We start from the raw sequence: 54765 nt of genomic DNA on the forward strand, positions 1-54765 counted from the left end.
CTGCGGCTGCACGCCGATCCCGAGTACGCCTTTGCCGAACACCGGGCGGCGGCACTGCTGTCGGGGGAGCTGGAGCGCGCCGGTTTCACCCTGGAGCGCGGCGTGGCGGGGATGCCGACGGCGTTCACCGCACGCTCGGGCCGGGGCCGGCCCACGGTGGCGCTGCTGATGGAGTACGACGCTCTGCCCGGCCTCGGCCACGCGTGCGGCCACAACCTCATCGCGGCGGCGGGGCTGGGAGCGGCGCTGGCGGTGGGCTCCGTGGCAGAGGCCACCGCCGGATCGGTGCTGGCAGTGGGCACGCCCGCCGAGGAGGGCGGTGGCGGCAAGGCCCTGGAGGTGGAGGCCGGGGTGTTCGACGACGTCGACGCGGCCCTGATGTTCCATCCGGGTGTGTACAGCTGGGCGCGAGCCCCGCTGACCGCGCAGGCGCAGTACCGGGTGGCGTTCCACGGCCGGGCCGCGCACCCGACGGGGAACCCGACGGAGGGCGTCGACGCGCTCGCGGCGCTCGTGGAACTGTTCAACGTGCTGGGCGTCCTCGGACGGCGACTGCCGGAGGGCTCGCATGTGCAGGGCATCGTCACCCACGGCGGCACCGCCACGAACATCGTCCCGGAGTACGCCGAGGGCCTGTACGGTCTGCGCGCGGCGACGACCCCGGCGCTGGAGGACCTGGCGGAGCGGCTGCGCCGGTGCGCCGACGGTGTGGCCCGGGCCACGGGCACCACCGCCGAGGTGGAACAGGCCACGGTGCGCTACGAGCACTTCCGGGACAGCGAGGTGCTGTCCGAGCGGTTCGCCGCGCACCTCGCCCGGGCCGGGATCCCGCTGTCACCGCCCGTGCCGGGCGTGTACCTGGGATCGTCCGACATCGGGAACGTCAGCACGCGGGTACCGGCCATTCACCCGTTCGTGGCGATCATGGACGAGGACGGCTCCGACCACACCCCGGAGTTCGCCGAGGCCGCCGCGTCCGCCCGGGCGCGAGAGGTGCTGGTCGCCGTGACGGAGGCCCTCGCGTGCACCGCCGCCGACGTCCTGCTGTCCGGGGAGCTGCGCGCGCAGGCATGGGCGCGGCACCGGGAGGCGCGGACCGGGTGAGTCTTCCGTCCCCGGTGGGGAACCCGGTCCATCGCCGTACCCACGACACCTTGGAGAGGGCCATGAGTCTGTTGCGTGTGCTCGGCCGCCCCATGCTGGCCTCGATGTTCCTCACGGGCGGCCTGAACTCCGTACGTGATCCGAAGGAGGTCGCCTCGGCCGCCGAACCGGTCGTACGGCCGGTCACCGATCGCGTACCGGCGCTGCCGGACCGCACCGAGCAGGTCGTACGGCTGAACGGCGCCGTGCAGGTCGTGGCCGGGCTGATGCTGGCCACGGGTCGCATGCCGCGCCCGGCCGCGCTGGCCATCGCGGCCACCCTGGTGCCCACGACGCTGGCCGGCCACCGTTTCTGGGAGGCCGAGGATCCCTCGGAGCGGGCCCAGCAGCGCATCCACTTCTTCAAGAACATGTCCATGCTCGGCGGGCTGCTGATCGCCGCCGACGACACCGGCGCCCGCCCCTCGGTGCTGTGGCGCGGCACCCACGCCGCACGTGGCCTGCGGCGCGACGCGGGTCTGGTGCGGCGCTCCGTCCGTGCCACCGCACGTCCGGCCGCGGCGGCCGGACGTGTCCGGGCCAAGCTCCCCGCCTGAACCGTCGGAGCACCCCTGCCGGAAACATGCGTTAGCCGCCTGAGGCCCGAGGGGACCCGGGGGCTGGAGGTGAAAGACATGGGACACGGAGGAAACGTCATCGACGAGCTGGTGACCGATCACCGCGAGGTCGAGGAGCTGTTCGGCAAGATCGAGGGGCTGCCGTCCGGCCATGAGGACCGCAAGATGTACGCGGACCAGGTCACGATCGAGCTGGTGCGGCATTCGGTGGCCGAGGAGGCCTACCTCTATCCGGCCGTGCGCGAGCACGTGGCCGGCGGGGACGCCCTCGCCGACCAGGAGCTCGAGGACCACGCCACGGCTGAGCGGATCATGAAGGACCTGGAGCGCTGTGACCCGGGCGACGCCGACTTCGACCGGCTGATGGGCATGCTGATGAGCGAGATCCGGTCGCACATCGCGGACGAGGAGGGGAACCTCTTCCCGGCGCTGCGGCAGGCTTGCCCCATGGACGCGCTCAACGAGCTGGGCGAGAAGGTACGGAAGGCGAAGAAGACCGCCCCGACCCGGCCCCACCCGGCCGCGCCCGACAAGCCTCCGGCGAACAAGCTGCTGGCTCCGGGCACGGGGATGGTGGACCGGCTGCGCGACGCGCTGACCGGCCGGGGAAAGTCAGAGTAGCGCGGCCGTCGCCGCACGAATGCGGGGCCCGTCGCCGAGGCGACGGGCCCCGCACTGTGTCCAACCACACTCGAGGCACCAAATCCCCCGTGGGCGGGGCTCCTTACGGCTCGCGGGGGTGGCGACGCGAAGGCGGCGAGGACGACTGCGGGGTCGGATCTGCCACGATGGTCGGCGCCGTGTTCCGGCGAGGGGAGCCACCGAGCAGCGTGGCCGGTGCTTTCACTCCCCGTCCTCCTCGTCCTGAGTCCCCGACTCGTCCAACGGGTACCGCACTGTGTCTTCCTCGCCTTCCCCTGCCCCGCCCACTTCGCGCTCGCCCTGGCGTTCGCTGAGGTACCGCAGCATGCGCTGGTGGTCCGTCGCGAACTTCGTGTCGAACGCCGGTACGTGGATGCAGCTCACGGTGCAGAACCTGCTGGTCCTCGAGATCACCGGGTCCGCCGCCGCCACGGGCCTGTCCATGTCCGTGCAGGCCGCCCCCGCCCTGCTGATGAGCGTCCTCGGCGGCGCGGCCGTCGACCGGTGGCCCCGCAAGCTGACGGCTGCCGTGAGCCAGGCGCTGCTCGGCGCGATCGCGTTCACGACGGCCGTCCTCGTGGCGCTGGACCAGCTCGGCATGACCTCCCTGATGGTGCTGGCCGCCGCCACGGGTGTCGTCGCGACCGTCGACAACCCGGCGTGCGCGCTGCTGGGCAACGATCTCGTTCCCGCGGAGGACGTGCCCTCGGCCATCGGGGTCGGAGCACTGGTGCACCAGTCGGGGCGGCTCGTGGGAGCGGCTCTCGCCGGTGTGGCGGTCGGGTTCCTCGGTACGTCCTCGGCGTACTTCGCGAACGGGGTGTCGTTCCTGTTCGTGGCCTCGGTCATTCCGTTCCTGCGTCCGGCGGCCGGTGCGGTGCGGCAGGTCGCCGTGGACGCCCGTCAGCACAGCGGCGCCCGCATGACCGTGCGCGAGGGGCTGGTGTTCTTCGCGCGGCGGCCGCGTCTGACGGCGCTGGCCGGTGTGACCGGGATCAGCGCCGTGTTCGGCCGCAACTACCAGCTCACCCTGGCCGTGCTCGTCACCGGTCCGCTCGCGGGCGGGGCCGGTTCGTTCGGCACGGTGTCGACCGTGCTCGCCGCCGGCGGCATCCTCGGCGCGGTGCTCGGCGCCCGGCTGCGGCGGCCGTCGGTGTGGCTCGTGGGGGTGCTCGCGGCGGGCGGCGCGCTGCTCCAGGTGGTGGCGGGGCTGTCGCCGTCCGTGGCGGTGCTGATCGTGCTGGTGCTTCCGATGGCCGTGGTGGAGTCGGTCTCCGACACCGCCGGTACGGCCGTCCTCCAGACCGACCCACCGGCGCACCTGCGGGGACGGGTGCTGGGTGTGTGGGGCAGCATCGGCACGGTGTGGAGCCTGGGCGGGCCGCCCGCGCTCGGCCTCCTCATGGAGCTGGCCGGGGCCCGCGGCGCCCTCGTCATCGGGGGGCTGCTGATCGCCGGTGCGGTCGGCGCGGGCCACCTGCTCCGGCGGCGGCGGTCCACGAGGCCGATGGTGCTCCGCACGGAGGAGGGCGACGTGGTGGGGCAGCCCACGCTGAGCACGGCGGCCTGAGCGGGGCACACAGCGGCTGTCCGCACAGGGGCGGGCGGGTCAGCCGGCGCCTGTCGCGGCGGGCTCGGCGTCGAGGACCTCGCAGTAGGCGGCCTCGGTGGCCGCGGCGACCCGGCCCCAGCCGAACCGGCTCAGGACCCGGCGACGACCGGCCGCTCCGCAGGCCCGGCGGACCGCGGGGTCGGCGAGGAGCCCGGCGACGGCGCGGGCCAGGGCCTCCGGGTCGTGGGGCGGCACCAGCCGCCCGGTCCCCGGGTCGGCGACGGTGTCGAGCTGCCCGCCGACCGCGCCGGCCACGACGGGCACACCGCAGGCCATGGCCTCCAGCGGGACGATGCCGAAGGGTTCGTAGGAGGCGGGGCACACCACGACGTCGGCGGAGCGCAGCAGGGCGGGCACCTCCTCTCTGGGCACAGCGCCGAGGAAGCGGACCCGGTCGGCGACGCCGGCGCCGCGGGCGATGTCACGCAACCGGCACACCTCGGGGTCGCGGTCGAGCCGGTCCGAGGGCGGCCCGCCGGCCACGACGAGCTCGGTGCCCGGCAGCCGGGCCAGCGCGGCGAGGGCCACCTCGGCGCCCTTGCGCGGCACCAGCCGCCCGAGCTGGAGCAGCCGGTGCGCATACGGTCCGCGCGGTGCGGCCGGGCCAGTGGGGGTGAACCAGTCGGGGTCGACGCCGCAGGGCACGATGACGACCTTGTGCGGGGGTATGCCCATGCGGGCCAGTTCCGCGGCCTCGTCACGGCAGGTGGCGACGACGCGGTCGCAGCACAGTCCGATCTCGGTCTCGCCGGGTATCCGCTCCGGCGCACCGGCGTCGGTGCGACGCAGGTGCCTTCGCTTCACCGTGCCGAGGGCGTGGTAGGTGTGCAGCAGGGGCAGCCCGTGTGCGCGGGTCGCCCGCAGCGCGGCCAGGCCCGACATCCAGTAGTGGGAGTGCACGAGGTCGGGGGCCCGGTTGCGCCAGCCGCGCGCCAGGTGGCGTCCGAACGCGTCCATGTGGGGCAGGAGTGCGTCCTCGGGGAGCGGTTCGGCCGGTCCGGCGGGCACGTGGTGCACCTCGACGCCGTCACGCAGTGCCACCCGCTGGGGAAGGTCGGGTGCGTCGCGGCGGGTGTGGACGGTGACACGGTGGCCCCGGTCGGCGAGCGCGCCGGCGAGGCAGGCGACGTGGACGTTCTGGCCGCCGGAGTCGACCCCGCCGAGCGGGGCGAGCGGGCTCGCGTGTTCCGAGACGAACGCGATCTCGAGGACGCCCGGGGCGAGGGAGCCGCCGAGCGGTCCGTTGGGGGTGGGGCTGAGCGACGGGGCCATGGGCACACCTCCGTGATCAGGCGCTCCGGTGCGGCCGGGAAACGCGGGAGCGTCGGGTGGCGCGGGCCAGGAAGCCGGGACGGGTCATGACAGCAGCCGTTCCCTGACCGCCGGGGTGGGTGCGGGCAGGGGCTCGAAGGGCTCGAGCGGGGTGTACGGCCGCGCCTTGCGGTGCTCCAGTCGCCCGCGCAGCCAGTGCCAGGTCGCGGCGGGCGGGACGAGCACGCTGGTCACGGTCATGGTGAGCACCTCGTCGCGGGTGCGGGGACCGGGCAGGACGCGGGCCAGGGCGAACTCGGTGGTCCCGGCCAGCCATGCGGCGGCGCAGGCTCCGGCCGTGCGGTGCCGGCCGAGCAGGGCACAGCCGAGCGCCGTCACCGCCGCCCCGGTCATCGCGAGGTGTGCGGGCAGGCGCCCCCGGTGCGCCTCCGCCCGGCGCCACCAGTGACGGCCGTGCAGCCGGGTCATCAGCACGTCGTCGGCGTGGCCGGCCTGGAGACGGACGGAGATCCAGCGGCCGGCCGGCCGTACGGGGCGGGTGGTGGTCCGGCGGCCCCCCGTGAGCGTCCAGCCAGCGTCGACCATGCGCAGGGCGAGGTCGGCGTCCTCGCGGGAGGCTCGCCGGAAGCGCTCGTCGAATCCGCCGACGGCGGCCAGCGCGGCCCGGCGGTAGGCCATGTCGGCCGTGATCCAGCGGGCTGCGGCGAGGCCGGCCCTGGTGCGTTCCCAGTCCGTGGGGCGGCGGTCGGTGGGCCGGGGCACCTCGATCCGGGCGGTGATCCCGGCGGCCCGCCCGGTCGCCGCCGCCAGGTCCAGGGTCAGGTCGTCGGCCCAGGTGGGGCCGGGTACGACGTCGTCGTCGAGGAAGACGACCCACGGCACGTCACCGGCGGCCCGCCAGCCGAGGTTGCGGGCGGCGGCGGGTCCGCGCCCGCCGCCGGGCACGACGACGGTGCGTGAGCGCAGGGACGGCGGGACGTCGGCGGTGAGGGGCGGCCGGGACGGGCCGGGCCGGTCGTCGACGAGGACCACCCGGACCGGTCGCGGGCCGGTCGCCTCGGCCAGCGCGTGCAGGCAGGCGCGCGGGCCGGGACGGCCGTGGGTCGGGACCACGACGGCGTAGTCGGTGTCCCGGGTGGCGGTGCAGGACTCGGTCATCGCGGGTCTCCGGCGGGTTCGGTGCGGAACGGTTCGGGGTGGCGGATCGTGCGGGAACCGAGGGCCGGCAGGGCGCCGGCCAGGTCGGCACCGGCGTCACGGCCGGCGGGCTGTGTCCATGCCCTGGCGGCAGGCCCCTCGCGGGCGATACGGGACTGGGCGGCGCGGTTCCTGGAGATGCGCATGGCGGTGGCGGGCCTTTCGGCGGGTCGGAGAGCCGGGTCGCGCTCCCAGGGGGGTGCGCGTGGCACGGGCCGGGCGGCGCCGAGGGGCGGGTCAGTCGTCCGTTCCGTACTCGCGGAACCAGGCGATGGTGCGCCGCAGGCCTTCCTCGGCACGCACCCGCGGTTCCCAGCCGAGCTTGTCGCGGGCCAGGGTGATGTCGGGGCAGCGCACGGCCGGATCGTCCACCGGGCGTTCGATGAAGCGGATCTCCGACGGGGACGCGGCGAGTTCGACGACCAGGCGCGCCAGGTCGAGCATGGTGATCTCGGTCGGGTTACCGATGTTGACGGGGCCGCGCATGCCGTGGGCGGCCGCCGCGAGGACACCGCGGACGGTGTCGTCGACGAAGCACAGCGAGCGGGTCTGACGGCCGTCGCCGGTGACGGTGAGGGGCTCGCCGGCCAGAGCCTGCCGTACGAAGGTCGGCACCGCGCGTCCGTCGTGGCCGCGCATGCGGGCGCCGTAGGTGTTGAACAACCGGACGATGCAGGTGTCGGTGCCGTGGGCCTCCGCGTGGGCGGTGGTCAGCGCCTCGCCGAACCGCTTGGCCTCGTCGTAGACGCTGCGCGGGCCGACGGGATTGACGTTGCCCCAGTAGCTCTCGTCCTGGGGGTTCTGCCGCGGGTCGCCGTAGACCTCGGAGGTCGAGGCGAGGACGAAGCGGGCACCTGCGGAGTGCGCGAGGTCCAGGGCGTTGCGGGTGCCGACGCTGCCCGTCTCCAGGGTGTGCAGCGGCAGTCGCCGGTAGTCGGCCGGGGACGCCGGGGAGGCGAAGTGCAGGACGAGGTCGGGCGCCCGCTTGATCCTCGGTCCCTCGGTGACATCGGCCTGCACGAGTGTGAAGCCGGGTTGTTCGAGCAGCGCGGAGATGTTCTCGGGCCGGCCGGTGCTGAAGTCGTCCACGCAGGTGACGGCCGCGCCCGCGGTCAGCAGGGCGTCGCACAGATGGGAGCCGACGAACCCGGCGCCGCCGGTCACGACGGCGTGTTCCCAGCTCCGTGAGAGGGCTGTGGTCATCTCGGTCTCTCCTCCGTCGGCGGCCCCACGCTCAGCGTCCGCCGCCCGCGCGGGCGGGGCACGGTCGCGTACGGCAAACGGGTGCGTCACGGAGGGTGACAGGGGGGCCGACGGGGCTCCCACACCGTCGGCGCGGCCACGCCGACGACGAGACCGGGTCAGGCGAACAGGGTGCGGCCCGGGTTCAGGCGGTCGAGGAGCTGGCCGTGATGGAGCCCGGCGACGGGAGCGAGCAGGTCCGGGTGGCGGAGCAGAGCCGCGGCGCGGCGGTCGCTGTCGTCCGGGTCCACCAGCCGTCGGAACTCGGCGCGCGTGCCGCTGCTGTGGCTGCCCTCGGCGAGCGCGGCCACCGCCTGTGCGGCCAGCTCGGCGTCGGTGAGGAGACTGGCCGCCCAGCTCGCGACGACCTCGTCCACCCAGGTGCGCCAGGCGTGCGCGTCCACCTCGTCGCCCAGGGCCGCGTCCACGCCGGTGACCCAGTCGAGCCGCGCGGAACCGCCCGGGCCCGACACTCCGAGCAGGGCGGCGTCCATCTCCGTCGGGTACCTGAGCCACGCCGCGACCGTCACGGCCTGCCGGGCCTGCACCTCGCACAGGGCGGAGGCCAGGGCACCACCGGAGGCGGGGAAGGAGCGGGTCAGCCACTGGGCGGTCGCCGCGATGACAGGGGAGAGATCTGCTTGCACTGCCGGGCCGTCCGGAAAGGGTGGGGAAGGGGGGACCTGGTCGTAGACGGTAGCTGCCGCCGCGCGGGGCGGGACGTGATCGGGGCCTCGTCCCGGACGTGGTCTCGGCCACATCGAGGGAGCACGTGGGGAGGGACGCCGGCTCCGTTTCGCCGCGGAGGCGCCGGGCACCCGGGCCGCGTGCTCTTCCACGGACCCGCGACGTCCGGCGAACCCCCGGCCCGCCGCCCAAGAACCCGGCGGCCCGTGCGCACGCTGCGGTTCGACGGCTGGATCGCGGGGATCGGAACGGCGTCCGGCGCCCGCGTGGTGCTCGGTCACTGGGTGCGTTCCCCGTTCGGGCCGTTCAGTGACGTGATGTTCGAAGCGGCGGGCGGGCACCGGCTGCTGCTGGCGCCGTCGCGGGAGACGGCGGACTTCGTGGCGAGCACGTACGTCTTCGACGAGGTCCGGGTCGCACCGGTCCGGGTGCGGGTCACCGACCGCCGGCACTGGGCTGTCTCCGCGGCGTCGCTGGAGCTGCGTTTCCGTACGGGCCGCAGGAGTGCGACGGGGCTCGCGCTGCGGGCCGTACCGGGCCTGATCGCCACCCGTCCGGGCTGGATCGCACTGTGGGACCGGCCGGCCCGGCTGCTGCTGGGCGCACGCACTCACGGCAGTGCCCGGCCAGGCCGTCACCAGTGGTACGGCGCCCGGGACCTGCGCCCGGTGGTCTCGGCCACCGCCACCTACGAGGGCGCCTGCCTCGGCGCACTCGCCCCGGTCGAGCCTCCCGTGCGGTTCGGGTTCGGCTCGACGCCCAGCAGACCCTGCGTCGTGCGCGTCACCACGAGCGTGGCCGTCGAGCGGGGCCGGAGCAGGACAGGAGCAGTGTCATGACGGAACGGCGAGCGGACGCGCCGGGCGCCGGGCGTGCCCCGGCCACCGACCTGGCCCTGCTGGGCATCTATCTCAACGACCATCTCGCCGGCGCCACCGCCGGGACCGCGCGGGTGCGTTACCTGCTGCGCTCGTGCCGGGGCACGGCGCTCGGCGACGCGCTGGCTCCGATCGCCGCCGAGATCGCCGAGGACCGGTCGAGCCTGCTCCACATCATGCGGCGGCTCGACGTGCCGGTACGGCGCTACAAGGTCTACGCGGGCCGCGCGGCCGAGCAGGTGGGGCGGCTGAAGAGCAACGGCAGCCTGGTGCGGCGGTCCCCGTTGAGCACGTTGTGGGAGCTGGAGGCGCTGGTGCTCGGTGTGACGGGCAAAGCGGCCGGCTGGGACACGCTCCGCGAACTGGCCCCGATGCTCGAACGTCTCGACGCGCGGCAGCTCGACGACCTCGCCGAACGGGCCCGGCGGCAGCGCGCCACGCTGGAGGAACTGCGCCGCAGGCAGGCCGTGGTCGCCTTCCGCGAGACCTGACGGGCCGGCCCGGCCCGACTGCCCGGGCTTACCAGAACCTGCTGCTGAGAGCGGGCTGGTGCGCCAGGTGCACGGCGTCCCGCAGCCGCAGCGCGACGCTGATGGTGGCGCGCAGGGCGGAGGGACGTACGGTCTGGGCGGTCTCGGTGGCCAGAACCAGCAGGCAGGCCGCGGCCTGCTCGACGACTTGCACGGGGAGCGTGAAGTCGCTGTCGGCGGCCGCCCGGAACGCCTTCAGGGGGATCGCCGCCCCGTCGATGGCCCGCTGCGCGGCCTGCTCCAGATGCTGTGCGGCCTGTTCGCACACGGGGGCGGGCAGAGCGATGGTGGGCTGGAACGAAGAACTCGTCATGTGCCACTGCTCCCCCGCCTGTGGCCGGTTCTGTCGGCGGACGGCGGGATTTCACCGTCCCGCGTGACCGGCGGGTGGCGAATGTCCCGGAATCGAAACGGCCGTCAAGCGGGGTGCAACGAGGGCCGGGTGCGGCGGGTCCACTCCTGCGACCACGAACCGAACACAACGGGGGTAACCAGAATGTTCCGCAACGCTTCACGCCCGGCCCGGTGGCGCGCGTACGCCGTCGGCTGCGTCGCCGCCCTCGGCATCGCCGCCGCGGCGCTTCCGGCCGCCGCCGCGTCCGCCGTCGACGGCAACGACCGGTACACCGCGCAGGAGATCCACACGTTCCTTCAGGACTTCTACGGGGAGCACGGGCCCGGGGACTTCACCCGCAAGTACGGCATCTCGCCGCAGCTGAAGGAGAAGGTCGCGGCGAACCCCGAGTTCGACGTGCTGCTGTGTGCGCAGAACATCCCGGTGTCCATCGACGTCGGTCCGGTGACCACGGCCCAGTCGGCGCGGGTCGGGTGGGCGACGGTGAGCACGCACTGGAACGGCGGGGAGGACAGGGCGGACTTCACTGCCTATGTCGACCTCGACGCGACGCGGCCCCTTCAGCTGCTCGATGTGGACTGCGGGTTCGAGGGGTGAGGTGTCGTGTGCGGGTGCGTGGGGGCTGGTCGCGCGGCTCCCCGCGCCCCCGAAGAGTGCGAACGTACGCTGTTCGTTGATCGAATCCGGCGTCGACGAGGAGCACGTATGACCGCCCGTTCGGATGCCGTGGCCCGGCTCACCGCACACGAGGTCACCGGCGAACGGTCTCTCTCGGGGTCCCTCGCCGAGGTCACTCTCGACGACGGGCGGGTGGTGGTCGTCAAGCGGTCCGGCGACCCGGGGGCGACGCGGGCCGAGGCGGCCGGGCTGCGCTGGCTGGCCGCCACCGGCACCGTGCGGGTGCCGGAGGTGCACGGCCACGACGACGACTGGCTGGTCGTCGACCGGATTCCGGAGGGACGGCCGAGCCGGGACGCGGCGGTCGCCTTCGGCCGTGCGCTGGCCGGTCTGCACGCCGCCGGGGCGCCCGCGTTCGGCGCGCCGCCACCCGACGGGCCCGCGGACGCGTACATCGGGCTCGCCCCGATGCGCAACGAGCCCGGCACCGACTGGCCGCGCTGGTACGCCGAGCACCGTGTACTGCCGTATCTGCGGCGCGCGGTCGATCAGGGCACCGTCCGCCCGGGTGAGGCGAGCGTCGTGGAGCGGCTGTGCGAGCGGCTGCCGGAACTCGCCGGGCCGGCCGAGTCGCCCGCGCGGCTGCACGGGGATCTGTGGAGCGGCAACGTGCTGTGGGGAGCCGACGGGCAGGTCTGGCTGATCGACCCGGCGGCACACGGCGGACATCGCGAGACCGACCTGGCGATGCTGCGGCTCTTCGGCTGTCCCCATCTGGAGCAGGTGCTGGACGGCTACGAGGAGACGGCGCCGCTGGCCGTCGGCTGGACCGACCGGGTCGGTGTGCACCAACTGTTCCCGCTGCTGGTGCACACCGTGCTGTTCGGCCGGAGCTACGCGGAACAGGCCCTCGCGGCCGCCCGTGCGGCCCTGGCGCGGTGACCGGTCAGCGGTTCACCACGTGCCGCGTGTCGGGGACGCAGTGGGTCATGGTGAGTCCCTCGACGTCGCGCGGCGGGTTCTTGCCGAGCTTGGACAGCCGTTCGCGGTCCTCGTCCGTGAGGTCCTGGCTCGCCAGGGGCTGTAGATCCGCCACGTCCTCGGGGCCGATGCCCAGTCCCTCGCCGACCCGCAGGCCGAGGTCGTTCTCGACCAGCAGGAAGTGCCAGACCATGCGTTCCTGGACGGCCCGGTCGCACCGGGACAGTTGACCGATGAAGTTCTTCACCAGGTCGTCGCGCTCCCAGTCCTCCAGGAGCAGATAGCGCTGTCCTGCCTGGAGGTAGTCGTTGGTGCGCGGGATGCGCTTACGGGTGAGACGGCCGCGGATCTCGGGCCCCTGCTCGTCGTGGGTCGGGTAACGGGCCTCGCGCAGGCCGCCGGTGATCGACGGCTCGTAGTTGACCTGCGGGTTCTCGCCCGCACCGTCGACGTGGTACGCCATCTGGCCGTCGCGCTGGTTGGTGCGCACCCGCGCGTTCTGCGCCTGGTTGACGGGGAGCTGGAGGTAGTTCGGGCCGACCCGGTAGCGCTGGGTGTCGCTGTACGAGAAGGTCCGGCCGACGAGCATCTTGTCGTCGGAGAAGTCCAGGCCGTCGACGAGAACGCCGGTGCCGAAGGAGATCTGCTCGTTCTCGGCGAAGAAGTCCGCCGGCATCCGGTCGAGCACCATCCGGCCGACCGGCCTGGGCGGGAAGTCCTGCTCGGGCCAGGTCTTGGTGTCGTCCAGCGGGTCGAAGTCGAGCTCCGGGTGGTCGTGGTCGTCCATCATCTGGACGAGCAGCTCCCACTCCGGACAGTCACCGCTCGCGACGGCCTCGTACAGGTCCTTGGTGGCGTGACCGAGCGTGTCGGCCTGGACGTTGGCCGCGTCCTCCTCGGTCATGCTGCGTACGCCCTGCCTGGGCATCCAGTGGTACTTGACGAGCTTGGTGTCGCCGTCGGCGTTGACCCACTTGTACGTGTTGACGCCGAAGCCCTGCATATGGCGGTAGTCCGCGGGGATGCCGCGCGGACTGAACAGGTTGACCAGCATGTGCATGGCCTCGGGCGTCTGCGACATGAAGTCGAAGATGCGGCGGGGCTGCTGCTCGAAGGTCACCGGGTCCGGTTTGAGGGCGTGGATGACGTCCGGGAACTTGATGGCGTCGCGGATGAAGAAGACGCCCAGGTTGTTGCCGACCAGGTCCCAGTTGCCGTCCTCGGTGTAGAACTTGACGGCGAAACCACGGGGGTCCCGGGCGGCTTCGGAGGAGTCGCGTCCGCCGATGACAGTGGAGAAGCGGACGGCCACGTCCGTGCGCTTGCCGCGCTCCTGGAACAGCTTGGCCCGGGTGTAGCGGCTGATCGGCTCGTCGCCCCAGGTGCCGTACGCCTCGAAGTGGCCGTAGGCCGTGACACCGCGGGCGTGCACGACGCGTTCGGGGATGCGTTCCCGGTCGAAGTGGCTGATCTTCTCGAGGAACTGGTAGTTCTCCAGTGTGGCGGGGCCTCGGGCGCCGACGGTGCGCTGATTCTGGTTGTCGAAGACCGGATGGCCCTGGCGGTTGGTGAGGACCTCGCGGTCGTCGCCCGGAGCGGGACCGGTGCCGGATACGTCCGTCATGAGCAGGGGCTCCTTCGGCTCGGGGCCGGCGGCCGACCGGGTCGGCGCCGCGAGCAGCCGCCCGGCCGGTCGTGGCGGACCGCCCGAGTACCCGGTGGGGCGGGCTCAGTCACGTATCCCGGGATCTCTCCCGGCGGCGGTGCTGTCCCCGGGGCCGGCCGGTGTGGGGAGGACGCCGCCGCTACGGTGCGTCACATGTGGGGCCGACGGCCCCTCTCCCGCCGCGGGAAGCGCTGGTCGGCCCCGGGCAGCGTCGGCTCGAGAACAAGTGGACGCTGCACGCGGTGGGATCGGCCAAGACCTGACCGGTATTCCTCCGTCTTTCCAGACCCTTGCCGGGGCTTGGGGCCGGTTGGTCAGCGCGTGATCCGGCCCTCGACCGCGGACCGGATCTCCGTCAGGAGGGCCGGGTAGTCCTCGCCGTAGGTGACCACCGCCGCGAAGACCGCGTCGACGGCGGCGCGGAGCGGGTCGGGTTCGGCGGCTCCGGTGACCGCGGGGAGGGCCATGTGCGGCTGCGAGACGCGCACGGACGGATCCGGCGCGCCGACGGTGAACATGACGGCGTACGAGGCCGGGCCGTCGGCCCGCGCCGGGCTCTGGGCCTTCGCCACCGCGGCCGCGGGCCCCACCACGACCGGCGCCACACTCTGAGGCCGCGGCTCGGGGGTTCCGGTGGACGCGGGCGGCTGGAAGGGGGGTCGTTCGGGCGGCACGGCCCGGCCGACGGTCCTGTCCGGGAGGCCCGGGTCGGAGGCCAGGGTGTCCCACATGCGGGCGTCGTCGTCGAAGGGCGACGGCAGTGGACTGCCGTCGGCCAGGGCGGTCAGGGCGTCGGCGACCCAGTGGAGGGCGGTGAGCCCGGCCGCCTCGCAGGCCCGGCGGGCCGCGAGCAGGGCCACCGCGCGCTGGGTGCCGGGGCCTGCGGCGTCTATCGCGTGCAGCAGGGCTGGGTCGAAGTCGCGCAGGCCCCTGACGTTTCCGCCGACGTCACGCAGGGCCTGGCTCGGCAGCTGACCGCCCCACTGCCATCGTTCGAAGGCCAGCAGCCGTTCCCGTTCCGCCGACTCCCGTGCGAGGCGGGCCTCGCGTTCGGCCTCGGCGCGTTCGGCCGGGGTGGGAGGGGGCGGTTGCCGGCGGGCGTAGCCGTGCCAGTACGCGGCGGTCCGCGAGGTCTGTCTCAGGACGCGGTCCGGCTCGGGCGGGGCGGGCCAGAACTGCAGGAGGTAGCGGTCCAGTTGCGGCTCGTCGTCCAGCCGGGTGTCCTCGGCGCTCGCCCGGTCCATGCCCTGCGCGCAGTACCGCACCCGGTAGTCGATCACCTCCAGATCGAGCTGCCAGGAGGCCTCGCCCGCCCACTGCACGAGCGCGCTGTCCGCCGAGGCGGGGCGGAAGGACACCTCCACCACGTCCTCCCAGGCCGGGTCCAGCGGCGGCGCCTGCTCGTGCACCTCGACCGTGAAGCCGACATCACCGGTGTGCAGACCGGTGCTCAGCCACAGGGCGCCCGGGGTCGCCGCTCCGCACAGCCCCGCGCTCTGCCCGGCGAACGCCTCAGCGAGGCCCGGCCCGAAGGTGTCCGGGTCGCTCTCGACGTAGATCTGCCCGTAGTGCACATGGACCTCTCCCTCGACCGGCCTGCGCACCATGGGCTCCTCCTCGGGTGGAACGGGTGTCCGGGCTTCGGGCATCGTGGCATCCGCCACTGACAACGAGGCGTGAGTGCGGGAGAGACCGAGGATGCAGCCAGGCGGGAACGACGAGGCGCCCGACACCGCGGAGCTCGCCGCGCGGCTGGGGCACGTCTACTGGATCGGAGGCGGGAGCGGCGCGGGCAAGTCGACGGTCGCCCGTACGCTCGCCGACCGGCACGGGTGGCGGCTGTACGCGACCGACGACGTGATGCCGGAGCACGCCCGGCGGACCACGCCCGAGGAAGCCCCGCTGCTGCACGACTTCCTGGCCATGGACATGGACGAGCGGTGGGTGAACCGGTCCCCCGGGACCATGCTCGAGACGTTCCACTGGTTCCACGGGGAGGGCTTCGGCCTGATCGTCGAGGACCTGCTCGCCATGGGGCGGGAGACCTGTGTCGTCGTCGAGGGTTTCCGGCTGCTCCCCCACCTGGTGAAGCCGCTGCTCACCGGTCCCGGCCATGCCGTGTGGCTCCTGCCGACGGCGGAGTTCCGTCAGGCCGTGTTCGCGGTCCGGGCCGCGGCAGGGACCGGCTTCACGGGAAGGACCAGCGATCCGGAGCGGGCGGACCGCAACCTCGCCGCGCGTGATCACATGTTCACGACTCGCCTCCGCGAGGAGACCGCATGTCTGGGACTCCCCGCCATCGAGGTCGGCGTCGCCATGACGGAGGACGTCCTCGTCGAACGAGTGACCGACGCATTCCGGCTGTGACCCCGTACAACCTCCGCCCGGCGCAGGGTGGGTGTACGCCGGCTGAGTGCGGCACTCCCTCCACCCCGGCACCAAGAGGGCCCGGGCAGCGCCGGTCGGCGCCGTCCGGGCCCTCGCTGCCCCGTCGGGCCTCAGCCCTCGTTCAGGCGGGCGCGCAGAAGTCCCTTGCCCAGTTCGGCACCCTTGCGGCTGTCCGCCTGGGCCTTGCGGAACAGATCCGCGACCTCGGTGTCCTTGGCGCGCTCCGCGTCCTGGATGTAACTCTCCAGGCGCAGGGCGTTGTTCAGGCACGCCTCGACGTACCAGATCAGGTTGTAGTCCTTGTCCTGCGTACCGGTCACACCGCCGGTCTCCGTCTGGCTGCTCATTCGGACCTCCTTCTCGCGGGGCGGACCTCTCAGGCGCCGGACGGGTACCCGCCCTCCGAGCGGCCACACGGACCGTTGCGGTCACTTTCGGTAGCCGTGCGATCGCATGCCTGACGACGAGCGTCGCTCCGCCGGGACAGACCCGCACGGATCATCAACTCCCCTACCCTGTAAGGCAATCCAGACAGTTATCGCAGAGGCGAACAGAAATGGTCCAGTTTCAAAAGGAAGTGGTGCTCCACCGTGCGAGATCGGTCTGTGACGGTGTGTACTGTGCTGCGGGTAGCTCGACAGAGCGCCTCGGACCACGCCCTGCCCGCCTCCCCCTGGAACCCACTCGATGATCGATCTACCGGACCTGGCCGTCGGTGGTCTCGCCCTCGGCACGCTGTCCGCGTTCGCCCTCGGCGGCGGGCTGCTGCGCTCGCGGCGGCAACTGAGCGCGCAACGGGCGAAGACGACCGCCCTGCGGGCCCAACTCGACGGAACCTCACGGGCCTTCACGTCCGAGGTCGAGCACTTGGCGGCACGCCGGGTGCCCGCCGCGGCCCGGCAGGTGGCCCATCCGCACATCGCCGTGCCCGGCCCGCTGAACCCGCAACTCGCCGGTTCGCCCCTCGGTGTCGCCCTGGAACAGGTGATCAAGGGCCTGCACACCGAACTCGCCGCACAGCGCACCCGCATCGACGCGGCGGCACAGGCCGGGATGCGCGGGGCCACCCGGGAGATCCAGGCAGCGCTGTACCGGTTGCAGGACGCCCTGCGCGGTCTGCAACAGCGGTACGACGAACCCGAGTTGGCCCAGATCCTGTTCGCACTGGACCACGAGAACGAACAGTCCCTGCGGCGCGCGCAGGTCGCGGCGGTGGTGTGCGGGGCCTGGGTGGGGCTGGCGCGGGAGGAGTCCCATCTCGTCGACGCGGTGACGGGCGGTCAGGCGCGGCTCCCGGGCTATCAGCGGGTCCGGGTCCACAACCACCTGGCGGCGGGCACCGCCCTGGTGTCGCATGCCGTCGAACCGGTCGCCATCATCGTCGCCGAACTCCTCGACAACGCACTGCGGCACTCCGCGCCCGACACCGACGTCGTGGTCAACCTCGAGGCCGTCCACCACGGTGCCTGTGTCACCGTCGACGACGCCGGGCTGGGCATGACGCAGGACGAACGGGCCCGTGCCCAGCGGATGGTGGGCGGTCGCGAGCCGATCCTGCTCACCGAGCTCGGCGACCCGCCGCGCATGGGACTCGCCGCCATCGGCCAGCTGACCCGGCAGTTCGACCTGAGCGTGGACCTGTCCTCCCCGTCCCCGTACGGCGGTGTGCGGGCGGTGCTGCGGGTCGACAGTCGTCTGCTGAGCCGGATCGACCCCGAGGAACTGCCTCCCGCGGCCAGCGCCCCGCGTTCGACCCGCAGGGCGGAGCGGGACGCCAAGGGCGGGCCGGTCTTGTCCCGGAGCGCCGAAAGCGCCGGGACGCGCGCGCCCGGCGGGCCGGGGGCGGCCCCCGCCGCATCGTCCCGGGGGCCCGAGCAGGCGCCGGCCGACGCTCCCTCCCGGGGACCCGAGCCGACGCCGGGGACACCGTCCCAGGAACCCGGGCCGGTCCCGGCCGCCCCGTCCGACGCGCCTGAGCCGACCGCCGAGCCCCGGCCGCCCGCGCCGCAGTCCGCCGCCTCGGTCCACAGCTCAGAACCGCAGTCCGCCGCAACGGGACACGGCTCAGAACCGCAGTCCCCCGCCTCCGACCACGGCTCAGCACCGCCCTCCGCCACCGGCGCTCACGGCTCCGGGCGGTCTCGCAGCACCACCGGCCACGACCACGGCTACGGCTCCGACCGGGACGAGCAGGCCGAGCCCCCGGTCTCCGGCCACCACGGCCCCCGGGACAGCGGCGGCCTCCCCCAGCGGCGGCGCCGCAGCCGGATCACGCCCCCGGCGGACGCCGCCGCCCCGGCCACCGCACCCGCACCGACGCCCGCGCCGCAGCGCTGGCCGCGGCGCCCCGAGGAGTCCGCCGCCGCCCTCGGCGCGCTCCAGTCCGGCACGGCGGCCGCGCGCTTCGCCGCCCGGCCGAACACCGGCGCCCTCCCGTCCGTACCTGATGGTGCCCCGGCCGCGACCACGGCCGACGAGGCATCCGACGACACCGACCGACACCGGAACGACCATGAAGGGGGAACGGCTCGATGACCAGCCGCGCAGCGGGGGACACGGCATGGGTGCTCGAACCGGTCCTGGAGGTGCCGCACGTCGTGGCCGCCGTGCTGCTCACCCGGGACGGGCTCGTGACCGGCTACACCGACGCGCTGTCGCAGCCGTCGGCGGAACGGGTCGCCGCCATCACCAGCACCGTGCAGGGCGCGTGCCGTACCGCGGCGGCGGCGTTCGCGGACTCCGACCGGGCCGAGATACGGCAGGTCGTCATCGAGTCGGACCACGGCTATGTGCTGATCGTGCCGACCGACCACGGCACCTGTGTGGCCGCGTACGGCGACCCCGAGGTGCGTCTCGACCTGCTCGCCCACCGTGTGCACTCGCAGGTCGCGCGGCTGGGTGAGAAGGCGATGGCCGCCGGGCCCCGAGGTGCCGACGGCGACACGCCGGCATGACCCCCCGCCGGGGCGGCCGTCCCCTGGTTCCCGCGTACCTGTCGACCGGCGGAGTGGCCCGGCCCAGCCGCACCCATCTGGAGCGGCTGTCGGTCCTCACCGGCAGCGGCGAGCCCGCCCCCGCCGGTCTCACCGCCGCGCAGGCGGCCCTGTTGGAGGAGCTGGAGTACGGGGCGCTGACGGTGGTGGAGGCCGCGGCCCTGCTGCGGCTGCCCGTCTCCGCGGTGCTGGTGCTGGCCGCCGACCTCATCGACCACGACCTCGTGCTGGCCCGCGCGCCGATCCCGCCCGCCCGACGCTTCGACCCCGACCTGCTGAAGAGAGTGGCCGATGGCCTCCGCGACCTCAAGCACCGTTGACGCCGCCGCCGGCGGTGACGGCATCCATCTCCCGGACACCGCCCGCGACCTGGTGAAGATCCTGGTCACAGGACCCTTCGGGGTGGGCAAGACCACCCTCATCGGCTCCGTGTCCGAGATCCGTCCCCTGCACACGGAGGAGCAGCTCACCGAGGCGTCCGCGCAGGTGGACGATCTCGCCGGGGTTCGGGACAAGTCGACCACCACGGTCGCCATCGACTTCGGCCGGATCAGCCTGGCGGGCGGCATCGTGCTGTACCTGTTCGGCACGCCCGGACAGGAGCGGTTCCGGCCGCTGTGGGACGACATCGCCTACGGGGCGCTGGGCGCGCTCGTCCTGGTCGACGCCCGCCGGATCGACGCCTCGTTCGACGTGCTCGGGCTGGTGGAGGAGACCGGGCTGCCGTACGCGGTCGCCTTCAACACCTTCCCGGACGCGCCCCGCCACCACACGCCCGAGCAGCTGCGCGCCGCCCTGGACCTGGAGCCGACGACGCCGATGGTGACCTGCGACGCGCGCGAGCCGAACTCCTCGATCGACGCCCTGCTCGCCCTGGTCCAGCACCTGATCGACCATCGACCCGCGGAGCACCGGTGACCCACCCCTCCCCCGCCGAGCAAGCCTTCTCCCTCGCGACGCCCGTCCGCCTGTGGGAGGACGGCTTCGCCCGCGATCCCGACCCCTACTACGCGGCCCTGCGCGCCCAGGGCCCGGTGGGCTGGGCGGAACTCGCGCCCGGGGTACCGGCGTACGTCGTCACGGACCGGCGGGCCGCGCTCGACCTGCTGCACGACACGGAGACGTTCTCGCACGATCCCCGGCCGTGGGAGACGACCGTTCCCGACGACTCCCCCGTGCTCGCCATGATGCGCTGGCGGCCCAACACTCTGTTCGCCGACGGCGCCGCCCACATCCGTTACCGCACCGCCCTGATCGACGCCTTCGACCTGGTGGAGCCGCACGACCTGCGGGCCCGGGTGCACCGGGCCGTGCACCTGCTCGTGGGCCGGTTCGGGCCCCGCGGGGAGGCCGACCTGGTCGGCGAGTTCACCAGGCCGCTGGTGGCGCTGGTGTTCAACAGCCTGTTCGGGCTGCCGGAGCGCGCGAGCGACCGGCTCGACGCCGCGCTCGGCAAACTGATCGAGGGCGGCGCGCAGGCGGCGGAGGGCGAGGCCGAGTACGCCGGGTACGTGCTGGAACTGATCATGGCCAAGTCCGAGCGGCGCGGCGAGGACCTGCCGAGCTGGCTGCTGGACCATCCGGCGGCTCTGACCCCCGAGGAGGTCACCTGGCAGGTGTTCCTCACCCTCGGCGCGGGGTACGAGCCGACGGCCAACCTGGTGTCCAACGCGTTGTCCCGGATCCTCGGCAACCCGGCCTACTACTCGACGCTCACCAGCGGCGCCCGCCCGGTGACGGACGCGGTGCTGGAGGTGCTGCACCACGAGACGCCGCTCGCCAACTACGGTATCCACTACGCCCGCACGTCCGTCACCTTCCACGGCGCGTGGATCAGGTCCGCGGTGCCGGTGGTGATCTCGTACGGGGCGCTGGCGCAGGCCGCCGAGCAGGAGCGCGGCGGGGACCGCCACCCGGGGGACGCCTCGCATCTGTCCTGGTCGGCGGGCCCGCACGCCTGCCCGGTCAAGCAGCACACGCTGCTCATCGCCACCGAGGCGATCGAGCGGCTCACGCAGTGGCTGCCCGACCTCGAACCCGTGCTGCCGCGTGAGCGCCTCACCTGGCGGCCCGGTCCGTTCCACCGCTCGCTGACGGCGCTGCCCGTCCGCTTCAGCCCCCGCTCCCCCGACCAGCCAGGAGGACGACCGTGACCGTGACCGACCGCATCGCTCTGGACCCGTTCGGCGCCGACATCCCCGCCGAGAGCGCCCGGCTGCGCGCCCTCGGCCCGATCGTGCCCGTGGAGCTGCCGGGCGGCATTCCCGCCTGGGCTCCCACGCGCTACGACACGCTGAAGGAGCTCATCCTCGATACGCGGGTCAGCAAGGACCCCCGGCTGCACTGGCGGCTGTGGCCCGAGGTCGGTGAGCATCCGTCCTGGGTCTGGATCCTGGGGTGGGTGGGCGTGGTCAACATGCTCTCCGCCTACGGCGCGGACCACACACGGCTGCGCAAACTGGTGGCGCCGAGCTTCACGCACCGGCGCACCGAGGCGATGCGGCCCCGGGTGGAGGCGATCACGACGGAGCTGCTGGAGGCGCTGGAGGCGGCCGACGGCGAGGTCGTGGACGTCAAGGACGCGTTCGCGCATCCGCTGCCGATGCGGATGATCTGCGAACTCTTCGGGGTTCCGGACGAGTTACGCGAGGACACCGGCCGGATGATCGCGGCCATCATGGACACCACCGATCCGAGCCCGGAGCACGCGGCCTCCGTCCAGCGGCAGATCGGCACGGTGCTGCCCGCGCTGGTCGCCCACAAGGTTGCCCACCCCGGTGACGACATGACCACCGAGCTGATCCGGGTCCGGGACGAGGACGGCGACCGGCTCAGCGACGAGGAGCTGCTGCACACGCTGCTGCTGGTGATCGGCGCCGGTTACGAGACCACGGTCAACCTCATCGGCAACGCGGTGGTCGCCCTGCTCCGCCGGCCCGAGCAGCTGGCGGCCGTCCGGTCCGGGGAGATCGGCTGGGAAGCCGTCGTCGACGAGACGCTGCGCGCGCACCCGTCGATCGCGTCGCTGCCGCTGCGGTTCGCCGTGAGCGACCTGACCGTCGGCGGCGTCACCGTCCCGGCCGGTGACGCCATCATCACGACGTACGCCGCCGCGGGGCTCGACCCCGAGCACTACGGTCCGGACGCCGACGTCTTCGACGCCACCCGGGCTTCCGACGATCATCTGGCGTTCGGGATCGGGGTGCACCGCTGCATCGGCGCGCCGCTGGCCCGCCTGGAGGCACTGACCGCGTTGCCCGCGCTGTTCGACCGGTTCCCCGGGCTGAGCCTGGCCGTCGGCGAGGAGGGGCTGCGACAGGTGCCGTCCTTCGTCGCCTACGGCTGGCAGGAGATACCGGTGCGCCTGCGCGGCTGAGGCTGTCGCCGGATCCTGACACCGAGGCCGGTGCGCGGGAGCGCGACCGGTCCCCCGTTCCGGTCGTGCCCCCGCGGTTCCTCGAACCTACGTCCAGGGCCGAGGCCTTGTGAATCGTGCCGATGCCCGTTGCGGGCTCAACAAGGCTCACCCGTGCACAGCTGAGTCCGGATGGCCCGGTTTCGTCCCGCCGAGGCCTGGCCACCCGGTTGTCCCCGGGCAGGACGGCTCACGTGGAGCGCTGGAGAACGGGCAGGTCGAGGTCGCCCACCAGCAGGTGTGCCAGCACGACCTCGTACAGGTCGGTGCCCGCGGCGAGCAGCTGGCGTTCCAGGACGGGTTCGGCGCTGCGGACGTGTTCGCGCACGGTCTGCGCGTGCACGCCCAGGGCCTGCGCGGCGCGTTCGGCGTTACCGCCGGCGGCGATCCAGGTGCGCAGGGTCCGCCGCGGGTTCCTGGCGTCCGCGTCGAGCCGGCCCAGCAGGTCCTGCGCCCAGGTGCGCGCGGGCCCGGACAGCAGGTCGGAGAGCCCGGGCCCGCAGGTTCCGGTGGTGCGGGCGAACGGGGTGTCGGGCAGGCCGATCCGGGTGTTGAGCGCCAGGTGGACGACGGCCCGCACGGTGAGGTCGGCGAAGTCGGTGCCGAGCAGGGCCTCGACGCGTTCCATGCGGGCGCGGACGGTGTTGCGGCTGACGCCGAGGACCTTGGCCGCGCTGACGGCGGTGAACTCGAGGCCGAGCCGGGTGGTGGCGAGGAGTTCGGCGCGGGTGTGGTGCGGCAGGCTGTCGAGCGGGTGCAGCAGGCGGGCCGTCCAGGCGCGTAGCGCCTCCGGGTCCATGAGGCGTTCGGGGTGGGTGCGTTCGGCGTAGACCGCGGTCTTGTCGGGCCGGAAGTGCGCGACGGCGAGGGCGCTGACGGCCTGTCCGTAGGCGGTCGCGGTCCGGGCGAGGCTCTGGCGGACGCTGCCGCCGAGGAAGGTGTCCGCGTGCCGTCCGACCAGTGACCGCAGGGCGTCGCCGGTGGTGTCGCGGGGGCTGACGACGATCACATGGCCGTCCATGGCCGGGCAGCGCACGACCAGGGCGTCCTCCCTGGTGCTGTCCAGGCACTCCTCGGCGATGCGGTCGCGGGCGGCGGGTTCGGACTCGACGACGTACACGCATGCCGTTTCCGCGTCGAGCAGGCCGGGCCAGAGTCCGGCGGCGACGCGGCGGGCGGCGACGGTGTCCTCGACCATCAGCAGTTGCAGGATCGCCAGGCGCAGGTCGGAGGTGGCCCGCTGGAGCCGGAGCCCGGCGGCGGTCGACTCGCGCGCGGTCAGCAGCAGCTCGATGACCGGGGCGGTCTGTGTGACGACGTCGGAGGTCCGGCGGTCGAAGGGGGCCCTGCGGGAGACGGCCAGGACGCACGCGTGGGACGGGTGTTCCACCCGGACCAGGCGCAGGTGGCGCTCGTGGCTCTCCCAGGCCGCGGAGGCGATCCGGCCGCTGGTGATGTCCGTGACGAGGCCCTCGTCCAGGGGGATCCGGGTTCCGGCGACGAGGTTCCCGGCGGCGTCCTGCAGGGCCACGGATCCCCGCACGGCTCCGGAGAGCCAGGCGACGACCTTGCGGACGTCCCGCGCGGCGGGGCGCAGGTGCTCGAGCAGTTCCTCGGCCCACGCCGCACCCACCCCGGCCGGCGTCTCCTGCTGCCGGTTCCCGCCCTCTCGGCCCGCCACGTCGGCCTTCCCTTCGCTTCCCGCGCCGCCTCCGGCGCACCGGTCGGGGACGTTACCTCACCTGGCCCGGTCTCTCGTGCGGGACCGACGCCCATCGAGCCCGGTCACAGGCCTGGCACGGCACCCTGCGCCACCGCACCACCGGGTCGGCATAAGCTCGACGGATGGCGAAGTACTACGACGTGCACCCCGACAACCCCCAGCCGCGCACCATCGGCCAGATCGCCGACAGCATTCGCGCGGACGCTCTTGTCGCCTACCCCACGGACTCCTGCTACGCACTGGGCTGCCGGCTCGGCAGCCGCGACGGCATCGAGCGGATCCGCACGATCCGCAAGCTGGACGACCGGCACCACTTCACCCTCGTGTGCCAGGACTTCGCGCAGCTCGGCCAGTTCGTGCGGATCGACAACGACGTGTTCCGCGCGATCAAGGCGTCGACCCCCGGCAGCTACACGTTCATCCTGCCCGCGACGAGGGAGGTGCCGCGCATGCTCCAGCACCCCAAGAAGAAGACGGTCGGCGTGCGCATCCCCGACCACGTCGTCACCCAGGCCCTGCTCACCGAACTCGGTGAGCCGCTGCTGTCCAGCACGCTGCTGCTCCCCGGCGAGGCGGAGCCGATGACCCAGGGATGGGAGATCAAGGACGAGCTCGACCACGTCCTGGACGCGGTGGTCGACTCCGGCGAATGCGGCACCGAACCGACGACCGTCATCGACTTCTCCGGCGGGGAGGCCGAGATCGTGCGGCACGGCGCGGGCGACACGTCCCGGTTCGAGTAAAGGAGGCGCCAAAGGGCGTTCACGGGAACACCGGCTCCCAGGGGCGGGCGACCCGCCCCCGGAAAGCGCGTGCCACGATGACCGTGATCCGTCCGGTGACGCGGACGGGTTCCGCCCCCACACCCCACAGAGAGGCAGCCCAGCCATGACCGCCGTACAGGGAACCGCTGTCGACATCCCCACCGAGGACGGCACCGCCGACGCCTATCTGGTGCATCCGGCCGACGGGGCCGCCCACCCGGCGGTCCTGCTCTTCATGGACGCCTTCGGCCTGCGTCCGCAGCTGCGGTCCATGGCCGACCGGCTGGCCGGTGAGGGCTACACGGTGCTGGTGCCGAACCTCTTCTACCGGCACGGCCGTGCCCCGCTGTTCGATCTGCCCGAGTTCATCGACCCCGAGGCGCGTCCGGAGATATTCGAGCGCATCGGGCCGGTCATGCAGTCCCTGACGAACGAGCCGGCGATGCGGGACGCCGGGGCGTATCTGCGCTGGCTGGAAGGCTCGCCCGCCGCGGCCGACGGGCCGGTCGCGCTGACCGGCTACTGCATGGGCGCCCGGCTGTCGCTGCTCACCGCCGGGACCCACCCGGAGCGGGTCGCGGCCGCGGCCGGCTTCCACGGCGGACACCTGGTGACGGAGACACCGGACAGCCCGCACCTGGTGGTCGGCGACATCACCGCCGAGGTGTACTTCGGCCACGCCGACCAGGACCACTCGCTGCCGCCGGAGCAGATCGAGCGTCTCGAGGCGGCCCTGACCGCGGCGGGCGTCCGCCACCGGTGCGAGGTGTACGCGGGCGCGCCGCACGGGTACACGCAGGCCGACACGGCGGCGTACCACGAGGAGGGCGCCGAGCGGCACTGGTCGGCGCTGCTCGACCTGCTGAAGCGCACCTTCTGACCCATATCGGCCGCGGATGAACGGGAGTTGACGGCCTACCGACGGTAAGGGCTTGCTTTCCCTGAATCCCTGCGCGTAGATCTTGCTGGACACCAGCCATGACGCAGGGGGGAGTTGGCTCATGGACGGCACGGTCGACGGGTTCCGCTACGGTGCGGTGACCCCGGTGGCGGCTTATCTGATGGCCTGTCTGGGAGGGGCGCTCGGGCTGCGGTGCATCGTGCGCTCGCTGCCGAACGCGCGGTCGTGGAAACCGGGCTGGCTGGCGTTAGGCGCCACCTGCATCGGCTGCGGCATCTGGACGATGCACTTCATCGCCATGATCGGCTTCCATGTGCAGGAGACCCGGGTCCGTTACGACGTGGCCACGACGGTGCTCAGTCTCGTCGTGGCCGTCGTCGTCGTGGGCATCGGCGTGTTCATCGTCGGCTACCGCGGCACGGGCGGTTCCGCCCTGGCGGTCGCGGGGGGCGTCACAGGGCTGGGGGTGGCGGCCATGCACTACCTGGGGATGGCGGCGATGCGGCTGAACGGCGACGTCGCATACGAGCCGGTCGGCGTCGTGCTGTCCGTGCTGATCGCCATCGCCGCCGCGACCGCCGCCCTGTGGTCGGCCGTGACGATCCGCGGCTTCCTGACGAGCCTCGGGGCGAGCCTGGTGATGGGTGTGGCGGTGTCCGGGATGCACTACACGGGCATGGCGGCCGTCAGCGTCCATGTGCACGACACGAGCGGCGGCACGTGGGCCGGCGAATCGCCGATGTCCCTGTTGCTGCCGATGCTCCTGGGACCGGTCGTCTTCCTGCTGCTGGCCGGGGTGGCGGTGATGTTCGACCCGCTGCTGGTGATGGCCGAGCGACCTTCCGCAGCGCGCCGGGGCGCCTGCGCCGAGAGCCCGGACTCCGGCAACTCCGTCAGGACACCGCGCACTTCACGGCACCGGAAGGGGTCACCCGCCCGCAGGCGGTGAGGAACCCGCCGCCGACCGGCTTCTAGATCATTGTTACGGTGCACCGGTGTCTGACTCCTCACGCGATACCGCCGAAGGCGCCGGCTGGGGCACCACCGAACGGGGCGCGTACCAGCAGTTGATGCCGCGAGACGTCGAGAAGATCTCCTGGCTGAACCCGAAGACGCTGTGGGCCGCCCGCAACGGCGTGCTGGCCTCCTGGTTCGGGGACCCGACCGGCCGCACCCGCAGCCGGTGGGTGGCGCAGCGTGCCGCCACCGGCGCACCGGCCGACAAGGTGATCCGGCGCGACGACCCCGACCGGTTCTCCTTCCTGGTCATCGGCGACACCGGTGAGGGCGACGACCCGCAGTACGCCGTCGTACCCGGCCTTCTGAAAGCCGGTCAGGACACCAGCTTCGCCGTGCTGGCCAGTGACGTGATCTACCCGGTGGGCAGCGCGGACGACTACGGCACGAAGTTCTTCCGCCCGTACCAGGACTACCGGGCGCCGATCTACGCGATACCCGGCAACCACGACTGGTACGAGGACCTCGGCGGCTTCATGCGGGTCTTCTGCGACGACGCCCCGCCCCTGCCGCCCGAGCCCCGGCCGCGGCCGCTCGGCCGGGCCTGGCTCCGGTCGCTGCTGTGGCACCGGCCGCGTCCGGACGACGGGCAACACCTCGCCGAGGAACGCAAGTTGCGGTCCGACACCGCCCAGCAGGCCGTCCAGCCGGGCCCGTACTGGGCGATCGACGCCGGGCCGGTGCGGATCGTCGGCATCGACACCGGGTTGCTCGGCACCCTCGACGCCGAGCAGGGCGCCTGGCTGCGCGAGGTCTCCCAGGGGCCCCGCCCGAAGATCCTTGTCACCGGCTCACCCCTGTACGTGGACGGCAGGCACGAGCCGTGCGCCATCGAGGGCGGCGGCACCGTCGACGACATCGTCCGCGACCCGGCGCACCACTACGTCGCGGCGATCGGCGGCGACATCCACAACTACCAGCGTTACCCGGTCCGGCTGGCGGACGGGCGCACCCTCCAGTACGTGGTCGCGGGCGGCGGCGGGGCGTTCATGCACGCCACGCACACCATCCCCCGCGTCAACGTCGCGGACGTCACCGAGCAGGACTTCCGCTGCTACCCGCTGCGCGGCGACTCCCTCGCCTTCTACAGCCGGCTGTACGGACGCAGGCTGGGTATGCGCCGCTTCTTCACGCTCACCGAGGCGGAGGCGACGGCCGTGATCGCCGAGCGCCTCGGCATCAAGCCGGCGCGCGCACCGCGCACCTCGGCGCGTGTGACCCGGCGCGTCCGGCTGGTCGCGGGGCTGCTGGGCACCGGCCGCCGCCCCGAGCGGGCCAAGCGGTTCCGGCTGCCCGTGCGCAAGATCTACACGTCGCTGTTCTCGCCGAGCTCGGCGACCTACAGCCCGCCGTTCTTCAAGTGCTTCCTGCGCCTGGACGTCTCCCCGGAGTCCGTGCGGCTGCGCTGCTACGCGGCCACCGGCAACCGTGCCCAGGAGGTCGACCCGCCGGTGGAGGACGAGGTGACGATCCCGCTGGGCTGATCCGGCTGTGCTGATCCGGCTGTGCTGATCCGGCTGTGCTGATTCCGTGCGGCGGGAACAGCAGGGCCTGACCCCGGGTTGGCACGGGCGTACGCCATTGAATCTTCAATGATGGAGGGCCCGTGTCACCGACCCCACGACCGCTGCGCAAACTGGGCTTCCTGACCATCGGGCTGTTCGACGGGGCGGATCCGCGCCGCGGCCACGAGTCGACGCTGGAGATCATCGAGCTGGGCGAGCGGCTCGGCTTCGACAGCGCGTGGGTGCGCCACCGCCATCTCCAGTACGGCATCTCCTCGCCCGTCGCGGTGCTGTCCGCGGCCTCCCAGCGCACCAGCCGCATCGAGCTCGGCACCGCGGTCATCCCGCTCGGCTGGGAGAACCCGCTGCGCCTCGCCGAGGATCTGGCCACCGTCGACCTGCTGTCCGGCGGCCGGCTCAACCCGGGCGTCAGCGTGGGCCCGCCGATGCACTTCGACCAGGTCAAGGACACGCTCTACCCGGACACGGCCGACGCCGAGGACTTCGGCTATGCGCGGGTCGAGCGGCTGCTGGACTTCGTGCGGGGCAAGCCGGCCACGGACTTCAGCGGCGTGGAGGGCTTCGAGGTCTTCTCGGACCGGGTGCAGCCCCAGTCCCCCGGGCTGGGCCGGCGCATGTGGTACGGCGGTGGCAGCCTGCGGTCGGCCCGGTGGGCGGGCGAGCACGGCATGAATCTCCTCACCAGCAGCGTCGTGAAGGCCGAAGACCCGGACGGGCCGCACGACTTCGCGGAGATCCAGCTGTCGCACATCCGCGCCTTCCGGGCGGTCCACCCCGATGGTGAGGCGGCCCGGGTCTCGCAGGGCCTGGTCGTCATCCCCACGGACTCCGCCTCTTCGGAGCAGCGCGCACGCTACGAGGAGTACGCCGCCCGGCGTCTGCCCCGTACCGCGTCACCGCAGGGCCCGGCGCGGCTGCTGTTCGCTCCGGACCTGGTGGGCACCTCGGACGAGATCGCCGAGCGGCTGCACGCGCACGCGGCGTTCCGGGAGGTGGACGAGGTGGCGTTCGCGCTGCCGTTCACCTTCGAGCACGAGGACTACGTGCAGATCCTCACCGACATGGCGACGAAGCTCGGCCCGGCGCTGGGCCGGCCGCAGGGCGCGTAGGTCCGGCGCGAGACCTGCCGCTGCCCGCCGAACCGGCGCCGGGGCCGCGAACGGCGGGGCGGGGGCCAGGTGCGCGACTCGGGCGCCCCGCCGTCCGCCGGATCACCACCGCCCGGGTGCCGTGCCGGTGATGGGCTCCGATGCCTTCCCGTCCACCCCGACCGGCACGTCCCCGGCGAGCATCACCCGGTGCATGATCCGCGGGTGGTCGAGGTGGGCGGTGTCGCCGGGAGCCAGGTGCATGGTGGCGCGGTTGTCCCAGAACGCCACACTGCCCGGCTCCCAGCGGAACCGGACCGTGTACTCGGGCCGGACCGCCTGCTCCAGCAGCAGGTCCAGGATCGCACCGCTCTCGGGCCGGGAGAGGCCGGCGATCTGCTCGACGTAGTAGCCGTTGACGTACAGGACCCGTTCCCCGGTCTCCGGGTGGACGCGCACCAGCGGGTGCAGCGTCGCGACCTGATGGTCCAGCAGGTGGCGGACGTAGGCGTCGTCGCCGGGCCGGGGCTGGTAGCCGACGCCGAGCCGGTGCTCGGCCCGCAGCCCGTCGGCGAACTCCCGCAGCGGCGCGGAGAGTCCGGAGTACGCCGCCGCCAGGTTCGACCAGGTGGTGTCGCCGCCGTAGGGCGGGACGGTCTCCGCGCGCAGGATCGTCGCGGCGGGCGGGTCGACGCGGGCGCCGTGGTCGCAGTGCCAGCCGCGCAGCAGGGTGTGCCGGCGCCGTCGCAGCCACTCGTCGTGCTCCATGCCGAACCTCCCGCCCAGTTCCAGCCGGTCGGCGGTCGTCTCGATCTCGGGGAAGCCGGGCGGCGAGGCCTTGCCTCGGCGTGGCAGCACCACGGGCTCTCCGAAGCGGCGCGCGAACGCCACGTGCCCGCTGTGGTCCAGCCGCTGCCCCCGGAAGAAGACCACCTTCCACCGCAGCACCGCCGCCCGGATCGCGGCGACCACGGTGTCGTCGAGATCGGCAGCCAGATCGACCCCGCCGATCTCGGCACCGATGTGCCCGGCGACCGGCCTCACCTCCACCCCGGCCTCCCGCACCGCCTCGTCCGTCATCGGGCTGTCCGTCGTCATGAGCACTCCGCTGGTCGTGGGCGTCATCCGTGCTGAAGATCGTGTCAGTGATCCTCGCCCGGGGCGACACCGCACCGGCCCACGTCACACCCTGAACTCCCGGATCACCGTGTTCCGGAACACCGCCGCGCCGTCGAGCGTGAAGAGCGCGAGCCCCGTGTCGACCAGGTACGGGAAGGTCGCCGACGAGTGCGTGTACCGGCCGTCGTCGAGGAACAGCTCCACCGAGGTGCGGTCGACCAGGATCCGCAGGCGCACCGTGCGCCGGGCCGGATCGAAGGGGCTCCTGCTCTCCTGGAACCTGCCCGACTGGTCGGGGGACACGGTGGGTCGGCGGTTCAGGAAGGCGTAGTCGCGGTAGACGCCCGCGTCGATGTGCCGGACGCCGTCCGGGGAGCGCCGGAGCTGTACCCCTGCTCCGGTCAGCCGCTCCCAGGTGATCTCGCAGGTCAGTTCGTAGGCGGTGCCCCGGTAGTCGAGGACGCGGGTGCCCTCCACCACCACGTCCCCGAGCCGCACCGTGCGGGAGACGTACCGGTCGAGCGCGGTGACCGGCCGGGACGCCAGGTGGTACGTGCCGTCGGCCGCGCGCTTCAGTGAGATCTCGCGGACGATCGAGTCGGTGCCGTTGAGGCCGTCGCTGTCGATGGTGGGCGTGAAGTGGGCGTAGTCCCAGTTGTTGAGCCAGCCGATCGCGTACCGGGTCCCCTCGTCGACGCCGCCGTCGGAGCCGCGCTTGTCGAAGGTGACCGCCCCGTACCAGTCCCAGCCGTAGTCGAGCCACTGCGGCTCCGCCGCGTCGGCGGCGAAGTCCGTGCCGTCGAAGGAGCCCGTCCAGTAGGCGTACGTGTGGGGCAGCCCGGCGCCCTTGCCGTTGGCGCTCACCCCCAGCACCCACTTCACCGTGCCGTCCCCGGCGCGGATCCGGAACAGGTCGGGGCACTCCAGCACACCGATGCCGTTCTTGACGAAGCCGCTCACGTACCTCCAGGTCCTGAGGTCGGCGGAGTGGTAGAAGCCCACCTTGTCGTTCTCGGCGAGGGCCATCACCCAGCGGCCGCGTTCCTCGTCGCGGATCACCTTCGGGTCGCGGAAGTCGCGCACCCCGGGGTTGGGCAGCACCGGGTCGGTGCCGTGCGGTGTGAACGTGCGGCCGCCGTCCGTGGAGTAGTACAGGTACTGCGCCTGGTCGCTCGGGCCGTCATGCGGGGACATCGTGGCCAGGACGACGACCGCGCCCGCCCCGAAGCCCGCGGTGTTCTCCGTGTCGACCACCGCCGAACCCGACCAGACGTCGCCGTTGGGTGTGGTGTCCTTGGGCACGGCGACGCCCCGGTCGGTGAAGGAGACCAGGTCGGTACTGGTGGCCAGGCGCCAGGCGGTGCCGATCGCGCCGGACAGGTAGTCGGCGTTGTAGAGGTAGTAGTAGTGGTACTCGCCGTCGATCCAGACCGGGCGCTGCGGGTCGTTCTTCCACTGGTCCGGGACGGTGAAGTGGTACGCGGCCCGGTAGCTCGTCCCGGCGGCCCGCGGCCGGGCCGCGACCGGCCCCGCCGTCGCGGGCAGCAACGCGCCGGCGGCCCCCACGGCCGACCCGGCGAACAGCGCTCTCCTGGTGAAGTCGCCCATCACACCTCGTTCCTCTCGTCGGAAGCGGCGGCTCATGTGCATCAGGACTGTGGGACCTAACTCGTTAAAGGTCAAGCGGTCGCGCGTCTTGACAGGCCTCTGCGGCGCTCACATCATCTGGGGAATCAGACCTGAACTAACACGAGTTAGGCCTCGCACGATGACCGACTCGCACCTCACCCGCCGCACGCTGCTGCGGTACGGCGCCTACGGCGCGGGGGCCGCCGCCCTGACCGGTACCGCCGCGAGCTGGGACCGGCTCACCGGAGCCGACATCCCCGGCCGTGACGACGGCTCCCTCGTCGTCGCCACGCTCGGCCCCGCCTACGGCCCGGAGGCCATCCGCACCCTCCGCGAGGGCTTCCGCGAGCTGCACCCCGACATCAAGCTCCAGATCAACGCGGTGCAGGCCGTGGACTGGTCGGACTTCTTCGCGAAGATCCTCACGCAGGTGGCGGCGGGCACCGCCCCCGACCTGGTGTACGTGGCCACCGAGGGCGTGCAGCTGTTCGCCCAGCGGCTCGGCGTCGCGCTGGACAGGTGGGTGCGGCGGGACGCGAACGAGCTGAAGGAGTACTTCGCCGACGTCCACCCCTCGCTGGTGGAGTCGATGATGTACGAGGGCAGCCTCTACCAGCTGCCGGTGGAGTTCAACGCCGCCGACATGTACCTCAACCGGCAGGTGCTGCGGCGGACCGGGGCCGCGTACCCGCCCGCCGACTGGACCCGCGACGACTTCACGGCGCTGCTGCGGGACATGAAGAAGGCGAGCGGCTCCCGCTTCACGCCCTACTTCTGGACCAACCGGCTGTGGGGCGGTGTGGTGCCCTGGCTGTTCGCCAACGGCACCAACCTGCTCGCGGAGTCCAAGGCCCCGGGCGGCGACTGGCTCTGGGACTCCTTCTACCCGGCCGGCCAGCGCGGAGGCCGAGGTGGCGGCTTCCGGTGGACGACGCCGCAGGCCACGCACGACCGGGTGGAGGAGGTCTACGACTATCTCGCCTCCCTCGTCCAGGACGGCCTGTGCACCCGGCCCGAGGGCGGCAACGGCCAGAACCTCATCGGCGTGTTCTCCACGGGCCGGGTCGGGGTCACACCGGCGGGCGGCTTCTGGGCGGGCGGCCTGCACCTGGCGGGCATGGAACAGGACGGCTTCGACGTGCAGTACTTCCCGCGCTGGCGCACCCAGCGCATGCAGTACGGCGCGGCGGGCTACGCGCTGCTGCGGACCTCGAAGAAGCAGGAAGAGGCCTGGGAGTTCATCAAGTACGCGGCGCGCAAGGACAGGCTGACGCGGCTGTTCACGACGAACCAGACGACCCCCGCCCGCCGCTCGATGCTGACCAAGAGCCGGTACGAGGAGACCGGACCGGCGCACTGGCCGGTCTTCTACGACACCCTCGACCGGTTCCCCGACACGGGTCCGATTCCGGCGCCGCCGCAGGTCGCCGAGGTCGAGCAGCTGCTGCTCAAGCACACCGGAACGGCCCTGGCCTCCCCGCGCTCGGTGCGTCCCGCGCTGCGCCGGCTCCAGGGCGACCTGGAGAAGGCCATGGAGCGTGACGCATGACGAACACCCAGATACCGCCTGCGCGAGCCGCCCGGTCCTCGGCCGTGCCCGCGCAGGACGCGTCGCGTCCCTCGGCCCGTGACCGTGGCAGCCGGCTGCTGGCCACGCTGTTCCTGGCTCCGACCGTCGTCGGCATCGTCGTCTTCACGGTCGTGCCCATCATCGGCTCGGTGGTCCTGAGCCTCTTCCACTGGAACGTCATCGACTCGCCGCGCTACGCAGGGCTCTCCAACTACGGGGAGGTCTTCGGCGACGAGACCGTGCTGGTGTCCTTCCGCAACACCCTCGTCTTCATGATGCTCGCGGTGGCGCTGCAACTCCTCGTCGCACTGGCGCTCGCGCTGACGCTGAACGGCCGGATGCCCGTGTGGCTGCGGTCGGTGTTCCGCTCGGCGTTCTTCTTCCCGCTGGTGCTGTCCGCCGCCTCCATCTCGGTGGTGATGAAGTACCTGTTCAACCAGGACTTCGGAGTGATCAACTGGCTGCTCGGCTTCGTCGGGATCGCGCCGGTGCCGTGGCTGACGTCGGAGAACGCGGCGATGGCGACCGTGGTCCTGGTCTACGTGTGGCAGCAGTTCGGCTTCTCGTTCCTGCTGTTCGTCGGCGGTCTGAACAACATCCCGAAGGAGATCCACGAGGCCGCCGCCCTGGACGGCGCGACGGGTCTGCGCAAGCACCTCACCGTGACGCTTCCGCTGCTGTCGCCGACGCTGCTGGTCGCCTCGGTGGTCGGCATCATCAACGCGCTCCAGGTCTTCGAGCAGCCTTATGTCCTCACCGACGGCGGTCCCGGCGACTCCACCCGCACGGTCGTGATGGTGATCTACGAGACCGCCTTCGAGCAGCTCCGCTTCGGCGAGGCGTCCGCGGTGGGCGTGCTGCTGTTCGTGCTGATCATGGCGGTCACGGCCCTCCAGTTCCGGCTCAGCCGGCGTTTCGTCCACTACCAGTGAGCCGGGTGAGTCCCTTGAGCCAAGCAACCCTGTCCCTCAGCCGGGCGCGCCACGGGCTGGCGCCGTGGGCGCGGATCGCCGGGCTGGCCGTGTGCGCCCTGCTCACCCTCGGCCCGGTGGTGTGGACGGTCTCCACCTCGCTGCGCACACCCGCCGAGGCGTTCGACCTGCCGCCCCAGATCGTTCCGTCGAACCCCTCCACCGAGGCCTACCGCGGGGTCTTCGACCAGATCGACGTCTGGCTGCTGGCCCTGAACTCCACGCTGGTCACCGGCCTGATCGCGGTCGGCCAGATGATCACGGCGGGTCTCGCCGGGTACGCCTTCGCCCGCCTGGAGTTCCGTTTCAAGAAGCCGCTGTTCGGTCTGGTCCTGGCGACCATGATGGTGCCGTTGCAGGTCACCATCGTGCCGGTGTTCCTCGTCCTGAAGTCGATGAGCCTCACCGACACCCTGCTCGGGTTGATCGTCCCGGCCTTCCCGACCGCGTTCGGCACCTTCCTGATGCGGCAGTACTTCCTGGGCATGCCGAAGGACCTCGGCGAGGCGGCGATGCTGGACGGTGCCGGGCCCTGGCGGACCTTCCGGTCGGTGTACGCCCCGCTGGCCGCGCCGGGCCTCGCGATCGTCGGCGTCCTGGCCTTCAACTACCACTGGAACGAGTTCTTCCGCCCGCTGATCCTCGAGACGTCGGGCCAGAACTACACGTTGCCGCTGGGACTGGTCTCCCTCCAGGGCAACCTCGGCACCGGTTCCGTCTCCGTCGTCCTCGCCGGTGTCGTCCTCTCCATGATCCCCGCCGTGGCCGTGTTCGTCGTCGGCCAGCGCCCTCTGCGTGAGGGCATCACGTCCGCAGGAGTCAACCGTTGAGCCTCGCCGCTCCCCCGCAGGATCCGCACGCCCCGCGCTTCCGGGTCCGCCCGCCCGCCAACTGGATGAACGACCCCAACGGCCCGTTCCGCTGGCGCGGCCGCTGCCACCTCTTCTACCAGCACAACCCCGACGCCCCGGTGCACGCGAACGTCCACTGGGGCCACGCCTCCAGCCCCGATCTCGCTCACTGGGAACACCACCCGATCGCGCTCACCCCGGTGCCGGGCGGCCCGGACGAGGCGGGCTGCTGGTCGGGCTGCGTGGTCGACGACGGGGGCGTGCCCACGGCCGTCTACACCGGGGTCGACCGTCACCACGAGGGGCTCGGCACGATCTGCCTGGCCCGGGCGGCTGACCCTGACGATCCCGCGCTGACCGAGTGGACTCCCGTGCCCACGCCGGTGGTGACGGGCCCTCCGGAGGGGCTGGACGTGGTGATGTTCCGCGACCCGTTCGTCTTCCGGCACGACGGCAGGCGCTGGGCGCTGGTGGGCGCCGGGCACGCCGACGGGACACCGTCGGTCCTGCTGTACGACTGCGAGGACCTGACGGACTGGCGGTTCGCGGGAGTCCTCCTCGACGGCCGGGACCCGGCCGCCGCGGCGGCCTTCGGCGACCGGGCGACCGGCTGGGAGTGCCCGCAGCTCTACGCGACGCGGAGCGGCGAGTGGGTGCTGGTCGTGTCGCTGTGGGACGGCCACCCGTGGACCACCGGATACCTGACGGGACGTCTGGACACGGACCTGCGCTTCACTCCACGGGCGGGCGGCCTGCTGGACCACGGCCGCGACTTCTACGCACCCGCCGTGCTCCAGGAGGCCGACCGGGCCCTCATGTGGGGCTGGTCGTGGGAGGCCCGCGAGCAGGGCGAAGCCGACTGGGCCGGTGTGCTGACCGCACCCCGGGTCGTCGACGTCCATCCGGACGGGGCGCTGCGGGTGGTCCCGGCGCCGGAGCTGCACCGGCTGCACGCCCCGGTGCCGTTCGTCACCGCGCCGGGCCGGGTCCCGCTACCGACGGCCTACGACCTGACCGTCAGCGCCCGCGGCCGCGCCACGGTGAGTCTGCTGAGGTCGGCCTCGGGCGCCGAGCTCACGGTCCGTCTGGATCCGGACGAGGGCACGCTGACCCTGGACCGGGGCGGCTGGCCCCGCAAGGAGCCCGGGGCGCCGATCGTCGTCGATGTGCCACCGGTCGAGGAGCTCACGGTGCGCGTCCTCGCCGACGGCTCGCTGTACGAGCTGTTCGTCGGCGACCGGGCCACGGTCACCGAACGGGTCTACCGGCGGGCCGACGACGTCAGCGAGCTGACGGTGACCCCTGGTGCGGCCGTCACCGGATGGGAGCTGGTCCCACCGACTCACGGCTGATCACCGGGCAGGCCAGGCGGCGCACGGTGGCGGGCGGTGTCCGGCCGGTGGCGATGGAGTCGAGGAGCAGCCGTGCGGCGGTCTCGCCCATCGCCCGGTGGGGCAGCGCGACCGTGGTGAGGGGCGGCGCGAGATGCGCGGCCATGTGCTCCTGGTCGTCGTAGCCCACCACCGACAGCTCGCCGGGTACGGCGATCCCGAGCCGGGTCGCGGCGTGCAGGGCGCCCGCCGCGACCCGGTCGTTGTAGCAGAAGACGCCGGTGGGCCGGCGCTCCGCCGGGGCCCCGTCGAGGAGGCGGGTGACGCCCTCGTAGCCGCCGGAGATCTCCCCTCCGGTCCTGACGACCCAGTCCCTGGGCACGGTGACGCCCTCGGCGCGCAGTGCGTCCCGGAAGCCGCGCAGCCGCTCCGTCGACGCGATGTCGTCCTGCCCGCCGACGAGCGCGACCCGCCGGTGTCCCTGCTCCAGCAGCAGCCGGGCCGCCGTACGGCCGCCGGCGCGCTCGGCGGGGATGACGGCGGGCAGCGAGTCGTCCTCCGGCAGGCAGTTGGCCAGCACGGAGTGGGTGCGGTGCAGGCCCTCGGGCACCCGCACGCGGCGCAGCGACATGGCCGCGTAGATGATGCCGTCGACCCGCCGGTCGAGGAGCTCGGCGACCGCCGCGTCCTCCTTGGCCGGGTCGCCGCCGGAGTCGACGGTGAGGACCAGGTGCTCGCCGGCCCAGGCGGTGTCCATGGCGCCGCGCAGCAGCCTCCCGGCGAAGGGCGAGGAGGCGATCTCGTCGGTGACCAGGCCGATCACCGCCGTACGGCTGCGGCGCAGGCCGCGGGCGACGGGGTCGGGCCGGTAGCCGAGCCGGGCGGCGGCCTCCCGGATGCGCTCCTGGGTGGCGGGCGAGAGGTTGCCCTGGGCCCGGCCGTTGAACACGAAGGACACCGCGGTGTGCGACACGCCGGCGAGCCGGGCGACGTCCCGCGAGGTGGGACGCCCCGATCCCGTCGCCCGCTTCTCCTCGGCGCTGCCCATGCCGTCCGCCGTCCTCACCCCCACCCCGTCCGGTTGATCATTGCTCACCCTATCCGTGACGCTGGAGGGACGACACAGTCGCACACGCAGTCGACGGGAAGGTCCGGCAGTGATCAGCATCCCGGCACACACGCTCAACGACGGTACGACGATCCCGGCCCTCGGCCTGGGCACCTGGCCGCTCGACGACGACCGGGCGGAACGGGCGGTGCGCTCGGCCCTGGAGACGGGATACCGCCTGGTCGACACGGCGACGAACTACCGCAACGAGAGGGGGGTCGGCCGTGGCGTCGCCACCGGCGGAGTGCCGCGGGAGGAGATCGTCGTGACGACGAAGCTCCCGGGCCGGCACCACGGCTACGAGGAGACACTCGCCTCCTTCGAGGAGTCCCGGGCCCGCCTGGGCCTGGAGTACGTCGACCTGTACCTGATCCACTGGCCGCTGCCCCGCGTGGACCGGTTCGTCGACTCGTGGAAGGCCATGATCAAGCTGCGCGAGGACGGGCTCGTCCGGTCGATCGGCGTCTCGAACTTCACGCCCGCGCACATCGAGCGGCTGGAGAAGGAGACCGGGGTACTGCCCTCGGTCAACCAGATCGAGCTGCACCCGTTCCTGCCGCAGGACGAGCTGCGCGCCTTCCACGCGGCCAAGGGCATCCGCACCGAGAGCTGGAGCCCGCTGGGGCGGGGCACTCCGCTTCTGGGCGACCCCGCGGTGGCCCGTGTCGCCGAGGCGCACGGGGTGACTCCCGGGCAGGTCGTCCTGCGCTGGCACACGCAACTGGGTGCGGTGCCCATCCCGAAGTCGGCGAGCCCCGACCGGCAGCGCGCGAACCTCGACGTCTTCGGTTTCGAACTGGCCGCCGACGAGATGCGGGCCGTCGCCGACCGGGCGCACCGGCGGGTCGGCGGGGACCCCGAGGTGCACGAGGAGTTCTGACGGGTACCCGGGGCCCGCGAGGCAGGAAGGAGCCGCAGGTGGCTGAGCGGGACCGGCTGCGGGACTACCGCGGCAAACGCGACTTCGACCGGACCGGCGAGCCCCGGGGAGCCGGAACGCCCGCCGGGGACCGGCCCCGGTTCGTGGTGCAGATCCACGACGCGAGCACGATGCACTTCGACTTCCGGTTGCAGGTGGACGACGTGCTGAAGTCCTGGTCGATCCCCAAGGGCCCGTCGGCGGACCCGAAGGACAAGCGGCTGGCCGTGCCCACGGAGGATCATCCCCTGGAGTACGAGGAGTTCGAGGGTGTGATCCCCCGCGGCGAGTACGGCGGCGGCACGGTGATCGTCTGGGACCACGGCACGTACGAGCCGCTCAGCCACGACCGCAAGGGGCGGCCCGTGGACTTCGCCGAGTCGCTGGAGCGCGGACACGCCACGTTCCGGCTGCGCGGGTCCAAGCTGCGCGGCGAGTACGCCCTGACCCGGTTCCGCGGCGGTGACGACGGCGAGGAGGCCTGGCTGCTGGTGAAGCGGGCCGGGGGCCGGGCCGGTACGCACGGCGCCCCGGACCCGCGCCGGGCGCGGTCCGCCAGGTCCGGCCGCACTCTCGCCCAGGTGGCCTCGGACGCGGCCGGGGAGTGAGCGGTCGTGGCCGGGCTCCTGGAAACTCTGCCGGCCGAGCAACGGCGGCTCGCGGGCAGCGCCCGTCCGGGGGCGGAACTGGCGGCCCGGCCGATGCTCGCCACGCTGAGCGACCGGCGGGACTTCTCGGACCCGGGCGAGGAGTGGGTGTTCGAGCGGAAGCTGGACGGCATCCGCGTGCTGGCGGTCCGGGAGGGCGAGCGGCTGCCGCTGCGGGCCCGGAAGTCGCTGCTGCGCCGGGCACTGGCGTACCGGTCCCCGTTGCGGCTGACTCCGCATCGCAACACGGGCGGCGCCCAGCTGCTGGCGGACGTCTGTGCCCGTGGCTGGGAGGGCCTGATCGCCAAGCGGGCCGACGGTGTCTACGAGCCGCGCCGGTCGGCGGACTGGCTGAAGCTGAAGTGCTCCCAGGGGCAGGAGTTCGTCGTCGGCGGCTTCACCGAACCGGCCGGCAGCCGCGTGGGCCTCGGCGCGCTGCTCCTCGGCTACTACGAGGGGGAACGGCTGCGGTACGCGGGCAAGGTCGGCACGGGGTTCGACCGGCGTACGCTGCTCGACCTGCGCGAGCGGCTGGACGGGGCGCGGGAGCGCGCCTCGCCGTTCGACGGGCCGGTGCGGGAGGCGGGCGCGAGGTGGGTGCGGCCGGAGCTGGTGGCGCAGATCGCGTTCACGGAGTGGACCCGGGACGGCATGCTGCGTCATCCGCGGTACCTGGGGCTGCGGGACGACAAGAAACCGCGGGATGTGGTGCGGGAACGCCCGGCCGGGCGCGCGGCGTCATGACCGGCCCGGTCAGAAGAGCGGTGTGAGCGGCTGTTCGCACCAGATCGTCTTGCCCCGGGTCGTCTGCCTGCTGCCCCAGCGCTGGGTGAGCTGGGCGACCAGCAGCAGCCCGCGGCCGCCCTCGTCGTCCTGATGCGCCCGCCGCAGGTGCGGGGAGGTCGAACTGCCGTCGGACACCTCACAGATGAGGGTCTGGTCGCGGATCAGACGGAGCTGGATGGGCGCGGCGCCGTACCGGATGGCGTTGGTGACCAGTTCGCTGACGACGAGTTCGGTGACGAAGGCGGTCTCGTCGAGTCCCCACGCGGTGAGCTGTTCGGTGGCGGCCTGCCGGGTGGCGGCCACCTGCGCGGGGTCGGGTGACACGTCCCAGGTCGCGACCTGACCCGCGCCCGGCGCCCGGGTACGGGCCAGCAGCAGGGCCACGTCGTCGCTGGGCTCCTCCGGCAGCACGGGCCTTCAGCACGGTGTCGCACAGGGCGTCGAGCGAGTCGGCGGGCACGGTCAGGGCGCGGCACAGCTCGTCGGTGGCATGGTCGACGTCGCGGTCACGGTCCTCGACGAGTCCGTCGGTGCAGAGGGCGACGGAGCCCTCGGACAGCTGGAGCTCCGTCGCCTCGAACGGCAGCCCTCCCACGCCCAGCGGGGGCCACGCGCTCATGGCGCCGAGTTCGGCGACCTCGTCCATCAACCGCGCCGCGGCATGCGTGACGGCGTCAGCCCCGGTGGGCGCGCAGCGCGGCGAGCGCCCGGTCGGCGTGCGCGTTCATGCGCAGTTCGCTGCGGACGACGTCGAGGACGGTGCGGTCCTGCGCGATGACGAACGTGGTGCGTTTGGTGGGCGCCAGGGAGAAGCCGCGTTTCACGCCGAAGCGCTCGCGGACCGTGCCATCGGTGTCGGACAGCAGGGGCATGCCGAGGGCGTGTTGCCCCGCGAACTCCTGCTGCCGCTCGACGGTGTCCCCGCTGATGCCGACGGGCCGAGCGCCGGCGGCGGCGAACTCGGTGGCGAGGTCGCGGAAGTGGCAGGCCTGTGCGGTGCAGCCCGGAGTGAGGGCGGCCGGGTAGAAGAAGAGCACGACCGGCCCCTCGGCGAGCAGTCCGGACAGGCTGCGGACGGTGCCGGTCTCGTCGGGCAGGGCGAAGTCCTCGACCTTGTCCCCGGGCTCCACGCGTGCGCTCACGACCGGCCCTCCGTGTTCCGTGCGACGCCGCGGGCCCAGAGCACGAGGGGCACCTGGAGCGGCAGGCGGCCGAAGGCCGCGGCCTTCTGCGGCGTGGGGCGGTGGCGCCAGTCGGCCGCCATCTTCACGTTGGCGGGGAACACCCCGACGAAGAACGCCGCCGTGGCCAGCGCGGCCGTCCTGCGGGTGCGCGGCAGTGCCAGGCCCGCGGCCAGCGCGAGCTCGGCGGCGCCGCTCGCGTAGGTCCAGGTCCTGGGCGAGCCGGGCAGGCCGCTCGGGATGGTCTCGTCGAAGCGGCGTGGGGCGGCGAAGTGGGCGACCCCCGCGGTGGCCAGCAGGCCGGCGAGCAGCAGGGGTGAGCGTTCGGACCGGGGCACGGTTCCTCCTCTGATGGCCTGCCGCGCGATATTACTCGACGGTAATCCAGCGGGTGCCTCGGGGTTCCGGCGGGTCAGGCACGGCGGTTGTGGGTGCCCGGTGTGTAGCCGAACGAGCGGCGGAAGACGTCGATGAACGCGCTGGCGGAGGACCAGCCGCAGCGGTGGGCGACGGTCGTGACGGGCAGGCCGTCGGCCAGCATCCGCAGGGCGTGGTAGAGCCGTGACTGGGCGCGCCACTGCGGGAAGGTCATGCCGAACTCGCGGCGGAAGAGCCGGCTGAGGGTGCGCTCCCCCACCCCGGCCGCGGCGCCGAGGGCGGCGAGGGTGCGCGTGTCGGCCGGGTCGGCGTGCACGAGCGCGCAGACGGCGGCCAGGCGCGGGTCGGCGGGCGCGGGCAGGAGCAGCGGCTGCTGGGGTGAGACCCGGAGCTGATCGCGCAGGACGGCGCGCAGCCGCCGGCGCTCCGGGCTGTCGTCGGCGGGGTCGCGGGTGTAGGCGCGGATCAGCTCGCGCAGCAGCGGGCCGACGGCGAGGACGGCCGGGTGGTCCAGGCCGAGGGGGTTGTCGTCGACGGGCAGCCCGACCAGGTGGAGGTCGAGCAGGCCGTGGGCCCGGTGGGCGTGCACGGTGCCCGCGGGCACCCAGATGGCGCGGGTGCCGGGCGCGAACCAGGTGCCTGCGTCGGTGGTGACGGCGACGACGCCGGTGCCCGCGTAGACGATCTGGTGGTCGTCGTGCCGGTGCGCGTCGATACGGTCGCCCGCGGTCAGCCGCTGGGCCCGGGTGGGCGCCGTGGGTGTGTGGCGGATGTTCGACACAGTCCGGCAGATTATCGGAAGCGGGCCAGGCGTGCGGCGGACGACGATCGCCTGGTGACTGCTTCGAGACACCGCCGACCCGTCGTCCTGATGTCCCTGGGGCACGCCTGCGTGGACGTGTACCAGGGAGCCGTGGCCGCTCTGGTGCCGTACTTCGTCGCCGAACGCGCCTACTCCTACGCCGCCGCCTCGGGCGTCGTCCTCGCGGCCTCCCTGCTGTCGTCGCTGGTGCAGCCGCTGTTCGGGGTGCTCACCGACCGGTGGGCGATGCCGTGGCTGCTGCCGCTCAGCGCGCTGACGGCCGGGGCCGGTGTCGCCCTGAGCGGGCTGACCGGCTCCTACGCGCTGACCCTGGCGGTGGTCGGGGTGTCCGGGGCCGGGGTCGCCGCCTACCACCCGGAGGCCGCCCGGGTGGCGCGGGCCGTCGCGCGGGGCCGCCATACGGCGATGGGCTGGTTCTCCTTCGGCGGCAACGCCGGTTTCGCGTTGGCGCCCCTGCTGGTCTTCGCGGTGGTGTCGCTGGGCGGGCTCAGCGCCTCTCCGTTGCTGGCCGCCCCGGCCGTGGCGGGGGCGGCGCTGTGCGCGGCGGCGGTGCGCACGGCCGGGTCCGGCGCCGGGAACGCCGGCCCGTCGGCCGCCGTGGGCCGCGACGACTGGGGGTCGTTTCTGCGGCTGTCCGGCGCGGTGGTCTGCCGCTCGGTGGTGTTCGTCGGGCTGAGCGCGTTCGTCTCGCTGTACGTGCGGGAGCGGACCGGCGGCGGGGCGGCGGCCGGAACGGCGGCGCTGTTCGTGCTCTACGCCGGTGGTGCGGCGGGCACGCTGGCCGGGGGCCGGCTGGCCGAGCGCTACGGGAGGCTGGCGGTGGTACGCCGGTCCTACGCCCTGACGGTCCTGGCGGTGACCGGTCTGGTGCTGGTGCCGGGGCCGGCGGTGTACCTGTTCGTGGCGCTGACCTCGGCGGGCCTGTATGTGCCGTTCTCGCTGCACATCACCCTGGGCCAGGACTTCCTGCCCCGGCGGGTGGGCACCGCGAGCGGTGTCACGCTGGGGCTGACCGTGAGCGTCGGCGGTCTCGCCGCGCCGGCGCTCGGGGCGCTGGCCGACGCGACGTCCCTGCGGGTGGCCCTGCTGCCGCTGGTCGCGCTTCCCGCGCTGGGCCGGCTGCTGCTGTGCCGACTGCGCGAGCCCGTGCCACCGGCTCCCGGAATCGCGGAGTGGGCGGACCCGCGCGACCCGGCCGCGCGGTGAGCCCGGGACCAGGGCCCTGTGAACGGCGTGGGTCCGCGGATCAGGCACTGCCCGCCGGGGCGGACTGGGGCACGGGCTGGGGGTCGGGCTCGCCGGCGTGGGCGAGGAAGTCGTCGACCATGCGATGGAACAGGGTGGCCAGTTGCCGCAGCTCCTCGGGCGACCAGTCGGACAGGGCCAGCTGCATACCGCGGACTCCGACCTCGCGGATCTTGGTGATGGCCTGCCGGCCGGCGTCGGTGAGTTCGATGCGCTGGGCGCGGCGGTCGTCGGGGTCGGGGACGCGGGTGACGTAGCCGGACCGCTGCAGCTGCTGCACCGTGCGGGTGACGTGCGAGGCCTCCACACCCAGACGGGCGGCGAGCTCCCCCGGCCGCAGCGGCTCGGAGTCGGCGATCTGCCGCAGCAGGGCGACGGCGGCCCGGTCGAGCGGCACGCCCGCCAGGGCCATCAGCCGGTCGTGCTGGCGGGCGCGCGTGCTCAGATAGGTGATGCGGGTGAGCGCACGCTCGATCTCGATGACTTCCTGGGTGGGGACGTCGGGGAGCGGTGGTGTGGACATGAGCGCCACTTTACCATCTCGTTGCGTAACTCAAGTAAATTGAGCGGTTCACTCCATCAGCCGGATCGCGGCGGCCGGGCAGATCGCCACGGCCTCGCGCACGACGTCCAGGGACCCGGCGGCGGGCTTCTCGTCCAGCACGAAAGCCACACCGTCCTCCTCCCGCTGATCGAAGATCTCCGGAGCGGCCATCACGCACTGCCCCGAGGCTACGCACTTCGGCTCGTCCAGTTCGACACGCATGCTTGTCTCCTCCGGTTTCCGGGTCACCAGGTGACGGGCAGTTCGTAGACGCCGTAGACGGATCCGTCGTGCTTGAACGGCAGCTCCGCCACCGGAGCGGCGAGCCCCAGCGTCGGGATGCGGCGGTAGAGGGTGCTGTAGACCACCTGGAGTTCCATGCGGGCCAGCGGCTGGCCGAGGCACTGGTGCACGCCGAAGCCGAACGCGATGTGCCGGCGGGCGTCGCGCCGCAGGTCCAGCCGGTCCGGGTCGGCGAAGGCGTCGGGGTCCCGGTTGCCGAGGTCGTTGGGCAGGACCAGGCCCTCGCCGGCCCGGACGACCTGCCCGCCGATCTCGATGTCCTCCAGCACCGCCCGGCGACGTCCGTTGTGCACGATGGTCAGATAGCGCAGCAGCTCCTCGACCGCCGAGGCGACCAGCTTCGGGTCGTCGGTGTCGCGCAGCAACGCGAGCTGCTCGGGGTGTTCGAGCAGGGCGAGGGTACCGAGCGCGATCATGTTGGCGGTGGTCTCGTGCCCGGCGATGAGCAGCAGTACGCCCATGCGGGCCGACTCCCGCCGGGTCAGCTCCCCGGCCTCGACCCGTTCGACCAGCCCGGAGAGCAGATCGTCCGCCGGACGGGCCGTCTTCTCACCCATCAGCTCGTCGAGGTAGTCGATGAGCCGTCCGTGGGCGGCCGTCCGGTCCTCCATGGCCGCGTCGCGCTTGATGAGGATCCTGCTGTTCTCCTGGAAGAAGTCGTGGTCCTCGTAGGGCACCCCGAGCATCTGGCAGATCACGAGCGAGGGAACGGGCAGCGCGAAGGCCTCGACCAGGTCGACCGGCCGGGGGCCGGCGAGCATGCCGTCGATGAGGTCGTCCACGATCTTCTGCACGCCGGGCCGCATCGCCTCCACGCGTCTGATCGCGAACGGAGCCGTCACCATACGGCGCAGCCGCGCGTGCTCCGGGTCGTCCATGAGGATGAAGCTGGCGTTGTTCCCACCGCCGCCGGCGGCAGCCTGGAGGGGGTATCCGGGCCGGGTGATGTCCGCGCTGACCCGGGGGTCGAGCAGCAGGGCGCGCTGGTCGTCGTACCGGGTCACCAGCCAGGGCGTACTGCCGTCCCAGAGACGGACCCTGGTGAGCCGGCCCTCGTCCTGCCGGGCCGTCAGGTCCGGGGGCGGGTCGAACGGGCAGCCCGCCGCCCGCGCCATGGGGTACTCGGGGGCCGGTGGGGCCGTGCCGATCGTGCTGTCGGCGAGGGTGTCGGCCATGCTTCTCCTCGGTCGTGGGGGCGGAGTGCGTTGTCGAGGCCTCGGGGAAGCACATGCAAACAGAGGGGGCTGACGCCGTCCCGTCAGTTTCCTGACAGACGGCTGACGTGACCCGGCTCACAGTGCGTCAGGGTTCGAGGTCGGCGCGCCCGAGCCAGTAGCCGAAGCCGCGGCGGGTGTGGATCAGCGCCGACGCGTGGTGATCGACCTTGCGGCGCAGCCGGGAGACGAGCTGCTCGATCGCGTTGCCGCCGCGCGGGTCGCCCCAGACGACTCTGCCGATCTGCTCCTTGGAGAGCACCCGGTGCGCGTTGACCAGGAGGTGACGCAGCAGGCGGTACTCCGCTGGGGTCAGGTCGAGCGTGCGCGCACCGCGGCGCGCCCGGCACCGGGCGTCGTCCAGGATCAGATCGCCGTAGCCCAGTTGCCCGGCGCGATCCGGGTCGGGGACCGAAGCACGCAGTAAGACGTGGATACGGGCCAGGACTTCGGCCACGCGGAAGGGCTTGGTGACGTAGTCCGTCTCCCCCGGGCCCAGTTCGGGCAGCAGGCCGGGGAGGGAGTCGCACACCGTCAGCAGGAGGGCCGGCGGGCGGTGGGCGAGCATGACCGGGCGCCGTCGGCCCAGCTCCGCCAAGTCGGGCAGCTCTCCGTCGAGGACGACGAGATCGAACCGCTGCCGTCCGACCCGCGCCAGCGCCTCCGTCCCGGAGTCGGCCAGACTGATCCGGTATCCCGCCAACTCCAGTGTGGTGGACAGCAGTTCCGCCAGCTCCGGCTCCCGCGCGACGACCAGCACATGCTGCCCGTCCCCGCGCGCGAGCGTCGACGTCTCACGGAGCGTGCCGTACGGCGACGAGGTAGCCATACGCCCACCCTACCGCTCTACTTGCCTGACTCAAGCAATGCCTGCCGCTCCCCGGATTCCGGGCATCGACGCCGTTCAGGCGAAAGACGCGGAAAACGGGCGTGACCGCACTCCGGTACGTCCACATCTCACCCGTGGACCTGCCGCTGATCCCGCCCATGCTCGCCACGCCCGGCACGCTGCCGCCCGCCGCGCAGGACACGCGCTGGGCCTACGAGACCAAGCAGGACGGCCAGCGCGCGGTGGTCTATCTCCGCGGGGACGGCAGCGTGCTCATGCGCGCCCGCTCCGGGGAGGACATCACGGGCGCCTATCCCGAACTGCTGCCGCTCGGCGCCGCCCTCGGTCCCGTACCGGCCGTGCTGGACGGAGAGGTCCTGGCCCTGGACGACGAGGGCCGGGCGAACTTCCAGCTGCTCCAGTCCCGCATGGGCCTGGCTCACGCGCCGGCCAGGGCGGCCCGGCGGGCGGCGGAGGTCCCGGTCCACCTCGTGCTGTTCGACGTGATGCACCTGGCGGGCCACTCCCTGATCCGGCTCCCCTACGCACGTCGCCGCTCGGCCCTGGTGGACCTCGGTCTGGCCGGGCCCTCCTGGTCGACGCCGGCCGCGATCGTGGGCCACGGCGCCGAGGCCCTCGCCGCCACGCGCGAGCACGGCCTGGAGGGCCTGGTCTGCAAGCGGCTGGACTCGGTGTACGAGCCGGGGGTGCGCTCCCGGGCCTGGATCAAGATCCGAAACATGCGCACCGAGGACGTCCTGGTCGGCGGCTGGCAGCCCGGCAAGGGCCGTCTCACCGGCCTGCCCGGCGCGGTCCTGGTCGGACAGCGGGCCGCGGGGCGGCTGCGGTACGTCGGGAGCGTGGGCACCGGCTGGAGCGAGGCCGAACGGACGGAACTCGCCGGGCTGCTGCGGGCCGTCGCCACCGACGTCTGCCCCTTCGACCCCGCCCCGCGCGCTCCGGGCGCGCACTGGGTCGTTCCCCGGCTGGTCGGCGAGGTCCGCTACAGCACCCGCACCCGGGACGGACGACTGCGGCAGCCGTCCTGGCTGCGGCTCCGGCCGGACCTCACGCCGGGGGAAGCGGCGGCCGACATCCCGGACGACATGGTCTGAAACGGCTCCGGAAACCGACTGTTGGGCCGTGCTTCACTTCTGGGATCACACCTTCCTCTTGGCATGGACGCGTTCAGCCTGGAAGCTGAACCTCCCTTTCCCCCACAGCCGTTGGGCTGCGTCCAAGAGGAGGACGCAGTGTCGTCACGCCCGTTCGCACCCCGCAGGAGATGGCTCACCGGACTGGCCGGTGCCGCGGCCCTCGTCCTCGCCTTCCCCGCCGCCGCGTTCGCCGCCCCGCCGCGGGCACTGCCCGCCAACGCGGAGTCGCTGGAGCAGACGTTCCAGCCCGCCTACGACTACGACACCGACGGCTGCTACTCCACGCCGGCGATCGGCCCGGACGGCACGGTCAACGGCGGTCTCAACCCGACCGGCGCTCTCAACGGGAACTGCCGTGACGCCTCGGACCTCGACAACACCAACGGCTACTCGCGCTACAAGTGCAACAACGGCTGGTGCGCCGTCCTGTACGCGCTCTACTTCGAGAAGGACCAGGCCGTGGCCGGCAGCGGCATCGGCGGCCACCGGCACGACTTCGAGCACATCGCGGTGTTCGTGCAGGACAACCAGGTCAAGTACGTGTCGACGTCCGCCCACGGCTCGTTCGACGTCCACCCGGCGTCCGAGGTCCGCTTCGACGGCACGCACCCGAAGATCGTCTACCACAAGGACGGCATCAGCACGCACTGCTTCCGCCTGGCGGGCTCGGGCGACGAGCCGCCGGAGAACCACAAGGGCACCTGGCAGTACCCGCCGCTGGTCGGCTGGAACGGCTACCCGGCCGGGGTGCGCGACAAGCTCGCGTCCTACGACTTCGGCAGCGCCAACTTCGGCCTGAAGGACGCGAACTTCGCCAACCACCTCGCCTCGGCCAAGCCGTCCGGAATCTCGTTCGACCCGTACGCCTGAGCCCGCGCCGCCCGGCCGGTGGGCGCCGACCCCCGGCCGGGCCCGGCGACCAGCGGTCGGGGAGGTACGGCACGAACGCGCCCGCCGGAGGGTCTATCGTGTCCGCATGTCCGTCCCCGAACTGATCCGCATCGTCTCCCGCGACTCCCCCATGGCCCTCGCCCAGGTGGAGCGTGTCCGGACCGAGTTGGCAGCCGCCCATCCCGGAGTGCGCACCGAGGTCGTGCCGGTGAAGACCACCGGCGACAAGTGGATGGGGGACCTGTCCCAGGTCGAGGGCAAGGGCGCGTTCACCAAGGAGGTCGACGCGGCGCTGCTGGCCGGCGAGGCCGACCTCGCCGTGCACTGCGTGAAGGACGTGCCCGCCGACCGGCCGCTCCCGGCGGGCACCGTGTTCGCCGCGTTCCTCGAGCGGGACGACGTCCGCGACGCCCTGATCCACCCGGACGGCCTCACCCTGGACGAGCTGCCGGCCGGGACGCGGATCGGCACCTCCTCGGTGCGCCGGGTCGCCCAACTGGCCGCCACCCATCCGCACCTGGAGTGCGTGCCCTTCCGCGGCAACGCCAACCGGCGCCTGGCGAAGCTGGCGGCCGGAGAGGCCGACGCCCTGCTGCTCGCGGTCGCCGGCCTGGAGCGGATCGGCCGGCAGGACGTGATCAGCGAGATCCTCTCCACCGAGACGATGATGCCGCCCATCGGCGCGGGCGTCCTGGCGCTCCAGTGCCGCGAGGACGACGCCGACCTGATCGACGCGGTGAGCGGTCTCGGCGACCCGGACACCCACCGGGAGACGACGGCCGAGCGCATGTTCCTGCACGTGCTCCAGGGGCACTGCAACAGCCCGATCGCCGGGTTCGCGCACGTGGACCGCAGTGGCGAACTGTCGCTGCGCGCCTGTGTGTTCACCCCCGACGGCAAGACCCGGCTGAACGCCCACGAGTGGGCGGGCCGGCTCGACCCGGCCACGCTCGGCACCTCGGTCGCCGTGGCCCTGCTGCGGCAGGGCGCCCGCGAGATCATCGACGGTATCCCGCACTGACCGGCGGGCCGCCCTGACACGGGATCAGGCGGTGCCTTCGCCCGCCTGGTCCTGGAGGAAGACGCTGACCTGGTGCGCCAGGCTGTCCCGTACCGCGCCCTGCTGCGCCCCGGCGGGTCCCTCGTGCACCCCGATGCCGCCCGACCACAGCCGGCGGTCCGTCCACTCCTCCTCGACGCGCAGTTGGACCTGTACGTCCACGAGCCCGAGGGACGCCTCGGCGCCGGCCGCGTAGAGGACGGCGGTGGCCCGGCGCAGCGGATAGACGTCGAAGCCCTCGATGAACTGCGAGTTGCGCCAGTCGACGAAGGCACTCTCCCCGTCCGGGCCGATCCGCACGTCGATCTGGCCGTCCTCGAGATGGACGCCGAGGTGCCGGCTGCCGCGGTTCTCGACCGTCACGCGGAGGCAGAAGTACGTCAGCCCGTCAGCGGCGTCGTCACGACCCCGGGGCGGCTCGGCCGGCTCCAGACCGTGGACGCGGACACGCAGACCGGCATGCTCGTCGTACTCCTGCCAGTCCCCGACCACGTTCGGCTCGTACACGGTGCCCCTCTCGACTTCTGGAAGCTGCTTCCTATCTGTGGTCTCAGCGCACTGTCAAATGAGCAGAATGCGCTGTGGCCAGGCAGTTCATCCCTTTTGATCGGTGATCAAGCCGTGCCCAGCAGTTATCCGGAAACAGGCGGAGAAAGCGGTTGCCGAGGCGTGCCGCACATCACTTTCCCGAGTGAAGATCAGCGGGCCAGACGGCCCAGCACTTCGTAGCCGAGGGGGTCGGCCTTGCTGACGGCCTGGAGCCGGCCCGGCATCACGGACACCGGGTACAGGGCGCTCGAGCGGGCCGAGCCGAGGACCACGATCGCGGCGACGGCGAGCAGCTTGGCCGGGTTCCAGGTCAGCGCCGCGCCGAGCAGCGCGGCGATGAGGAGGACGACACCGCCTGGACGAGCGACTTCACACCGGCCGCGAAAGCCTTGCCGGTGATCAGGGCCCCGGGGGCGGTCAGGCAGCAGCCGGGCGGCCCGCCGGTCGGCCGGGTCGGTCTCGCGGACCAGGCAGCCCGCCCGGGGCAGCTGGTTGACCAGGGTGGACACCGAGTTGGCCGCCAGACCGAGGTCCCTCGCCGCGTCGGAGATGCCGATGCCGGGCCGGGTCACGACCAGTCGGAGCAGCTCCACCTCGGCCCCGCGCATCGGGGGGGGGCGGGCATCTCCCGGCGCAGGCGCCGGCGGATCAGCCGCTGGACCCCGACCAGCGCGTCGGCCAGCTCTTCGAAGCTCTTCGGGGAAGATCTCCGGCTCCATACGCCGAGATCAGCTCTGCGACAGAGGCAATCGGCCCAAGGCGAGGTCGACAGCCGCACCCGGAGCGGTAGCGGGCCTGGGGCCGCCTGCGCAGGCCCGGGCCCACTATTGGGCGTATTGTCGGAGTTGTTTCGTAATTTCCCGCCCGGGAATGGGCGATGAAGTGCTTCGGACTGGAGGCACGTCCGTGGGAGCCGCCCGGGCCCCCGGGTCCCCTCCTGAGGTCCGATCCCGGCCTCCCACGGTGTCCGTCCATTCGGCACCTGCTCAGGGAGGTGCGCACCATGCGTATCGCCGGCAGCACCAGAACGCACCCCCACGACGACGCCCCCGACACCGCCGCGGCGTTCGATCGCCTCGCGCGGCTGCCCGAGGGGCCCGAGCGCAAGGCCCTGCGCGACGAACTGGTCGAAGCCTGGCTCCCCATGGCCGAGCGGATCGCCGTCCGCTTCAGGGGCCGTGGCGAGGCGCTCGAGGACCTGTACCAGGTAGCGGCCCTCGGCCTGGTCAAGGCCGTCGATCACTACGACCCGGCCCGGGGCAACGCCTTCGAGGCGTACGCCGTGCCGACGGTCACCGGCGAGATCAAGCGCCACTTCCGCGATCACATGTGGACCCTGCACGTCCCCCGCCGGGTACAGGACCTGCGCAACCGGGTGCGGCACGCCGTCAAGGAGCTCTCCCAGACCACCCCGGGCCGGTCCCCCACCGTCGCCGAGATCGCCGAGTACGCGCATCTCACCGAGGGCGAGGTGCGTACCGGCACGGAGGCCCTGGAGTGCTTCTCCGCGCTGTCGCTGGAGGCGGAGATGCCCGGCACGGACGGCTACGCCCTCGGGGACGCGATCGGCGGGCCGGACCCGGCCTTCGACACCGTGGTCAACCGCGTGGCCGTCAAGCCCTGTCTGGAAGCGCTGCCGGAGCGCGAGCGCATCATCCTCTACCTGCGGTTCTTCAAGGGCATGACACAGAGCCGCATAGCGGAGCAGCTCGGCATCTCTCAGATGCACGTCTCACGACTGCTCAGCAGTTGCTTCGCCCATCTCCGGGAGGAACTGCTCACCGAGGCCCGTTGAGCGCGGGACCGGCAAAGGCGCCGCCAGGGCGGATCACCGCTCCGGCGGCGCTCCGGGGACCTGGGTCGGTCCCACCCGGTCGAGGGCGTCCTCCAGAGCGGTCCGTATCTCCCGGGGCATCGCGCCCGTGCGCCCCCAGACGAGGATCAGTTCCGCGACACTGCGCAGCTTGATGTTGGTGTGCTGGGAGACGTCCTTCAGCACGGCCCACCCCTGGTCGGGTGAGACCCGGCCGAGCGCGACGATCATCCCGATCGCCTGGTCGACGACAGCGTGCGAGACGACCGCCTCCTTGAGCTGCTGGACCTCTTCCTGCAACTCGAAGATCCGCTCCGAGCCCCCGTCCGTGGGCATGGTCACCTCCCGGTCCGGTGCGCCGCTGTCCGCGTGGCCCCACATGGTGCTTGAGTGCCTTGACGCAGTGTCCGACGCCTCCATCGTCGTCACTCGGGCCGCCCGGTGCCACCGGGGCGGTCCAGGCCGGTTCACCACACCGTTTCGGCACCGCCGCCGGGGTACTCGGCAGGCGCCCACGGGGGTTCCGGTTGGACACTGGTGTCATTCCTCCGGTGGCTGCCGGCCGACGAGATCAGGACGCGACCCATGAACCACGACATGCCCACCCCCTCCGGCACCAAGGACGTCGTCTCATCACACTCGGTGTTCGGCGCGCCCTGCTGGGTGAGCCTGACCAGCCGGGACGTCAAGGCGACGGAGGAGTTCTACGGGGCCGTCCTGGGCTGGGAGTGGCGGCCGGCCAAGCTCGGCGACCGTTTCCGGATCGCACTGGCGGACGGCTCGCCGGTGGCCGGGATCGCCGGGGTGGCCACCATGTGGCAGATGGCGGTGGCGTGGACGCCGTACTTCGCCGTGCGGAGCGCGGACGCCGCGGTGGCACGGGTGCAGGAACGCATGGGTACGGTCGCGGTCGGGCCGATCTCCCTGCCCCCGGGGCGGGCGGCGCTGCTGGCCGACCGGGACGGGGCGACTTTCGGGATCTGGGAGGGCGACCTGTTCACCGACTGGGAGACCTGGCGCACCGCACAGCCGGCCTTCATCACGCTGCACACGCGGGACGCGTTCGACGCCGCCATCTTCTACGGCGAGATCCTCGACTGGGCGTCGGAGCACCCGGGCTGCTGCGAGGTCCACTACGAGGGCGGGGAGGTCGTCCTGCGCAGCCGTGGTGACGTGGTGGCCCGGATCGAGTCGGGGGCGCTGGAGGCGGCCCCGGACCCGGCGATCCGGCCGCACTGGCAGGTTCACTTCACCGTCGACGACGTCGAGGCCTGCGCCCGCGCCGCGGAACTGCACGGCGGCAGCGTACTGTCCAAGGGCAGCGACGAGGCCGTGCTGCGCGACCACGACGGCGCGCAGTTCACGGTGACGGCGCGCCGAGGTCACTGAACCCGCGGGGGGGCGCGCCGCCCGGCGGCCGCTCCCCACCGATCCCCACCGAACGCACGAGCCCCGGCCCCCTCATTCGGACCTGGACCTGCCACCGGACGCGCGTGACGGCCGGGACAGCAGGACCAGGCTGCGGGCACCGACGGTCAGGCCCGTGTTCGCCTTGTGCTCCGACTCGTCGGGGGTGCCTTCCGGGTCGGCCGTGTCGATCAGGGCCGACCAGAGTTCGCCGTAGGCGGCGTCCGGCAGGCGGAAGTCGACCGGCTCCCAGTGACTGTTGAACAGCAGCAGGAAGGAGTCGTCGGTGACGGGACGGCCGCACGAGTCCGGTTCGGCGATGGCGTCGCCGTTGAGGAAGACACCGACGGAGTGCGCGTCACCGCGCTGCCAGTCGTCGTCGGTCATCTCACGGGCGTCCGGTGCCAGCCACACCAGGTCGGGCAGCGGCTGGTCCGCGCGGGTCAGGGTCTCTCCGAGGAAGAAGCGGCGCCGGCGCAGCACGGGGTGCCCGGTGCGCAGCCTGATGACGTACCGGGTGAACTCCAGCAGGTCGCGCTGCTCCTCGGTGAGCCGCCAGTCGATCCAGGAGATCTCGTTGTCCTGGCAGTAGGCGTTGTTGTTGCCGCGCTGGGTGCGTCCGAGCTCGTCGCCGTGGGAGAGCATCGGGATGCCCTGGGAGAGGAGCAGCGTGGCGAGGAGGTTGCGCTGCTGGCGGGCGCGCAGCTCCAGGACCGCCGGGTCGCGGGTCGCGCCCTCGGCGCCGCAGTTCCAGGACCGGTTGGTGCTCTCGCCGTCCTGGTTGTCCTCGCCGTTGGCCTCGTTGTGCTTGTCGTTGTAGGAGACGAGGTCGCGCAGGGTGAACCCGTCGTGCGCGGTGACGAAGTTGACGCTGGCGCGGGGGCGGCGCCTGCTGTGCGCGTACAGGTCGGAGGAGCCGGTCAGCCGGGAGGCGAACTCGCCGAGGGTGTTGTCCTCGCCGCGCCAGAAGTCCCGCACCGCGTCGCGGTACATGCCGTTCCACTCCGACCACAGGGGCGGGAAGTTGCCCACCTGGTAGCCGCCCTCGCCGACGTCCCACGGTTCGGCGATCAGCTTGACGCGGCTGATCACCGGGTCCTGCTGGATGAGGTCGAAGAACGCCGACAGCCGGTCCACCTCGTGGAACTGCCGGGCCAGGGTGGCCGCGAGGTCGAAGCGGAATCCGTCGACGTGCATCTCGGTGACCCAGTACCGCAGCGAGTC

56 protein-coding genes and 3 pseudogenes (2 of these 59 cut by a window edge) are annotated in these 54765 nt (G+C 72.8%); 33 read left to right on the top strand and 26 right to left on the bottom strand.

Annotated elements, in window-relative coordinates; translation table 11 throughout:
* The 4 genes from ABEA82_RS34545 to ABEA82_RS34560 all read left to right on the top strand — a co-directional run.
* On the top strand, window positions 1–1104 hold the 3' portion of the coding sequence (locus ABEA82_RS34545) for an amidohydrolase (protein ID WP_345665746.1). The gene continues 72 nt to the left of window position 1, outside the view; the window shows 1104 of its 1176 coding nt (coding positions 73–1176); its start codon lies beyond the left edge, outside the window; the stop codon is at window positions 1102–1104.
* 62 nt (window positions 1105–1166) lie between these two features.
* Complete coding sequence (locus tag ABEA82_RS34550) at window positions 1167–1700, top strand: DoxX family protein (RefSeq protein ID WP_345665685.1); 534 nt, start codon at window positions 1167–1169, stop codon at window positions 1698–1700.
* Between the two features lie 78 nt (window positions 1701–1778).
* Window positions 1779–2342, top strand: coding sequence for a hemerythrin domain-containing protein (locus ABEA82_RS34555; RefSeq protein ID WP_345665686.1), 564 nt, complete (start codon window positions 1779–1781; stop codon window positions 2340–2342).
* 346 nt (window positions 2343–2688) lie between these two features.
* On the top strand, window positions 2689–3933 hold the full coding sequence (locus ABEA82_RS34560) for an MFS transporter (protein ID WP_425588586.1): 1245 nt from the start codon (window positions 2689–2691) through the stop codon (window positions 3931–3933).
* Between the two features lie 39 nt (window positions 3934–3972).
* Here the strand turns inward: ABEA82_RS34560 and ABEA82_RS34565 are convergent, their stop codons facing one another.
* From ABEA82_RS34565 to ABEA82_RS34585, 5 genes are all read right to left on the bottom strand, one after another.
* Entirely contained in the window at window positions 3973–5247 is a 1275-nt protein-coding gene (locus tag ABEA82_RS34565) for a glycosyltransferase (RefSeq protein WP_345665688.1), read from the bottom strand.
* 84 nt (window positions 5248–5331) lie between these two features.
* Window positions 5332–6405, bottom strand: a complete 1074-nt coding sequence (locus ABEA82_RS34570) for a glycosyltransferase family 2 protein (protein ID WP_345665689.1) — start codon at window positions 6403–6405, stop codon at window positions 5332–5334.
* Window positions 6402–6590: a hypothetical protein gene (locus ABEA82_RS34575; protein WP_345665690.1), complete on the bottom strand. Its 189-nt coding sequence runs from the start codon at window positions 6588–6590 to the stop codon at window positions 6402–6404. Before ABEA82_RS34575 ends, ABEA82_RS34570 begins: the two co-directional genes overlap by 4 nt.
* A gap of 91 nt (window positions 6591–6681) precedes the next feature.
* On the bottom strand, window positions 6682–7647 hold the full coding sequence (locus ABEA82_RS34580; protein WP_345665691.1) for an NAD-dependent epimerase/dehydratase family protein: 966 nt from the start codon (window positions 7645–7647) through the stop codon (window positions 6682–6684).
* A 158-nt stretch (window positions 7648–7805) separates the two neighbouring features.
* Window positions 7806–8333: a hypothetical protein gene (locus tag ABEA82_RS34585; protein WP_345665692.1), complete on the bottom strand. Its 528-nt coding sequence runs from the start codon at window positions 8331–8333 to the stop codon at window positions 7806–7808.
* Between the two features lie 246 nt (window positions 8334–8579).
* On the opposite strand from ABEA82_RS34585, the gene ABEA82_RS34590 reads away from it, so the two are divergent.
* Both ABEA82_RS34590 and ABEA82_RS34595 read left to right on the top strand, forming a co-directional pair.
* Window positions 8580–9212, top strand: a complete 633-nt coding sequence (locus ABEA82_RS34590; RefSeq protein ID WP_345665693.1) for a hypothetical protein — start codon at window positions 8580–8582, stop codon at window positions 9210–9212.
* Window positions 9209–9742, top strand: coding sequence for a hypothetical protein (locus tag ABEA82_RS34595; RefSeq protein WP_345665694.1), 534 nt, complete (start codon window positions 9209–9211; stop codon window positions 9740–9742). Before ABEA82_RS34590 ends, ABEA82_RS34595 begins: the two co-directional genes overlap by 4 nt.
* Window positions 9743–9770: 28 nt before the next feature.
* Here the strand turns inward: ABEA82_RS34595 and ABEA82_RS34600 are convergent, their stop codons facing one another.
* A complete protein-coding gene (locus tag ABEA82_RS34600) occupies window positions 9771–10094 on the bottom strand; it encodes a hypothetical protein (protein WP_345665695.1) in 324 nt (107 codons plus the stop codon).
* A 183-nt stretch (window positions 10095–10277) separates the two neighbouring features.
* Between ABEA82_RS34600 and ABEA82_RS34605 the strand changes: the two genes are divergently transcribed.
* Window positions 10278–10733 (top strand): hypothetical protein, encoded by a 456-nt coding sequence (locus tag ABEA82_RS34605; protein ID WP_345665696.1) that lies wholly within the window; start codon window positions 10278–10280, stop codon window positions 10731–10733.
* 108 nt (window positions 10734–10841) lie between these two features.
* Window positions 10842–11696, top strand: a complete 855-nt coding sequence (locus tag ABEA82_RS34610) for a fructosamine kinase family protein (protein WP_345665697.1) — start codon at window positions 10842–10844, stop codon at window positions 11694–11696.
* A gap of 4 nt (window positions 11697–11700) precedes the next feature.
* Here the strand turns inward: ABEA82_RS34610 and ABEA82_RS34615 are convergent, their stop codons facing one another.
* Window positions 11701–13359, bottom strand: coding sequence for a catalase (locus ABEA82_RS34615; protein ID WP_345665698.1), 1659 nt, complete (start codon window positions 13357–13359; stop codon window positions 11701–11703).
* Window positions 13360–13715: 356 nt separating this feature from the next.
* On the bottom strand, window positions 13716–15008 hold the full coding sequence (locus ABEA82_RS34620; RefSeq protein WP_345665699.1) for a hypothetical protein: 1293 nt from the start codon (window positions 15006–15008) through the stop codon (window positions 13716–13718).
* Window positions 15009–15099: 91 nt separating this feature from the next.
* Here ABEA82_RS34620 and ABEA82_RS34625 point away from each other — a divergent pair, with 91 nt between their 5' ends.
* A complete protein-coding gene (locus tag ABEA82_RS34625) occupies window positions 15100–15768 on the top strand; it encodes a hypothetical protein (RefSeq protein ID WP_345665700.1) in 669 nt (222 codons plus the stop codon).
* 131 nt (window positions 15769–15899) lie between these two features.
* Here ABEA82_RS34625 and ABEA82_RS34630 read toward each other — a convergent pair whose 3' ends face one another.
* Window positions 15900–16136, bottom strand: a complete 237-nt coding sequence (locus tag ABEA82_RS34630) for a hypothetical protein (RefSeq protein WP_345665701.1) — start codon at window positions 16134–16136, stop codon at window positions 15900–15902.
* Between the two features lie 340 nt (window positions 16137–16476).
* Here ABEA82_RS34630 and ABEA82_RS34635 point away from each other — a divergent pair, with 340 nt between their 5' ends.
* From ABEA82_RS34635 to ABEA82_RS34660, 6 genes are read left to right on the top strand one after another with little or no spacing between them, the layout of a single operon-like run.
* Window positions 16477–18324, top strand: a complete 1848-nt coding sequence (locus ABEA82_RS34635) for an ATP-binding protein (protein ID WP_345665702.1) — start codon at window positions 16477–16479, stop codon at window positions 18322–18324.
* Complete coding sequence (locus tag ABEA82_RS34640; RefSeq protein ID WP_030897082.1) at window positions 18321–18743, top strand: roadblock/LC7 domain-containing protein; 423 nt, start codon at window positions 18321–18323, stop codon at window positions 18741–18743. The genes ABEA82_RS34635 and ABEA82_RS34640 overlap by 4 nt, the downstream gene beginning before the upstream one ends.
* Window positions 18740–19102: a DUF742 domain-containing protein gene (locus ABEA82_RS34645; protein ID WP_003987819.1), complete on the top strand. Its 363-nt coding sequence runs from the start codon at window positions 18740–18742 to the stop codon at window positions 19100–19102. Before ABEA82_RS34640 ends, ABEA82_RS34645 begins: the two co-directional genes overlap by 4 nt.
* Window positions 19074–19700 (top strand): GTP-binding protein, encoded by a 627-nt coding sequence (locus ABEA82_RS34650; RefSeq protein ID WP_345665703.1) that lies wholly within the window; start codon window positions 19074–19076, stop codon window positions 19698–19700. The genes ABEA82_RS34645 and ABEA82_RS34650 overlap by 29 nt, the downstream gene beginning before the upstream one ends.
* Window positions 19697–20935, top strand: a complete 1239-nt coding sequence (locus tag ABEA82_RS34655) for a cytochrome P450 family protein (RefSeq protein WP_345665704.1) — start codon at window positions 19697–19699, stop codon at window positions 20933–20935. The genes ABEA82_RS34650 and ABEA82_RS34655 overlap by 4 nt, the downstream gene beginning before the upstream one ends.
* A complete protein-coding gene (locus ABEA82_RS34660) occupies window positions 20932–22158 on the top strand; it encodes a cytochrome P450 family protein (RefSeq protein ID WP_345665705.1) in 1227 nt (408 codons plus the stop codon). Before ABEA82_RS34655 ends, ABEA82_RS34660 begins: the two co-directional genes overlap by 4 nt.
* 229 nt (window positions 22159–22387) lie before the next feature.
* On the opposite strand, the gene ABEA82_RS34665 is transcribed toward ABEA82_RS34660, so the two are convergent.
* A complete protein-coding gene (locus ABEA82_RS34665; protein ID WP_345665706.1) occupies window positions 22388–23878 on the bottom strand; it encodes a helix-turn-helix domain-containing protein in 1491 nt (496 codons plus the stop codon).
* 164 nt (window positions 23879–24042) lie between these two features.
* On the opposite strand from ABEA82_RS34665, the gene ABEA82_RS34670 reads away from it, so the two are divergent.
* The 5 genes from ABEA82_RS34670 (at window position 24043) to ABEA82_RS34690 (ending at window position 29237) form a co-directional block, all read left to right on the top strand.
* Window positions 24043–24663, top strand: coding sequence for an L-threonylcarbamoyladenylate synthase (locus ABEA82_RS34670; RefSeq protein WP_345665707.1), 621 nt, complete (start codon window positions 24043–24045; stop codon window positions 24661–24663).
* Window positions 24664–24808: 145 nt separating this feature from the next.
* On the top strand, window positions 24809–25564 hold the full coding sequence (locus ABEA82_RS34675) for a dienelactone hydrolase family protein (protein ID WP_345665708.1): 756 nt from the start codon (window positions 24809–24811) through the stop codon (window positions 25562–25564).
* Between the two features lie 121 nt (window positions 25565–25685).
* Complete coding sequence (locus ABEA82_RS34680) at window positions 25686–26534, top strand: MHYT domain-containing protein (RefSeq protein ID WP_345665709.1); 849 nt, start codon at window positions 25686–25688, stop codon at window positions 26532–26534.
* 46 nt (window positions 26535–26580) lie between these two features.
* Entirely contained in the window at window positions 26581–28086 is a 1506-nt protein-coding gene (locus ABEA82_RS34685; RefSeq protein ID WP_345665710.1) for a metallophosphoesterase family protein, read from the top strand.
* Window positions 28087–28208: 122 nt separating this feature from the next.
* Entirely contained in the window at window positions 28209–29237 is a 1029-nt protein-coding gene (locus ABEA82_RS34690; RefSeq protein ID WP_345665711.1) for an LLM class flavin-dependent oxidoreductase, read from the top strand.
* 102 nt (window positions 29238–29339) lie between these two features.
* Here the strand turns inward: ABEA82_RS34690 and ABEA82_RS34695 are convergent, their stop codons facing one another.
* Both ABEA82_RS34695 and ABEA82_RS34700 read right to left on the bottom strand, forming a co-directional pair.
* Window positions 29340–30314, bottom strand: coding sequence for a TauD/TfdA dioxygenase family protein (locus ABEA82_RS34695; protein WP_345665712.1), 975 nt, complete (start codon window positions 30312–30314; stop codon window positions 29340–29342).
* Between the two features lie 84 nt (window positions 30315–30398).
* On the bottom strand, window positions 30399–31943 hold the full coding sequence (locus ABEA82_RS34700) for a glycoside hydrolase family 32 protein (RefSeq protein ID WP_345665747.1): 1545 nt from the start codon (window positions 31941–31943) through the stop codon (window positions 30399–30401).
* Window positions 31944–32103: 160 nt separating this feature from the next.
* Here ABEA82_RS34700 and ABEA82_RS34705 point away from each other — a divergent pair, with 160 nt between their 5' ends.
* The 4 genes from ABEA82_RS34705 to ABEA82_RS34720 are packed head-to-tail and all read left to right on the top strand — an operon-like array spanning window position 32104 to window position 36708.
* Window positions 32104–33513: an extracellular solute-binding protein gene (locus ABEA82_RS34705; protein WP_345665713.1), complete on the top strand. Its 1410-nt coding sequence runs from the start codon at window positions 32104–32106 to the stop codon at window positions 33511–33513.
* A complete protein-coding gene (locus ABEA82_RS34710) occupies window positions 33510–34466 on the top strand; it encodes a carbohydrate ABC transporter permease (protein WP_345665714.1) in 957 nt (318 codons plus the stop codon). Before ABEA82_RS34705 ends, ABEA82_RS34710 begins: the two co-directional genes overlap by 4 nt.
* 14 nt (window positions 34467–34480) lie before the next feature.
* Window positions 34481–35335: a carbohydrate ABC transporter permease gene (locus tag ABEA82_RS34715; protein WP_345665715.1), complete on the top strand. Its 855-nt coding sequence runs from the start codon at window positions 34481–34483 to the stop codon at window positions 35333–35335.
* On the top strand, window positions 35332–36708 hold the full coding sequence (locus ABEA82_RS34720) for a glycoside hydrolase family 32 protein (RefSeq protein ID WP_345665716.1): 1377 nt from the start codon (window positions 35332–35334) through the stop codon (window positions 36706–36708). The genes ABEA82_RS34715 and ABEA82_RS34720 overlap by 4 nt, the downstream gene beginning before the upstream one ends.
* On the opposite strand, the gene ABEA82_RS34725 is transcribed toward ABEA82_RS34720, so the two are convergent.
* The gene (locus ABEA82_RS34725; protein WP_345665748.1) at window positions 36671–37735 is read right to left on the bottom strand and encodes a LacI family DNA-binding transcriptional regulator; all 1065 of its coding nucleotides are present in this window, start codon (window positions 37733–37735) and stop codon (window positions 36671–36673) included. The genes ABEA82_RS34720 and ABEA82_RS34725 overlap by 38 nt on opposite strands.
* Before the next feature lie 109 nt (window positions 37736–37844).
* On the opposite strand from ABEA82_RS34725, the gene ABEA82_RS34730 reads away from it, so the two are divergent.
* From ABEA82_RS34730 to ABEA82_RS34740, 3 genes are read left to right on the top strand one after another with little or no spacing between them, the layout of a single operon-like run.
* Complete coding sequence (locus ABEA82_RS34730) at window positions 37845–38675, top strand: aldo/keto reductase (protein ID WP_345665717.1); 831 nt, start codon at window positions 37845–37847, stop codon at window positions 38673–38675.
* A 38-nt stretch (window positions 38676–38713) separates the two neighbouring features.
* On the top strand, window positions 38714–39322 hold the full coding sequence (locus ABEA82_RS34735; RefSeq protein ID WP_345665718.1) for a DNA polymerase ligase N-terminal domain-containing protein: 609 nt from the start codon (window positions 38714–38716) through the stop codon (window positions 39320–39322).
* Between the two features lie 6 nt (window positions 39323–39328).
* Window positions 39329–40105 (top strand): ATP dependent DNA ligase, encoded by a 777-nt coding sequence (locus ABEA82_RS34740; protein WP_345665719.1) that lies wholly within the window; start codon window positions 39329–39331, stop codon window positions 40103–40105.
* A 9-nt stretch (window positions 40106–40114) separates the two neighbouring features.
* Here the strand turns inward: ABEA82_RS34740 and ABEA82_RS34745 are convergent.
* The 4 genes and pseudogenes from ABEA82_RS34745 to ABEA82_RS34760 form a co-directional block, all read right to left on the bottom strand.
* Window positions 40115–40775, bottom strand: a pseudogene (locus ABEA82_RS34745) (ATP-binding protein); the annotation flags it as partial.
* A 46-nt stretch (window positions 40776–40821) separates the two neighbouring features.
* Window positions 40822–41289 (bottom strand): peroxiredoxin, encoded by a 468-nt coding sequence (locus ABEA82_RS34750; RefSeq protein WP_345665720.1) that lies wholly within the window; start codon window positions 41287–41289, stop codon window positions 40822–40824.
* Window positions 41286–41666 carry a DoxX family protein gene (locus ABEA82_RS34755; protein WP_345665721.1) on the bottom strand — a complete coding sequence of 127 codons (381 nt, stop codon included), beginning with the start codon at window positions 41664–41666 and terminating at the stop codon, window positions 41286–41288. The genes ABEA82_RS34750 and ABEA82_RS34755 overlap by 4 nt, the downstream gene beginning before the upstream one ends.
* 74 nt (window positions 41667–41740) lie before the next feature.
* Window positions 41741–42487 (bottom strand): AraC family transcriptional regulator, encoded by a 747-nt coding sequence (locus ABEA82_RS34760; protein WP_345665722.1) that lies wholly within the window; start codon window positions 42485–42487, stop codon window positions 41741–41743.
* 90 nt (window positions 42488–42577) lie between these two features.
* Between ABEA82_RS34760 and ABEA82_RS34765 the strand changes: the two genes are divergently transcribed.
* Window positions 42578–43735, top strand: a complete 1158-nt coding sequence (locus ABEA82_RS34765; RefSeq protein ID WP_345665749.1) for an MFS transporter — start codon at window positions 42578–42580, stop codon at window positions 43733–43735.
* 40 nt (window positions 43736–43775) lie between these two features.
* Here ABEA82_RS34765 and ABEA82_RS34770 read toward each other — a convergent pair whose 3' ends face one another.
* The 4 genes from ABEA82_RS34770 to ABEA82_RS34785 form a co-directional block, all read right to left on the bottom strand.
* Window positions 43776–44297 (bottom strand): MarR family winged helix-turn-helix transcriptional regulator, encoded by a 522-nt coding sequence (locus tag ABEA82_RS34770; protein WP_345665723.1) that lies wholly within the window; start codon window positions 44295–44297, stop codon window positions 43776–43778.
* A 48-nt stretch (window positions 44298–44345) separates the two neighbouring features.
* Window positions 44346–44540, bottom strand: a complete 195-nt coding sequence (locus ABEA82_RS34775) for a ferredoxin (protein WP_345665724.1) — start codon at window positions 44538–44540, stop codon at window positions 44346–44348.
* Window positions 44541–44563: 23 nt separating this feature from the next.
* Entirely contained in the window at window positions 44564–45796 is a 1233-nt protein-coding gene (locus ABEA82_RS34780; protein WP_345665725.1) for a cytochrome P450, read from the bottom strand.
* A gap of 127 nt (window positions 45797–45923) precedes the next feature.
* Window positions 45924–46664: a response regulator transcription factor gene (locus ABEA82_RS34785; protein WP_345665726.1), complete on the bottom strand. Its 741-nt coding sequence runs from the start codon at window positions 46662–46664 to the stop codon at window positions 45924–45926.
* 134 nt (window positions 46665–46798) lie between these two features.
* Here ABEA82_RS34785 and ABEA82_RS34790 point away from each other — a divergent pair, with 134 nt between their 5' ends.
* The 3 genes from ABEA82_RS34790 (at window position 46799) to hemC (ending at window position 49733) form a co-directional block, all read left to right on the top strand.
* On the top strand, window positions 46799–47779 hold the full coding sequence (locus ABEA82_RS34790; protein WP_345665750.1) for an ATP-dependent DNA ligase: 981 nt from the start codon (window positions 46799–46801) through the stop codon (window positions 47777–47779).
* Between the two features lie 138 nt (window positions 47780–47917).
* Window positions 47918–48691 (top strand): NPP1 family protein, encoded by a 774-nt coding sequence (locus tag ABEA82_RS34795; RefSeq protein ID WP_345665727.1) that lies wholly within the window; start codon window positions 47918–47920, stop codon window positions 48689–48691.
* Window positions 48692–48797: 106 nt separating this feature from the next.
* On the top strand, window positions 48798–49733 hold the full coding sequence (hemC, locus tag ABEA82_RS34800; RefSeq protein WP_345665728.1) for a hydroxymethylbilane synthase: 936 nt from the start codon (window positions 48798–48800) through the stop codon (window positions 49731–49733).
* A 24-nt stretch (window positions 49734–49757) separates the two neighbouring features.
* Here hemC and ABEA82_RS34805 read toward each other — a convergent pair whose 3' ends face one another.
* The 3 genes and pseudogenes from ABEA82_RS34805 to ABEA82_RS34815 form a co-directional block, all read right to left on the bottom strand.
* Window positions 49758–50279: a hypothetical protein gene (locus tag ABEA82_RS34805; protein ID WP_345665729.1), complete on the bottom strand. Its 522-nt coding sequence runs from the start codon at window positions 50277–50279 to the stop codon at window positions 49758–49760.
* Between the two features lie 212 nt (window positions 50280–50491).
* Window positions 50492–50739 (bottom strand): annotated as a pseudogene (locus ABEA82_RS34810) (ABC transporter permease); the annotation flags it as partial.
* A gap of 4 nt (window positions 50740–50743) precedes the next feature.
* Window positions 50744–51003 (bottom strand): annotated as a pseudogene (locus ABEA82_RS34815) (MarR family transcriptional regulator); the annotation flags it as partial.
* 321 nt (window positions 51004–51324) lie between these two features.
* On the opposite strand from ABEA82_RS34815, the gene ABEA82_RS34820 reads away from it, so the two are divergent.
* The gene (locus ABEA82_RS34820) at window positions 51325–52116 is read left to right on the top strand and encodes an RNA polymerase sigma factor SigF (RefSeq protein ID WP_345665730.1); all 792 of its coding nucleotides are present in this window, start codon (window positions 51325–51327) and stop codon (window positions 52114–52116) included.
* A gap of 33 nt (window positions 52117–52149) precedes the next feature.
* On the opposite strand, the gene ABEA82_RS34825 is transcribed toward ABEA82_RS34820, so the two are convergent.
* Entirely contained in the window at window positions 52150–52470 is a 321-nt protein-coding gene (locus ABEA82_RS34825; protein ID WP_345665731.1) for an ANTAR domain-containing protein, read from the bottom strand.
* Window positions 52471–52719: 249 nt separating this feature from the next.
* On the opposite strand from ABEA82_RS34825, the gene ABEA82_RS34830 reads away from it, so the two are divergent.
* On the top strand, window positions 52720–53523 hold the full coding sequence (locus ABEA82_RS34830; protein WP_345665732.1) for a VOC family protein: 804 nt from the start codon (window positions 52720–52722) through the stop codon (window positions 53521–53523).
* A gap of 72 nt (window positions 53524–53595) precedes the next feature.
* On the opposite strand, the gene glgX is transcribed toward ABEA82_RS34830, so the two are convergent.
* On the bottom strand, window positions 53596–54765 hold the 3' portion of the coding sequence (glgX, locus tag ABEA82_RS34835) for a glycogen debranching protein GlgX (protein ID WP_345665733.1). It continues 996 nt past the right edge of the window; the window shows 1170 of its 2166 coding nt (coding positions 997–2166); the start codon falls outside the window, past its right edge — the gene reads right to left on this strand; the stop codon is at window positions 53596–53598.

It is taken from the genome of Streptomyces venetus (assembly GCF_039540295.1).
Classification (GTDB): Bacteria; Actinomycetota; Actinomycetes; order Streptomycetales; family Streptomycetaceae; genus Streptomyces; species Streptomyces venetus.

Coding starts and splice junctions, on each gene's coding strand:
- ABEA82_RS34550 (WP_345665685.1), top strand. CDS start 1,167: ATGAGTCTGTTGCGTGTGCTCGGCCGCCCCATGCTGGCCTCGATGTTC.
- ABEA82_RS34575 (WP_345665690.1), bottom strand. CDS start 6,590: ATGCGCATCTCCAGGAACCGCGCCGCCCAGTCCCGTATCGCCCGCGAG.
- ABEA82_RS34640 (WP_030897082.1), top strand. CDS start 18,321: ATGACCAGCCGCGCAGCGGGGGACACGGCATGGGTGCTCGAACCGGTC.
- ABEA82_RS34765 (WP_345665749.1), top strand. CDS start 42,578: ATGTCCCTGGGGCACGCCTGCGTGGACGTGTACCAGGGAGCCGTGGCC.
- ABEA82_RS34680 (WP_345665709.1), top strand. CDS start 25,686: ATGGACGGCACGGTCGACGGGTTCCGCTACGGTGCGGTGACCCCGGTG.
- ABEA82_RS34710 (WP_345665714.1), top strand. CDS start 33,510: ATGACGAACACCCAGATACCGCCTGCGCGAGCCGCCCGGTCCTCGGCC.
- ABEA82_RS34645 (WP_003987819.1), top strand. CDS start 18,740: ATGACCCCCCGCCGGGGCGGCCGTCCCCTGGTTCCCGCGTACCTGTCG.
- ABEA82_RS34625 (WP_345665700.1), top strand. CDS start 15,100: ATGCAGCCAGGCGGGAACGACGAGGCGCCCGACACCGCGGAGCTCGCC.
- ABEA82_RS34830 (WP_345665732.1), top strand. CDS start 52,720: ATGAACCACGACATGCCCACCCCCTCCGGCACCAAGGACGTCGTCTCA.
- ABEA82_RS34670 (WP_345665707.1), top strand. CDS start 24,043: ATGGCGAAGTACTACGACGTGCACCCCGACAACCCCCAGCCGCGCACC.
- ABEA82_RS34820 (WP_345665730.1), top strand. CDS start 51,325: ATGCGTATCGCCGGCAGCACCAGAACGCACCCCCACGACGACGCCCCC.
- ABEA82_RS34595 (WP_345665694.1), top strand. CDS start 9,209: ATGACGGAACGGCGAGCGGACGCGCCGGGCGCCGGGCGTGCCCCGGCC.
- ABEA82_RS34600 (WP_345665695.1), bottom strand. CDS start 10,094: ATGACGAGTTCTTCGTTCCAGCCCACCATCGCTCTGCCCGCCCCCGTG.
- ABEA82_RS34570 (WP_345665689.1), bottom strand. CDS start 6,405: ATGACCGAGTCCTGCACCGCCACCCGGGACACCGACTACGCCGTCGTG.
- ABEA82_RS34580 (WP_345665691.1), bottom strand. CDS start 7,647: ATGACCACAGCCCTCTCACGGAGCTGGGAACACGCCGTCGTGACCGGC.
- ABEA82_RS34775 (WP_345665724.1), bottom strand. CDS start 44,540: ATGCGTGTCGAACTGGACGAGCCGAAGTGCGTAGCCTCGGGGCAGTGC.
- ABEA82_RS34825 (WP_345665731.1), bottom strand. CDS start 52,470: ATGCCCACGGACGGGGGCTCGGAGCGGATCTTCGAGTTGCAGGAAGAG.
- ABEA82_RS34770 (WP_345665723.1), bottom strand. CDS start 44,297: ATGTCCACACCACCGCTCCCCGACGTCCCCACCCAGGAAGTCATCGAG.
- ABEA82_RS34650 (WP_345665703.1), top strand. CDS start 19,074: ATGGCCTCCGCGACCTCAAGCACCGTTGACGCCGCCGCCGGCGGTGAC.
- ABEA82_RS34705 (WP_345665713.1), top strand. CDS start 32,104: ATGACCGACTCGCACCTCACCCGCCGCACGCTGCTGCGGTACGGCGCC.
- ABEA82_RS34780 (WP_345665725.1), bottom strand. CDS start 45,796: ATGGCCGACACCCTCGCCGACAGCACGATCGGCACGGCCCCACCGGCC.
- ABEA82_RS34605 (WP_345665696.1), top strand. CDS start 10,278: ATGTTCCGCAACGCTTCACGCCCGGCCCGGTGGCGCGCGTACGCCGTC.
- ABEA82_RS34560 (WP_425588586.1), top strand. CDS start 2,689: ATGCGCTGGTGGTCCGTCGCGAACTTCGTGTCGAACGCCGGTACGTGG.
- ABEA82_RS34615 (WP_345665698.1), bottom strand. CDS start 13,359: ATGACGGACGTATCCGGCACCGGTCCCGCTCCGGGCGACGACCGCGAG.
- ABEA82_RS34635 (WP_345665702.1), top strand. CDS start 16,477: ATGATCGATCTACCGGACCTGGCCGTCGGTGGTCTCGCCCTCGGCACG.
- ABEA82_RS34620 (WP_345665699.1), bottom strand. CDS start 15,008: ATGGTGCGCAGGCCGGTCGAGGGAGAGGTCCATGTGCACTACGGGCAG.
- ABEA82_RS34695 (WP_345665712.1), bottom strand. CDS start 30,314: ATGACGACGGACAGCCCGATGACGGACGAGGCGGTGCGGGAGGCCGGG.
- ABEA82_RS34565 (WP_345665688.1), bottom strand. CDS start 5,247: ATGGCCCCGTCGCTCAGCCCCACCCCCAACGGACCGCTCGGCGGCTCC.
- ABEA82_RS34725 (WP_345665748.1), bottom strand. CDS start 37,735: ATGGGCAGCGCCGAGGAGAAGCGGGCGACGGGATCGGGGCGTCCCACC.
- ABEA82_RS34630 (WP_345665701.1), bottom strand. CDS start 16,136: ATGAGCAGCCAGACGGAGACCGGCGGTGTGACCGGTACGCAGGACAAG.
- ABEA82_RS34675 (WP_345665708.1), top strand. CDS start 24,809: ATGACCGCCGTACAGGGAACCGCTGTCGACATCCCCACCGAGGACGGC.
- ABEA82_RS34555 (WP_345665686.1), top strand. CDS start 1,779: ATGGGACACGGAGGAAACGTCATCGACGAGCTGGTGACCGATCACCGC.
- ABEA82_RS34610 (WP_345665697.1), top strand. CDS start 10,842: ATGACCGCCCGTTCGGATGCCGTGGCCCGGCTCACCGCACACGAGGTC.
- ABEA82_RS34700 (WP_345665747.1), bottom strand. CDS start 31,943: ATGGGCGACTTCACCAGGAGAGCGCTGTTCGCCGGGTCGGCCGTGGGG.
- hemC (WP_345665728.1), top strand. CDS start 48,798: ATGTCCGTCCCCGAACTGATCCGCATCGTCTCCCGCGACTCCCCCATG.
- ABEA82_RS34785 (WP_345665726.1), bottom strand. CDS start 46,664: ATGGCTACCTCGTCGCCGTACGGCACGCTCCGTGAGACGTCGACGCTC.